At 57.1% G+C, this 57,671-nt stretch carries 49 protein-coding genes and 5 pseudogenes (2 of these 54 cut by a window edge); 14 read left to right on the plus strand and 40 right to left on the minus strand.

The window, feature by feature from the left end; all coding sequences use genetic code 11:
- Both RGCCGE502_RS33510 and RGCCGE502_RS33515 read right to left on the minus strand, forming a co-directional pair.
- Nucleotides 1-665, minus strand: partial view of an ABC transporter ATP-binding protein gene (locus RGCCGE502_RS33510; protein WP_016558678.1) — the 5' portion only. It extends 484 nt beyond the left edge of the window; the window shows 665 of its 1,149 coding nt (coding positions 1-665); it begins with the start codon at nt 663-665; its stop codon lies beyond the left edge, outside the window.
- 344 nt (nt 666-1,009) lie between these two features.
- Nucleotides 1,010-1,831, minus strand: coding sequence for a MurR/RpiR family transcriptional regulator (locus RGCCGE502_RS33515; RefSeq protein WP_016558679.1), 822 nt, complete (start codon nt 1,829-1,831; stop codon nt 1,010-1,012).
- A gap of 289 nt (nt 1,832-2,120) precedes the next feature.
- On the opposite strand from RGCCGE502_RS33515, the pseudogene RGCCGE502_RS38615 reads away from it, so the two are divergent.
- Nucleotides 2,121-2,363 (plus strand): annotated as a pseudogene (locus tag RGCCGE502_RS38615) (IS110 family transposase); the annotation flags it as partial.
- A gap of 64 nt (nt 2,364-2,427) precedes the next feature.
- Here RGCCGE502_RS38615 and RGCCGE502_RS33520 read toward each other — a convergent pair.
- The 4 genes from RGCCGE502_RS33520 to glmS all read right to left on the minus strand — a co-directional run bounded on the left by RGCCGE502_RS33520 (nt 2,428) and on the right by glmS (nt 9,376).
- The gene (locus RGCCGE502_RS33520) at nt 2,428-5,607 is read right to left on the minus strand and encodes an efflux RND transporter permease subunit (RefSeq protein WP_016558680.1); all 3,180 of its coding nucleotides are present in this window, start codon (nt 5,605-5,607) and stop codon (nt 2,428-2,430) included.
- On the minus strand, nt 5,607-6,680 hold the full coding sequence (locus RGCCGE502_RS33525) for an efflux RND transporter periplasmic adaptor subunit (RefSeq protein WP_040676198.1): 1,074 nt from the start codon (nt 6,678-6,680) through the stop codon (nt 5,607-5,609). Before RGCCGE502_RS33525 ends, RGCCGE502_RS33520 begins: the two co-directional genes overlap by 1 nt.
- Nucleotides 6,681-6,947: 267 nt before the next feature.
- Nucleotides 6,948-7,478: an FMN reductase gene (gene msuE / locus RGCCGE502_RS33530; protein WP_016558682.1), complete on the minus strand. Its 531-nt coding sequence runs from the start codon at nt 7,476-7,478 to the stop codon at nt 6,948-6,950.
- Nucleotides 7,479-7,549: 71 nt separating this feature from the next.
- A complete protein-coding gene (gene glmS / locus RGCCGE502_RS33535) occupies nt 7,550-9,376 on the minus strand; it encodes a glutamine--fructose-6-phosphate transaminase (isomerizing) (protein WP_016558683.1) in 1,827 nt (608 codons plus the stop codon).
- A gap of 444 nt (nt 9,377-9,820) precedes the next feature.
- Here glmS and RGCCGE502_RS33540 point away from each other — a divergent pair, with 444 nt between their 5' ends.
- Both RGCCGE502_RS33540 and RGCCGE502_RS33545 read left to right on the plus strand, forming a co-directional pair.
- On the plus strand, nt 9,821-10,540 hold the full coding sequence (locus RGCCGE502_RS33540; RefSeq protein ID WP_016558684.1) for a hypothetical protein: 720 nt from the start codon (nt 9,821-9,823) through the stop codon (nt 10,538-10,540).
- Between the two features lie 868 nt (nt 10,541-11,408).
- On the plus strand, nt 11,409-12,053 hold the full coding sequence (locus RGCCGE502_RS33545; RefSeq protein WP_016558685.1) for a hypothetical protein: 645 nt from the start codon (nt 11,409-11,411) through the stop codon (nt 12,051-12,053).
- A gap of 112 nt (nt 12,054-12,165) precedes the next feature.
- On the opposite strand, the pseudogene RGCCGE502_RS39060 reads toward RGCCGE502_RS33545, so the two are convergent.
- The 18 genes and pseudogenes from RGCCGE502_RS39060 to RGCCGE502_RS39355 form a co-directional block, all read right to left on the minus strand.
- A pseudogene (locus RGCCGE502_RS39060) lies at nt 12,166-12,267 on the minus strand (helix-turn-helix domain-containing protein); the annotation flags it as partial.
- Between the two features lie 321 nt (nt 12,268-12,588).
- Entirely contained in the window at nt 12,589-12,792 is a 204-nt protein-coding gene (locus tag RGCCGE502_RS36300; protein WP_081647350.1) for a hypothetical protein, read from the minus strand.
- A gap of 396 nt (nt 12,793-13,188) precedes the next feature.
- A complete protein-coding gene (locus tag RGCCGE502_RS36305) occupies nt 13,189-13,617 on the minus strand; it encodes an MFS transporter (protein ID WP_141652478.1) in 429 nt (142 codons plus the stop codon).
- Nucleotides 13,547-14,611, minus strand: coding sequence for an ABC transporter ATP-binding protein (locus RGCCGE502_RS33560; RefSeq protein WP_040676199.1), 1,065 nt, complete (start codon nt 14,609-14,611; stop codon nt 13,547-13,549). The genes RGCCGE502_RS36305 and RGCCGE502_RS33560 overlap by 71 nt, the downstream gene beginning before the upstream one ends.
- Nucleotides 14,612-14,614: 3 nt before the next feature.
- Complete coding sequence (locus RGCCGE502_RS38620) at nt 14,615-14,773, minus strand: hypothetical protein (protein ID WP_016558689.1); 159 nt, start codon at nt 14,771-14,773, stop codon at nt 14,615-14,617.
- Nucleotides 14,774-14,821: 48 nt separating this feature from the next.
- The gene (locus RGCCGE502_RS33565) at nt 14,822-15,463 is read right to left on the minus strand and encodes a carbohydrate ABC transporter permease (RefSeq protein ID WP_016558690.1); all 642 of its coding nucleotides are present in this window, start codon (nt 15,461-15,463) and stop codon (nt 14,822-14,824) included.
- Entirely contained in the window at nt 15,460-16,362 is a 903-nt protein-coding gene (locus RGCCGE502_RS33570; RefSeq protein WP_016558691.1) for a carbohydrate ABC transporter permease, read from the minus strand. Before RGCCGE502_RS33570 ends, RGCCGE502_RS33565 begins: the two co-directional genes overlap by 4 nt.
- A gap of 20 nt (nt 16,363-16,382) precedes the next feature.
- Nucleotides 16,383-17,672 (minus strand): ABC transporter substrate-binding protein, encoded by a 1,290-nt coding sequence (locus tag RGCCGE502_RS33575; protein WP_016558692.1) that lies wholly within the window; start codon nt 17,670-17,672, stop codon nt 16,383-16,385.
- Between the two features lie 738 nt (nt 17,673-18,410).
- Nucleotides 18,411-19,139, minus strand: a complete 729-nt coding sequence (locus RGCCGE502_RS33580; RefSeq protein ID WP_016558693.1) for an SDR family oxidoreductase — start codon at nt 19,137-19,139, stop codon at nt 18,411-18,413.
- A 158-nt stretch (nt 19,140-19,297) separates the two neighbouring features.
- Entirely contained in the window at nt 19,298-20,101 is an 804-nt protein-coding gene (locus RGCCGE502_RS33585; RefSeq protein ID WP_016558694.1) for a BtpA/SgcQ family protein, read from the minus strand.
- Nucleotides 20,102-20,186: 85 nt separating this feature from the next.
- Nucleotides 20,187-21,068, minus strand: coding sequence for an alpha/beta fold hydrolase (locus RGCCGE502_RS33590; protein ID WP_141652472.1), 882 nt, complete (start codon nt 21,066-21,068; stop codon nt 20,187-20,189).
- A gap of 17 nt (nt 21,069-21,085) precedes the next feature.
- Nucleotides 21,086-22,198, minus strand: coding sequence for a Gfo/Idh/MocA family protein (locus RGCCGE502_RS33595; RefSeq protein WP_016558697.1), 1,113 nt, complete (start codon nt 22,196-22,198; stop codon nt 21,086-21,088).
- Nucleotides 22,191-23,012 (minus strand): PIG-L deacetylase family protein, encoded by an 822-nt coding sequence (locus tag RGCCGE502_RS33600; protein WP_016558698.1) that lies wholly within the window; start codon nt 23,010-23,012, stop codon nt 22,191-22,193. Before RGCCGE502_RS33600 ends, RGCCGE502_RS33595 begins: the two co-directional genes overlap by 8 nt.
- Nucleotides 23,012-23,854, minus strand: coding sequence for a sugar phosphate isomerase/epimerase family protein (locus RGCCGE502_RS33605; protein WP_016558699.1), 843 nt, complete (start codon nt 23,852-23,854; stop codon nt 23,012-23,014). The genes RGCCGE502_RS33600 and RGCCGE502_RS33605 overlap by 1 nt, the downstream gene beginning before the upstream one ends.
- A gap of 215 nt (nt 23,855-24,069) precedes the next feature.
- Nucleotides 24,070-25,050, minus strand: coding sequence for a carbohydrate kinase family protein (locus RGCCGE502_RS33610; RefSeq protein WP_244441841.1), 981 nt, complete (start codon nt 25,048-25,050; stop codon nt 24,070-24,072).
- A 5-nt stretch (nt 25,051-25,055) separates the two neighbouring features.
- Nucleotides 25,056-26,111, minus strand: a complete 1,056-nt coding sequence (locus tag RGCCGE502_RS33615; RefSeq protein WP_016558701.1) for a Gfo/Idh/MocA family protein — start codon at nt 26,109-26,111, stop codon at nt 25,056-25,058.
- 251 nt (nt 26,112-26,362) lie between these two features.
- A complete protein-coding gene (locus RGCCGE502_RS33620; RefSeq protein ID WP_019280648.1) occupies nt 26,363-27,127 on the minus strand; it encodes a DeoR/GlpR family DNA-binding transcription regulator in 765 nt (254 codons plus the stop codon).
- Nucleotides 27,128-27,398: 271 nt separating this feature from the next.
- Nucleotides 27,399-27,983, minus strand: coding sequence for a DUF433 domain-containing protein (locus RGCCGE502_RS39355; protein WP_016558703.1), 585 nt, complete (start codon nt 27,981-27,983; stop codon nt 27,399-27,401).
- Between the two features lie 31 nt (nt 27,984-28,014).
- Between RGCCGE502_RS39355 and RGCCGE502_RS38875 the strand changes: the two genes are divergently transcribed.
- From RGCCGE502_RS38875 to RGCCGE502_RS38625, 3 genes and pseudogenes are all read left to right on the plus strand, one after another.
- Entirely contained in the window at nt 28,015-28,137 is a 123-nt protein-coding gene (locus RGCCGE502_RS38875) for a hypothetical protein (protein ID WP_280114314.1), read from the plus strand.
- A gap of 116 nt (nt 28,138-28,253) precedes the next feature.
- Nucleotides 28,254-28,334, plus strand: a pseudogene (locus RGCCGE502_RS39415) (hypothetical protein); the annotation flags it as partial.
- A 107-nt stretch (nt 28,335-28,441) separates the two neighbouring features.
- Entirely contained in the window at nt 28,442-28,675 is a 234-nt protein-coding gene (locus RGCCGE502_RS38625; RefSeq protein ID WP_071224943.1) for a nucleotidyl transferase AbiEii/AbiGii toxin family protein, read from the plus strand.
- A 236-nt stretch (nt 28,676-28,911) separates the two neighbouring features.
- On the opposite strand, the gene RGCCGE502_RS33635 is transcribed toward RGCCGE502_RS38625, so the two are convergent.
- The gene (locus tag RGCCGE502_RS33635) at nt 28,912-29,358 is read right to left on the minus strand and encodes a lipocalin-like domain-containing protein (RefSeq protein WP_040676203.1); all 447 of its coding nucleotides are present in this window, start codon (nt 29,356-29,358) and stop codon (nt 28,912-28,914) included.
- Between the two features lie 964 nt (nt 29,359-30,322).
- Between RGCCGE502_RS33635 and RGCCGE502_RS33640 the strand changes: the two genes are divergently transcribed.
- The 6 genes and pseudogenes from RGCCGE502_RS33640 to RGCCGE502_RS33665 all read left to right on the plus strand — a co-directional run bounded on the left by RGCCGE502_RS33640 (nt 30,323) and on the right by RGCCGE502_RS33665 (nt 38,168).
- Nucleotides 30,323-31,684, plus strand: a complete 1,362-nt coding sequence (locus tag RGCCGE502_RS33640) for a M16 family metallopeptidase (protein ID WP_019280650.1) — start codon at nt 30,323-30,325, stop codon at nt 31,682-31,684.
- Nucleotides 31,685-31,914: 230 nt separating this feature from the next.
- Nucleotides 31,915-33,012, plus strand: coding sequence for a M16 family metallopeptidase (locus RGCCGE502_RS33645; RefSeq protein ID WP_176705748.1), 1,098 nt, complete (start codon nt 31,915-31,917; stop codon nt 33,010-33,012).
- Nucleotides 33,013-33,336: 324 nt separating this feature from the next.
- Nucleotides 33,337-34,554, plus strand: a complete 1,218-nt coding sequence (locus RGCCGE502_RS33650) for an SfnB family sulfur acquisition oxidoreductase (protein WP_016558708.1) — start codon at nt 33,337-33,339, stop codon at nt 34,552-34,554.
- Nucleotides 34,555-34,616: 62 nt separating this feature from the next.
- Nucleotides 34,617-34,754 (plus strand): annotated as a pseudogene (locus RGCCGE502_RS36320) (DDE-type integrase/transposase/recombinase); the annotation flags it as partial.
- Between the two features lie 508 nt (nt 34,755-35,262).
- Complete coding sequence (locus RGCCGE502_RS33660; RefSeq protein ID WP_051158768.1) at nt 35,263-36,189, plus strand: DMT family transporter; 927 nt, start codon at nt 35,263-35,265, stop codon at nt 36,187-36,189.
- 2 nt (nt 36,190-36,191) lie between these two features.
- A complete protein-coding gene (locus RGCCGE502_RS33665; protein WP_016558710.1) occupies nt 36,192-38,168 on the plus strand; it encodes an argininosuccinate synthase-related protein in 1,977 nt (658 codons plus the stop codon).
- A 405-nt stretch (nt 38,169-38,573) separates the two neighbouring features.
- On the opposite strand, the gene RGCCGE502_RS33675 is transcribed toward RGCCGE502_RS33665, so the two are convergent.
- The 10 genes and pseudogenes from RGCCGE502_RS33675 to RGCCGE502_RS36335 form a co-directional block, all read right to left on the minus strand.
- On the minus strand, nt 38,574-41,417 hold the full coding sequence (locus RGCCGE502_RS33675; protein WP_016558711.1) for a M16 family metallopeptidase: 2,844 nt from the start codon (nt 41,415-41,417) through the stop codon (nt 38,574-38,576).
- Between the two features lie 910 nt (nt 41,418-42,327).
- Nucleotides 42,328-43,290 (minus strand): hypothetical protein, encoded by a 963-nt coding sequence (locus RGCCGE502_RS33680; RefSeq protein WP_016558712.1) that lies wholly within the window; start codon nt 43,288-43,290, stop codon nt 42,328-42,330.
- A 467-nt stretch (nt 43,291-43,757) separates the two neighbouring features.
- Nucleotides 43,758-44,138 carry a helix-turn-helix domain-containing protein gene (locus RGCCGE502_RS33685; RefSeq protein ID WP_016558713.1) on the minus strand — a complete coding sequence of 127 codons (381 nt, stop codon included), beginning with the start codon at nt 44,136-44,138 and terminating at the stop codon, nt 43,758-43,760.
- A gap of 113 nt (nt 44,139-44,251) precedes the next feature.
- A complete protein-coding gene (ltrA, locus tag RGCCGE502_RS33690; RefSeq protein ID WP_016558714.1) occupies nt 44,252-46,075 on the minus strand; it encodes a group II intron reverse transcriptase/maturase in 1,824 nt (607 codons plus the stop codon).
- Between the two features lie 109 nt (nt 46,076-46,184).
- On the minus strand, nt 46,185-46,322 hold the full coding sequence (locus RGCCGE502_RS38635) for a transposase domain-containing protein (protein ID WP_244441847.1): 138 nt from the start codon (nt 46,320-46,322) through the stop codon (nt 46,185-46,187).
- Nucleotides 46,320-47,621 (minus strand): annotated as a pseudogene (tnpC, locus tag RGCCGE502_RS33695) (IS66 family transposase); the annotation flags it as partial. The gene RGCCGE502_RS38635 and the pseudogene tnpC, both read right to left, overlap by 3 nt.
- Nucleotides 47,622-47,817: 196 nt before the next feature.
- A complete protein-coding gene (tnpB, locus tag RGCCGE502_RS33705) occupies nt 47,818-48,171 on the minus strand; it encodes an IS66 family insertion sequence element accessory protein TnpB (protein ID WP_016558717.1) in 354 nt (117 codons plus the stop codon).
- Nucleotides 48,152-48,571: an IS66-like element accessory protein TnpA gene (tnpA, locus tag RGCCGE502_RS36325; RefSeq protein ID WP_081647352.1), complete on the minus strand. Its 420-nt coding sequence runs from the start codon at nt 48,569-48,571 to the stop codon at nt 48,152-48,154. The genes tnpB and tnpA overlap by 20 nt, the downstream gene beginning before the upstream one ends.
- Before the next feature lie 31 nt (nt 48,572-48,602).
- A complete protein-coding gene (locus RGCCGE502_RS36330) occupies nt 48,603-48,839 on the minus strand; it encodes a hypothetical protein (RefSeq protein ID WP_081647353.1) in 237 nt (78 codons plus the stop codon).
- A gap of 70 nt (nt 48,840-48,909) precedes the next feature.
- Entirely contained in the window at nt 48,910-49,656 is a 747-nt protein-coding gene (locus RGCCGE502_RS36335) for an IS5 family transposase (protein WP_016558719.1), read from the minus strand.
- A gap of 428 nt (nt 49,657-50,084) precedes the next feature.
- Between RGCCGE502_RS36335 and RGCCGE502_RS33725 the strand changes: the two genes are divergently transcribed.
- Nucleotides 50,085-50,429, plus strand: coding sequence for a gamma-glutamylcyclotransferase family protein (locus RGCCGE502_RS33725; protein ID WP_016558720.1), 345 nt, complete (start codon nt 50,085-50,087; stop codon nt 50,427-50,429).
- An 88-nt stretch (nt 50,430-50,517) separates the two neighbouring features.
- Here RGCCGE502_RS33725 and RGCCGE502_RS33730 read toward each other — a convergent pair whose 3' ends face one another.
- The gene (locus tag RGCCGE502_RS33730; RefSeq protein ID WP_016558721.1) at nt 50,518-50,763 is read right to left on the minus strand and encodes a hypothetical protein; all 246 of its coding nucleotides are present in this window, start codon (nt 50,761-50,763) and stop codon (nt 50,518-50,520) included.
- A 947-nt stretch (nt 50,764-51,710) separates the two neighbouring features.
- On the opposite strand from RGCCGE502_RS33730, the gene RGCCGE502_RS33735 reads away from it, so the two are divergent.
- Complete coding sequence (locus RGCCGE502_RS33735) at nt 51,711-53,633, plus strand: acyltransferase family protein (RefSeq protein ID WP_040676212.1); 1,923 nt, start codon at nt 51,711-51,713, stop codon at nt 53,631-53,633.
- Between the two features lie 406 nt (nt 53,634-54,039).
- On the opposite strand, the gene RGCCGE502_RS33740 is transcribed toward RGCCGE502_RS33735, so the two are convergent.
- From RGCCGE502_RS33740 to RGCCGE502_RS37700, 4 genes are all read right to left on the minus strand, one after another.
- Nucleotides 54,040-56,199, minus strand: a complete 2,160-nt coding sequence (locus tag RGCCGE502_RS33740; RefSeq protein WP_016558723.1) for a peptidase domain-containing ABC transporter — start codon at nt 56,197-56,199, stop codon at nt 54,040-54,042.
- Nucleotides 56,200-56,226: 27 nt separating this feature from the next.
- Entirely contained in the window at nt 56,227-57,312 is a 1,086-nt protein-coding gene (locus RGCCGE502_RS33745; RefSeq protein ID WP_016558724.1) for an HlyD family secretion protein, read from the minus strand.
- 117 nt (nt 57,313-57,429) lie between these two features.
- On the minus strand, nt 57,430-57,594 hold the full coding sequence (locus RGCCGE502_RS37695; protein ID WP_019280653.1) for a hypothetical protein: 165 nt from the start codon (nt 57,592-57,594) through the stop codon (nt 57,430-57,432).
- Between the two features lie 33 nt (nt 57,595-57,627).
- On the minus strand, nt 57,628-57,671 hold the 3' end of the coding sequence (locus tag RGCCGE502_RS37700; RefSeq protein WP_019280654.1) for a hypothetical protein. It continues 124 nt past the right edge of the window; only the last 44 of its 168 coding nucleotides appear in the window; its start codon lies beyond the right edge, outside the window; it ends in the stop codon at nt 57,628-57,630.

The raw sequence follows: 57,671 nt of genomic DNA on the forward strand, positions 1-57,671 counted from the left end.
TCAGATATTGCTGCTGCCTCGGCTTGATCGTGAGTGACGAATACCGTCGTCGCTCCCATTTTCTTGTGGAGTCGGGCGATTTCACCTCGTGTGTGAATTCGCAGCGCCGCATCCAGGTTTGCCAAGGGCTCATCCATGAGGAATATCCTCGGTGCACGGACCATCGCCCGTCCTAGTGCCACACGCTGACGCTGGCCGCCCGAAAGCGCTGCTGGACGCCTGTCGAGCAGGGCATCGAGTTTTAGGATCGCCGAGGTTTCACGAACCCGCTCGTCGATCGAGCGATAGCGTCCGGCGGCACCCGGCAGGGCAGTACCAAGGAGCGGCAACCGCTCCAAACTGCTTAGTTCGCGCATTACCAATGGCGCGGCGATATTGTCGTACACGCTAAGGTGCGGGTAGAGCGCATAGCTTTGAAAAACAAATGCCAGGTCTCGGTCCTTTGGCGCGACGTCGTCGAGCTTTTTGTCGCCGGCGAACACATGGCCCTGGTCCGCTCGCTCGAGCCCGGCGATAATACGCAGAAGCGTAGATTTACCGCAGCCTGAAGGCCCAAGAAGGGTCACAAGTTCGCCGGCGGCAACGCTGATCGACACGTCGCGCAGAACATTTATTTCGCCGAATTTCTTGCTGATTTTGTCTATGTGAAGTTTCAAAGCTGCCATTCCCTATCCCCACGGTTAGCAGTTTTCTTAATGGTGCTTTATTTCACAATGATGACATCATGGAGTTTTCTTTCTTTTTTGCAAATAGTCATTTGGAAGAGTTTTGCGGGGAGAGCGTCCGCCGTCCGGGAAGGCTCGTGGCCGTTTCACATGGATAATGTTGCAGGTGTTCGACTGCGGTGCAGCATGCTGAACCCCATCGTAAGTGCACGTTCTCGAAAGAAAGCGGCGGCTTACGGGCCACGCCGAGTGGCTTCTTACGGTCGGCATTCTGCCATCCTCGAGAAGAAGCGGACGCCATCGTTCTATTGGCGCTTTATTTCACCAATGTGACACATGGAGTTTTATTTCATTGGCCGATTCAGATGCTTGTCGAGCGCAAGCATCAAGCATTCGATGACGAAAATCTTGCCAGCCAATGGCGTCAGCGTTCCGCCGAAGGGATTGTCATGCAGGCCGGAGGCCTGAAGACTATAATGCGCGGCCTTGCTTAGAGGGCTTTGCGTTCGGTTGGTAATCGCGACGGTCGTTGCGCCAGCGGCGCGCGCACCTTTGAGGAACTGGACGGTTTCGACGGTCAAGCCCGAGACTGAGAATGCCACCGCAACGCAACCTTCGCCAAGCCCATTAGCAACTTCATGCGCCATATGCGAGTTCCGAAAGGCGAGCGCAGTCAAGCCCACGCGAAGCAGACGATATGCCAGCATCTCAGCGACAAAACCGGACATTCCCGCACCATAGATGTCGATGCGGCGGGCGGTCGCAAGCGCTTCGGCGATCCTGTCCAAGCTCGTAAGATCGACATGGCTGTGGGCGACCTCCAAGTTCTCCATCAGTGTTCGCTGCAGTTTGTCGATTGCAGGATCAGCACCTGAAGAACTGACAACGGCTAGTTGGGGTCGGCCGACTTCCGCTGCAAGCGCAAGCTTGAAGTCGCGAAACCCGGTAAACCCGATCTGACGGCAAAGCCGCAGGATACTAGCTTCGCCACTGCCCGCAAATTCGCCAAGTTCTGCCACGGACTGACGCAGCACTTTCTCCGGGTTTTCCAGGATGTACTTCGCGATCCGAGCGAGTGCGTTTGGAAGCTGATCGATCTCCTCATGCAACCGCGATAGGATCGTCTGCCGATCCCTGTTGCGCTTCTCGTCCCCAATGCTTACCAACCCGCGGCTCCATCTAGTTCGTGTCTTCGGGTGACGACAAACCGACCCCGAACTTAGCCTTAGAACACTACCGCATTCAAGGTGCCGGCGATGTCACTTGTTTCGCGAACGCGCTGACTAGGGCCTTGCCGGTGAACTCGGGCATCTGCGCCAGGTCGCGGCTTTCTACTGCGCCATGGGGTGAAACCGATGAATGTAGGTGGAAAGCGGTGGTTCTTGTAGCTGATGGACGATGCGTTCATCTCAACCGAAGTATCCGCCAACCGTTAAGGTGCCGACAACGTGACATCGCCGCGGCGACCGTCATTTACGTGGGCTTCTCTACAAAGCTAGTCAGTCATTCTGACACGTATCTCAAAATTTACCTGCGGACATAGGGCTTCAGCTCCGGGAACGGACAGGCTTCAAAATAGCCGCCGTGGATGCGGGGCGCAAACTTGCGGTGACCATGCACACAATGCTGAAGACTGGTAGAGTTTTTGATCCGAATGCGGGAGCCGCAACCGAAATCCGCACAGCGTTCAACGTCTGAAAGTCCGAATCGTCCCTGCCGGGACTAAGCCGAGCCATTCCGTTGATGGGATTGCCTCGCTGTCTCAGCCGAATGAGTCGGAAGGCTCATTCCGCGAATGCTGAGATGGAGTCACCTCTAAGGACTTCCCCGCATCGCCGCCGAGATCGCCTGGCAAATTACTGAACTCCGTCTCTCGCCCGCAGGTCGCGTGGCGTCGAAGCGCTCGGCGACCGAACCTTTTGAGCAAATTTTGCAGGTCATCGACGAAGGTGAAGATGACCGGGATAATGATGAGGCTGAGCAGCGTTGATATCATCACGCCGCCGATCACCACGATCGCCATCGGCTGCCGGAAACTCGAATCTCCGCCCATCAGGCTGAGCGCAGCCGGCAGCATGCCGGAGGCCATGGCAAGGGTGGTCATGACGATCGGTCGCGCCCGCTTATGGCACGCATCGAAGAGCGCCTCGAACCGGGGCATGCCTCGGCGACGCGACATGATCGCATATTCGATGAGAAGGATGGAGTTCTTCGTTACCACGCCCATCAGCATGAGAAGGCCGATGACGGCAGGCATCGAGAAGGTGGTCCCCGTCACCACCAGCGGCACCAACGCGCCGCCGAGCGAGAGCGGCAGGGCCATCAGAAGCGTGAGCGGCTGCAGGAAATCATGGAACAGCAGGACGAGCACCGCATAGATGCAGAACACACCGATTGCCATCGCAAGCGCGAAGCTCTGGAACAGCTCGGAGCTGCGCTGAAGCTCGCCGTGTTCCACCAGCGTAACGCCCGGCGGCAGATGCTGGAGAGCCGGCAGCGCCTTCGCCTCGCGGTTGACATCGCCCAGAATGCGGCCGTTGAGTTCGACGGAAACAGTGACATTGCGCATGCGGTCGATACGGTCGATTTCCGAAGGACTGCCGCCGATGCGGATATCGGCAATCGATCCGAGATCGACATTGCCGTTGGTGCCGGCCACGCGCATGTTCTTAATGTCGTCGAGATTGGTGCGCGCCTCTGGCGAGAACCGAACGACGATCGGTATCTGCCGCTGCGGCAGGTTGAGCTTCGGCAAATCGGAAGAATATTCTCCGTTTGTCGCCACACGCACGGCGCTGGCGATCGCATTCGACGTCACGCCAAGCGCTGCTGCGCGGGCAAAATCGGGCATGATCTGGATTTCCGGCGCTTGCCTTGCCGCCGTCGATGTCACCGCGCCGATGCCCTGTAGCGTCCGAAGCTGCTCCTCGAGCGCCGTGCTGGCGCTGTCGAGCGCATTGACATCGTCGCTGGCCAGAGTGAACTCGAGCTTGGTACCGTAGCCGATCCCGACCGCCACACGCACTCCGGGGAGGACGGAGAGTGCCTGCCGAATATCGCTTTCGATCTCCGACTGCTTGCGGTCGCGCCCATCAATCGGCGTCAGCGTGGCGACGATCGCGGCAGACCCGACACTGCTCCTTGCAACCGTCGCACCACCGCCCGAGGATGCCGAGCCGACGGCGGAAAAGACATGCGTCACGTCGGGAAGCTTGCCGATGATATCCGCAGCTTTCCTGCTGGCGGCGTCGGTCTGCTCGATGGTGGCACCCGGCTGCAGGGTGAGCGTGATCTGCGTCCGCGAGTCATCCGCGGCTGGCAGGTATCCCGTTTTTAAGAGAGGGATAACGGAAAGTGAAAGCGCAACGACGACGGCAGTCACGGCCACTGTTGTCTTCCTGTGATTGAGGGCAGCCTTGGCGATCGCCATATAGGCGCGCATAAATCGGCCATCCTTTTGCTCCGACGGATGAGCCTTCATGAAATAGGCGGCCATCATGGGGGTGAGCAGACGGGCAACGACAAGCGAGGCAACGACGGCAACAGCGGCGGTGATGCCGAACTGACGAAATAGGAGGCCTGGTATGCCGCTCATGAACGCCGTCGGTAGGAAGACCGCGACCAGCGTGAAGGTGGTGGCGATGACGGCGAGCCCGAGTTCGTTGGCGGCCTCCGTTGCAGCATCGAGGGGCTGCTTGCCCATCTGCAGGTGGCGGGCGATGTTCTCGATTTCGACGATCGCGTCGTCTACGAGAATTCCGACCACCAGCGACAGCGCAAGAAGCGTGACGACGTTCAGGCTGAAGCCTGCGAGATACATGACCAGGAACGTCGGGATGACGGACAGGGGCAGTGCCACAGCAGACAGGATCGTCGCGCGCCAGTCCCGAAGGAAGAGCCAGACGACCACGATCGCAAGGATGGCCCCCTCATACAACATGTGCATCGAGCCGTCGTAATTGCCGAGGATTGACCCGATCAGGCTGTAGACTGCATGGATCTGCACATTCGAATGCGCCGCTGCAAAATTTTTCATTGCCGTGTCAATGTCAGCCGAAACACTGCTATCGGAAAACCCGTTGGAACGTTTGATTTCGACGGCGATCACCGGCTTACCGTCGAGATAGGCCATCGAGGAGCGCTCGGCGAAGCTGTCCTTGACCGAGGCGATGTCGTCGAGCCGGGCCTGCTGTCCGTTAGCGAGCGGTATAGTGAGCTCCCTCAGGGCCTCGACCGACTCTACAGCGCCGAGCGTGCGCAACGTCTGACGCGTGCCGCCGATCTCGCCGAGCCCGCCGGACTTGTCGGCTTGCACGGCCTTCAACTGCGCTGATACGGTCGCGGCGGTGACGCCGAACGACGACATCGTCGAAGGATCGAGATCGACGTGGACCTCGCGATCGATCCCGCCGATGCGGTTGACCTGGCCGACGCCCGGGACCGATAGCAGCGCCTTGGTTAGATCATTATCGACAAACCAAGACAGTTCGGTCTCGTTGAGAGCAGTCGAGCGGACGGCATAGGTGACAACTGCGGAACTTTGGACGGTGGCCTTCGTTACGATCGGCGTCGCCATCTGTGCCGGGAGATCGGCCTTGACGCTATCAACGGCATTGCGGACCTCATTGAGTGCCGTTTCGCTGTCTTTCTGCAGCTTGAAGGATACCTTGGTCGAGACGGTGCCATCGGTAATCGTTGTGAGGATATGATCGAGATGGCTCAAGGAGGTGAGGCTATCCTCGATGGTGCGGGCAACCTCCGTCTCGAGCTGCGTCGGCGCAGCCTCATCGAGCGTGGCGGTAACGCTGATGGTCGGAAGGTCCATGTCCGGAAAGTACTGAACCGCCAGCTGTTTGAATGCCCAAAGCCCGCCAAATCCAAACATCACAAACAGCAATATCGCTGGTATGGGATTGCGGATCGAGAAGGCGGAGAAATTCATCAGTTTTTCTTCGCAATTTTCACGAGGTCATTGTCCGATAGAAATGCACCGCCCGACGTGACGACGTTTGCCGACCGGTTGATGCCGGAGTTGATTTCGACCTCGCCATCATTGCGGCGGCCGGTTTCCACGCGGACCCGTCGCACCCGCTTGTCCTCGCCGGCGGTGAAGACGTAGCTGATGCCATCCCGGAACACGATCGCCGTCTCGGGGACGGTCAGCGCCGGAGTGGTCCGCAGCTCGATATTGCCAGTAACATAAAGGCCGGTGTGCGGACGAACCTCGGACGGAAGCGCAACATAGACGATCGCACGGCTGGTGTCGGTGCTGACCGAGGGGCCGACCAGCCGCACCTTGCCGGCAATGGCGTGACCGTCCGGTCCGTTGATCGCAACGCTCAAACCCTCCGAAATCCGCGGCAGATAACGTGCCGATACTTCCGCCTGCCATTCGACACGCTGCTGGCGCACCATGCGGAAGAGCTCGGTGCCGGTGGAGACGACTGCGCCGAGATCGCCCGAACGCGAGGTTATGAGGCCATCGTCAGCGGCGGTGATGGTCGTCTGCGCAAGCTTGATCTTTTCGCTGTCGAGCGCGGCTTCCTCGGATGCCAGGCTTGCCGTCGCCGTCTGCTCGTCGGCGAAATATTCGGTGATCTTCTCGTCGGAAAGAGCGCCGGATGAACGAAGCTGGCGTGCACGATCCGCATTTGACTTGGCCTTTGTCAGCTTTGCCTTGGCGATGACGACAGCCGCCGCCTGTTTGCGAAGGTCTGACAGCACGCTGTCCTGTGAAAGCCGGGCCAGCGTCTGACCTTTCGTGACCACCGAGCCGACATCGACCAGAACGTCGGTGATGCGCAGGCCGCTTGTTTCGGACGCAATGATTGCTTCCTGCCATGGTTTCAGCCAGCCGCTCGCGGGAACGGTTTCCAGCCAGTCCCGTATTGCCGGCGCCGTCAGAGAAACGGTCAGAGCAGGTGCGGCCGCCTGTTCAGCCATGCTATTAGCGGAGGGAAATTGGAATGCTGCACAGACAAGAACGGCAGCGAGTAGAATACACAGTTTTCTCAAATAGCAATTCCTCGCAGTTCACGGGTGTCCCCGCTCAACCGTGGCGTCGAATGTCGGCTGTTGTGGTGAAAAGTTGAAATGCCTCACGGTCTCGAAGGTGACAAAACTCAACTCAAAACATCTTGGCGGGATACCAGTGATGTCGGGCTATTCCGCCATCCAAGGCAGCAGTTTTTTGTCGGCTGCGAGGCGGTGATACGGCTAAATCGCCTCATAAGGTTCGCGTGGGACAATAGTGCCTGTTGCTCCGCCGTTTGCTGAGTCTGGTCATCCTATTGCGTATGCTGCTTCCTCGACAGCCCGGCCTACACGCATGCGGATGGCCTCGGAAATCACCTCTCCGTGGGCGAAATCATTACGCGTGGCATAGATTGCGGTCGGCATCGCAAGCGCTTCAAAGAACCCGAACAGAGGACGCAACTGATGCTCGACGACAAGCGAATGACGCTCGCCCCCGCCCGTCGCAGCGATGATGATAGGCTTGCCCCTCAGCGATGTTGGATCGAGCAAATCGAAATAGTGCTTGAATAGGCCGGTGTAACTGCCCTTGTAGGTGGGTGAGCCTACGACCAGGACGTCTGCCTCTAGCATCTGGTGTACGATCCCGCGCGCTTGAGCGCTGAGGTCTTCTATCCGTTTGGCTTTCAACAGTGAAGGTCCAAGGTCATCGACATCGAAGGACTGCGCCACCGCTTGCGTTTTGATTGCCAATTGCCCGACGATATGGTCGACGAATGTGCGCGTCGCGGACGGTCGTGTTATGTTGCCCGAGAAGCCAAATATCTTCGTTTGCGGCATGTCGATCTCCAAATGCTCAGCAGTAATAAGTCATCTACACGTTGTCATTCGTCTCTTACGGAAACGACGGCCTATTCGACGGTGACTGATTTCGCCAGGTTGCGCGGCTGATCGACGTCAGTGCCCGCAAACACGGCGGTATGATAGGCGAGCAATTGAATCGGCAGCGAGAAGATCATCGGCGCTATGATCTCGTCCACGTTTGGAAGAACGATTGTTTGCATCGTCTCGAGCTTCAAGGCGCTAGCGCCCTTCTCATCGGTGATCAAGATGATCCGTCCGCCGCGGGCCGCAACCTCCTGCATGTTGGAAACGGTCTTATCGAAAAAGCGGTCGTGCGGTGCGATCACGACAACCGGCATGTTCTCGTCGATGAGAGCAATCGGGCCGTGTTTCAGTTCGCCGGCAGCATAACCTTGCGCGTGAATATAGGAAATCTCCTTTAGTTTCAGGGCGCCTTCCATGGCCAAAGGGAAGCTCGTGCCGCGGCCAAGATAGAGTACGGCGCGGCACTTTGCCAATTCACGCGACAGAAGCTCGATCCTTGGTCGGATGCTGTTGAGCACCTGCCCCATGACGCGCGGCACCTCGGCAAGCCGGCCGACCAGTGTCTGTTCCTCCTTCTCCGTAAGGGTGCCACTCGCCCTGCCAGCAGCAACCGCGAGCGCAGCCAAAACGGCGAGCTGGCATGTAAAGGCCTTCGTAGACGCAACGCCAATCTCAGGACCGGCGAAGATCGGGAACACAGTGTCGGACTCCCGTGCTATCGTCGATTCGGGCGCGTTGACGACTGCACCGGTCTTCAAGCCGTGCTCCTTGCAATAGCGTAGGCAAGCAAGTGTATCGGCCGTCTCGCCCGATTGTGAGATGAAGAGAGCTGCCACCTGTGGCGAGAACGGGATTTCGCGGTACCGAAATTCTGACGCGACATCGATTTCGACCGGCAGACGTGCGTAGTGCTCGAACCAGTATTTGCCGATCAGCCCGGCAAAGTACGCAGTGCCGCAGGCGGAGATCGCCAAGCTTTGCACGTTGGCGAAGACCGTGTCGCGCCAAACCGCGACTACCTGATTGTCGCTGAAGTTGATGTAATGGCTGAGGGTATCGGAGATGGCCTCCGGCTGGTCGTAAATTTCCTTCTCCATGAAATGGCGATAGTTGCCCTTGTCGATCATAGGGGCCGTCACCAGCGAGATCTGCCGCGGTCGGGTGGTGACCTCGCCGTCGATATCGAAGATACGGACGCCAGTCTTGTTGATGACCGCCCAATCGCCGTCGATCAGGTAGGTGATCTCGTTGGTTAAGGGCGCCAGCGCAATCGCGTCCGACCCGAGGAACATCTCGCCGCTTCCGTGACCGATCGCGAGCGGTGGGCCATTACGGGCAGCCATGATAGTCGAAGGGTCCTCCTCGAAGAGCAGAGCCAGCGAGTAAGCGCCTCGGACGCGCTTCAGCATCGCATGCATAGCTTCGCGCCGGCTCATGCCGTCCCGGCGAAGTCTTGCCACGAGATGCGCGATGACCTCCGTGTCGGTGTCGGTTTGGAACTCGGCGCCGGCTACGGTCAGCTCATCCTTCAATTCGGCGAAATTCTCGATTATCCCATTGTGGACGACCGCGATGCCGTCGCTAAAATGTGGGTGGGCATTGCGTTCCGTCGGCGCGCCATGGGTTGCCCAGCGCGTATGAGCAATACCGATTGTGCCCGCCAGAGGCTGTTCTTTCAGCTTTGCCTCAAGATTGTGGAGCTTGCCCTCACAGCGCCGGCGATGGAGCGCTCCACCGTCGATCGTCGCGACGCCCGCCGAATCGTAGCCACGATATTCAAGGCGTTTCAATGCGTCTATCAGCCGGTCAGAAACCGGATGATGGCCGACAATACCCACAATCCCGCACATACACTCTCCGCGTTTTCGCATATCGGCCACAACGCACTCACCTAGTCCCGTCAGTGTGGAGTGAGCGAAGCTACAATCACTCTTTGATCGCCATGACAGCTAAGATTCCGTCGGAACTTCGTGGCAAAACCGTCATGTTGTCGCGCTAAGTAAATTCAACGCGTTCTAACGGCACTCGACTTATTGGAAAAATCTATTCTTTGGATCGCACCCATTTACGTCATGGATTGTCATGGCACCAATGATGGCTGCTGAGCGCAGCATGACGGACGTTACTCCTGCCTTGGGAAACCGGCCGGTTTATGTAGCAGGCGGCACCCATCATTCCTGCGTCCGCTCCCACCGCCTTCTAGGAGTCCCCTTCGAGCGGGGCTTGTGGGAAAGCCTCCCTGCAATAAATATCGTCTTAACGCTCATCAAACTCGCCACAAAGGATGACTTTTCGTGTCAATTTACTGTTGCAAGTTTTTACGGGTTATCGCATTTGCACCTGCTGCTGCGATCATGCTGGCCGCGCATAACATATCGGCGCAGGAATCGTTCACCACGGTGCAATGGCCTAACACGCCAACGGCACGGATTGAGGCACTTGCGATTCTCCAGACCTTGAATGCAAATCTCCTGAGTAATGCTAGCGCCACTTTGACGCTCGATCGCTGGTGTGCCGGACACAAGCTCGCAGCGCAAGGTTCTAAGATCGTTGCACAGCGGGTTCGCGGGCGAGACAAGCCCGTCGATAGCCGCATCCGAGAACTTCTGGCGGTCGGCCCCGACGAGCCCATCGCCTATCGACATGTCCGCGTCGTTTGCGGCAATCGCGTCCTTTCTGAGGCCGACAATTGGTATGTTCCGGCAAGGCTGACAATGGACATGAATAAAGCGTTGAATACGAGCGACGTCGCCTTTGGCAGAGCCGTCCAATCTCTTAATTTCACCCGCACAAATCTATCTTCCAATTTGCTGTGGTCGCCTCTTCCAGAAGGATGGGACGTAGAAAAGGAGCTACCGACACCCGCAACGGGATCATCTCTTGTACTACCGCCCTTTCTTCTCGAACATCATGCAGTGCTGAAGCTTCAGGACGGCACTCCGTTCAGTGCGCTGGTCGAAAGCTATACGAGCAATGTATTGGACTTCCCTGCTCCACCTCTGCTTGCCCACTAGCTGCCCATTGGCGCTACGACCAAAAGCGCAGCGCCCGGGACGGTATTGTCGATCGCGACCGTAAGACAGCGTCGCCGTTGCCGAAGCTCGTCGGGGGCGTTTGTACCGGCGAGCTTGTAGCGGTCGGTACTATTCGGTGTGGTCGATGGCGATCCGCTTGACGTTGGTTCGCTCCTTCTCGGTCTCCGGCAGCGTCACGGCGGTGGAAAGATGTCCTTCGTAGGACGACAGATGGGGTGAGTTCGCGTGGTTGTTTGGTACGGTCGTTTATTGCGGTCAGGTCGCCGATTAGATTGGTCCGCCTCATTCTTCTGGTCCCATAGTGTGAGGGCCGCACAGTCGATCCGGAGACAAGCGCGATACTGCGAAGACCTCAATAACCGTAGCTACGGACAGTAGAAAGGTGCTTGACCTCACCACGCCGGATAGAGAACACAACCCCATCAATACAGTCCCCGATGTCCCGTGAGGGACGGTGATTTTGCGGTAACCTTGTCAGTCGACCGGTGGCCAAGTGGTACGCCGTGGCCACGTCGAAGTGCCCGACCGCACACTCAACGGCCTCGGAAAGACGGTAACCCGGCGTGGAAGCAAAAGACGCTTAACAACCATCCGCATTCAAAGAGCCAATTCACGACGTGACCACAAATCGTGCCAACGTGACAAACCCGATCTGAGAACCAGCCGTAGAATCGGATCGAGCTTTTTTATCCGCACCAAGGGAGGTCCCACGTTGTTCTTGATGTGCGCTTAATCATCCGTAACGTCAATGCTTTGTATTCAAAAAAAGAATTTCACAGAGTGGGTGGTCGCAGTTATGGGGAGTCCCGTAATAACCAAACCTCGTAACATTAGGAGCTTTACAAGCATGTATTTGGAAACAGAATCCAATGATATCATCGAGGGCAGCAATGGCAACGATATAATCGGTGGTCCGGGCGGCGATCATGGCGATGAAGGTCTCTCTGGCAGGCCGTACGACGAGGATCTCGATGGTGAAGCAGGCACATTCTTCGTGGCAGGACATGAAGGCTCCGACACGTTCGTTTTCCATTCTCACTATCCGACGGGCCCTATAGACTGGGGGGCTAATTTTGAGCCGATCCCGGTACTGACGATCGGGGATTTTAATCCGGCTCAAGATACTTTCGCTTTCGATGCGAAGGGACTAGGCAACGATAATAGTGGTGCGAACTTTATCAATCACGGCGACCCTCAGGCGGGTTCCACCGTTGATACCTTCTATGAGGGCAATGCCTCGGGTGCGAGCGGTGAACACGTCGTGGTAATCACAGACCAGAGTTTCGCCAGCGGGTCTGACGCAACGAGCGCTATATCCGGAGAGAGGGGCGGCGACATCATCGTCTACCACAACGCCGATACCAGGACCGTCGAGTTAGCGTATGTTACTTCGCCTGATCACGTGGATGTCTTCGCTCACTTGTCGGAAGTAGGTAGCGTCTCAGACCTGGCTAACATGCACCTTACCCCCTCCGACTTCACCTTTGTCTGATCGCAGGAGGCTTGGCGGGTTCGCGCGCCAAGCCTCCATTTGCTGCGTCGCTTCCGCTTGTTCAGGTTCCCGCGTCGGGAAACCGCGGTTAGGCCGCCAAAATCCTTTGCATGATCCGGTTGTTCGACGGTCGGCCTATCGCCTTGTGCCGGGTTGACGCTGCGCCTCCAGCTTGTATCCGCTTCAGCAGCCGACGCACCTGTCGCAGCGTCAATGACTGCGACAGGGTACGGGCTTCCTTGCGGCACATGGCACCATTGAGGTTCTCGTAATCGTCCAGCGGCCGGTGCATAGGCGATGTCACGTTGTCATGGGGAGGCGGTCGCGTTGATCAAGGCGGGGCGGGCCAGTAGCCATGCGTCATCGCCGGGGCAGCCAGCAAGTGGCTCCGGCCGCAACTGAGAATCCCAGGCGGTCACGGCAATACTGTGAGTTGCCTGGAACGAACGTTTGATTAGCCTCCGAACGTTGGCAGGTTCAAGCCTCTTGCAGGTGATGCAGGAGCCTTAGCAGGTTAGGAGCTGCATCATTATGCTTACTCCGATTGACCGTGTTCGATCTTGAGAATGGCTTCCTCGATCGACGCCACGCCGAGCAGCACCAATGCATCGGCCAAACAACGCTCTATGTCACCGATACTTCGGCCCTCGATTATGGCAACCTCTTCAAGCGTGCGGCCCTGTTTCAGCCACCGAAGCGAGTTCATTTGCAGGGGGCAAAGCGGCAATGTGTTCGCCATCATCCTCTCCAAGAATTCATGGAGGTCTCGCGCCGTTACCACGTGGCCTCGCTCTCGACCGCGGCTGCGCATGTTCATGACTTTCGCTATGGCGCGCGAAGCGTTGGGATGAAGAATGGCCACTAGAGATTTACCCCGTGGCCGGCGAGGAGGATGGGCGCTAAGCCGAGCTGCGGCACGACCGGTATAGAAAGCCGAGGGGGAAACGGCCGTCGTCGAGCAGGGATCGACAGCAGCCGAGTGAACCTAATGGCAGGCGTTGATGCCCCTCCCAGGCCAGGAGCCACGTTGGACTTTCGGCTATTCTCCGGGGTCCGAATGGCGGTGAGATTTCGTTTCCGGCTGGTTCCAATATAGAACCGTTGATGCTGCTCGATAGCTGGCATCATCGCAAGATCACCTCACGAACGCGAAAGGCGCGTTAGCTCCGATCCGTCGGGCGCCTGTCATGCGCACAATCACACGATTGATTTCCGGAGGCTTGTCACTGATATGCAAAGCGGAGATAAGCTGGATGACCTCCTGATCGGACGGTGAGCGACGATGATGCAGACGCAGGAAATCCATCGACGTTGGCGTGCGGAACGTTTCCGTCCAATGGGAAGCCTTTCGAAGATCTCGCCGGGGTGGCCATTCGTGCGTGCGGCACGATCCGATGCGGCAACCGGTTGCCTGCGTATACATAGGGCAGAACCGGTGGCCTCCTGTTAACGGGGAATGGCAGAGAGCATCGCCATCTATAACTAACGGACCTTCAAAGTCGAACACCTGTTTCCTTGTCGAATACATGCACATGCGGCGCCTGAATCTCGATTTTGACTGCATCACCTGATTTGGCCCGGAGGAAGCCCGGCACGCTTGCAGTGAACTTTCCAGCCGTTGTATCGATGTTTACATGGGTCGCCGGCCCGACCGGCTGAAGCATTTGGACCCGGCCTTCAAGTCCGGTTTCACCGAGGCGAACGTGCTCAGGCCGAACGCCGAACTCCACAGGTCTTCCGACCTTGAAATTACGTGGAGCAACGTTCACCGGAAGCGTCTGCTCGCCGGCACGAATGAACATAGATCCGTTTGCTTCGGCTAAAACTCCATCGAGGAGCTCGACCTGGGGGCTCCCGATAAACGAAGCGACGTAACGGGTCGCCGGTCGTGCATAGATCTCTTCGGGGGTGCCAAATTGCTCAACGCGCCCGCGATACATGACGGCGATCCTGTCCGATATCGACATCGCCTCTTCCTGATCATGGGTCACGAAAATCGAAGTCACGTTCTGCTGCACATGTAGTTGCTTGACTTCCGTGCGCATCTTTACTCGGAGCGAAGCATCAAGGTTCGAGAATGGCTCATCGAACAAGAAGATACGCGGCTCTCGAATGAGGGCGCGGCCGATCGCTACTCTTTGTTGCTGCCCCCCGGAGAGCTGCGCTGGAAATCTCTCAAGCACATGGTCGAGTTCCAAAGAGGCTGCAAGTTTCTGGACCTTCTCCCGGATCACTGATGCGGCGACGCCGCGCATCTTCAGCGTAAACCCGATATTCTGCGCAACTGTCATATGCGGATAGAGCGCATAGTTTTGGAACACCATCGCCACGTCGCGCTCGACCGGCGACGAGTCATTGACACGTCTTCCGCCAATCAGGATGTCACCGGAGGTGCTGTCTTCCAGGCCTGCGACCATGTTGAGGGTGGTGGTTTTGCCGCAACCGGACGAGCCCAGAAGCGTGATGAATTCGCCTGCTTTGATATCAAGATCGATATTGTGGCAGACTTGGAAGCTACCGAAGCGTTTGGAAACCTCTTTCAACCTTACGTCAGTCACTGTCTATCCTTTCATCATGCCGTCGGCGAAACCGCGGATGATCTGGTCCCGGAAGATTGTTGCGATCACGATGACGGGCGCGACGCTGATCACGGCAGCCGCCATCATCTGCCCGAACACCGTTTGATATTGTCCTGCAAACTGGGCAATCGCGAGCGGCACTGTTTGCGCGCTCTGTCGTGTCAGTATCAAAGCGAAGAAGAATTCGTTTCAGGCCTCAATGAACGCGAACACGGCGGCCGCTCCCATAGGGGGGATCGAAATCGGCAAGATGATGTACCAGAATGTTCGCAGCACACCCGCGCCGTCGACGGCTGCAGCCTTTTCGATCCCGACGGGAATGCTGAGGAAAAATCCGCGCAAAATCCAGATGACGATCGGGAGGTTGAACGACAGATAAACGACGCCCAAGGTCAGCACGCTGTCGATCAGGCCCAAATAGCTGATGATCAGAAAGAGCGGTATTGCAATCGCGATACCCGGCAGCATCTGTGTTGCCAGAATGATGAACCCGAGCGCATTCGAAAAGGGAACGGACAGGCGAGCGAGCGCGTAGGCTGCCGGTGCTCCTAGAGCCAGGGCGAGTGCCGTGGAGAACAGCGAGACGATGAGCGAGTTTACCACGCCACGCCCGAGCGCAGCTGCAGATGCCGCCACGGTGACGAAGTTGTCGATCGTAAAGTTGGATGGCGAAAGATCCGGTGGCTGGGCGATCAACGCACTTTGTTCCAGCAGGCTTGACACAATAAGCCATACGATCGGTGCAATTGACCAGACAACAAACGCGGTCAAGCAGAGATAGACAGCAATCCTTTTGACTGGCCCGCCGTTGCGATAGACCTGAAAGCTCATTTTGCACCTGCCGTGGGCTTGGGTTTGAGGAGCCACAGATAGCCAATGGCTAGCATGAACGTCAGGATGAAGATGACGTTCGCGATTGCCGCGCCGTAGCCGATATCAAGGAAATTGAACGTGACCCGGTAGGCCAGGAAATTCAGAAGCACTGTTCCGTCAGCGGGGCCCCCACGCGTGAGAACGAAAATGATATCAAATACCCGTAGCGACCAGATCGTCTGGAGGATCACTGCAATCCCGATAGCGTCCTTGATGGCCGGCAGTGTGATATAGCGAAAGCTTTGGAAGCTGTTTGCGCCATCCATGTACGCTGCCTTGTGCAGAGCGCCAGGCACCCGCTGGAGACCTGCCAGCATCAGGAGTGTGACAAAAGGTATCGACTTCCATACGTCGACGAGAAGCAGGAAGTTCAATGCACTAAACGGCGTTCCCAACCAGACTTGGTAGCTATCGATCAGTCCAATTGTCTTCAGCAGAGCATTCAAAACTCCGTAGTTGGAGTTGAGAATCCACTTCCACAGTACGGCGTTGGCCACTGGCGCGATCGCCCAAGGGACAACAAGCAATATCTTTAGAAACCCACTTCTGCCCTGTGGCTGGTTTAAAAGCAGCGCAACGCCCAAACCGATCCCGACAACGAGGATGACCTCCATTGCGGAAAAGTAAAGCGTGTTTAGTGCGGCGTGCTGCAGACCTTGGTCAGAAAACATCTGCCTAAAATTGGCCAGTCCAACCCAGACCTGATCGAGTTTGCCGGCCCTGAGCTTGACGTCCTGAAGCGCGAGTAATGCCGACCTTACGATGGGATAACCAAGTATCCCGGCTATGACGATCATTGCAGGGGCGATAAGAACAACGCCGACCTTCTGTCGGCGTTTCTCGAATGTTGTGGCCATCTATATCACCTCTGGGGACATCATCCGCGACGCTTGACGATCGCCGTCACCAGATCGTGCGCTTCAGCAATGGCCTCCGCAGCCGTCTTCTGCCCTTGCAGCGCCTTCTGAACTTCGGTGCCAATCGCCTGCGTTACCTCGGTGAAGTCTGGCGTGACAAAACTCTCATAGGGGTGTTGCGCCTGCTCAAGCACCACCTTTGCGATCGGCAGTGCCGCCTGGACTTCTGGATCGCCCAGGACAGACAGTCGGGACGGCAACCACCCGGTATCGAGCGCCTGACGCTTCTGAATTTCTTTTGACATAAAGAACTCAACCAGCTTTCGGGCCTTGTCCGGATGTTGGCTGGCATTGCTAATCGTCCAGGCGTCCGTGCCGTCGATCGAGGCGGAACCTGCAGGGCCCGCAGGAAGTATCGTAGCGCCCATCTTTCCGACGATGTTCGACTGTTTGGGATCCTGCGCCGTCGCCCACATAAATGGCCAGTTCATCATCATCGACGCGCGACCGGATGAGAAGACGTTGGTGGCGTCATTGATCCCGGCGTAGGAGATCGAACCCGGCTCGGTTCCGGCCGCCTTCAGATCGACCATCATCTGGAGAGCATCGACGCCGGCATCACTTTTAAAGACCGGCATGCCGTCTTCGCCGTACATCGTACCGCCAGCCTGCTGCAGAAATGCCATCCAGTAGCTCGCGGCCCCGCCGATGCCGGCCGCCTCCGCATAGTTCGAGACGTAGCCAAAACGTCCGTCGCGGGTCAACTCTTTCGTAAATCGCTTGAAGTCGTCCCAATTTTTTGGGGGCTCCTTGATACCAGCCTGTTCAAGATGCTCTTTGTTATAGAAGAGATTGAGCAGCGACAGCGTGAAGACTGTTCCATAGCGCTTGCCCTTCCATGTGACCGTCTTGAAACTTGACTCCGGAAGGTCGGCGATCAATTCGGCCGGAAGATCGTCGACGAAAGGATAGAGGAAGCTTTCGAACTCGGGGACCCACGCGCACATGTACATGATATCCCAAGGTGCGGATCCCGATGCAAAAGCAGTTGCCATCCGGTCATGAAGTTGCGGCCACGCCAGCATCTCATAGTTTACGGATGTCGTATTTGCCGCTTTCCACGCTTCAAACGCCGCCTCAGCAAACTTGGCCGCTCCGGGAGGAGCGGGATCTGGCGGTAGCGGGCCGAACACAGAAAGTTCAGCGTCTTGCGCCTGCGCGTAGCGGCCGAAAAGACTACTGGCCGTCGCCGCAGCAGCAGCGGCTCCGGTAGTCTTCAGAAGGTGACGACGAGAAATGATCGATTGCATTGGTTGAACCCCTTTTTTTGTTGAATTTCGGGCCGGGAAGAGAATCTTTTGGTATTGAGCGCGCTCCAAGGCTGACTGAACGCTTACGCGCAGACAGCGACAGCCCACAGACTCTCCTGAACAGTTTCATGCTCCGCTCCACCATCACTGGCCTCCCCCAGTTGCCAACATATGATATGCACGTTCGCGTGCAGTCAAGTCTAAAAATGCGCGATAACGTGCGATACAACTTCGTCGGATCTTATCGACGCGCGCACTCGCAAAAATCGATTGATGGATGTAGGACCTTCATGTTTGGGGTTAGCAGCGAGCGAGTGGACTTAGATCAGACCAGGGACATTTTGCCGAAATGCCGTGGGTCGGGTAATGTCCAATACACTTTGACAAGCTCCGCTCGCGGGAAGGAAAAATAGGGGTCAACGTTTCTCGTATGCCGGCTGGCCCATCGCCGTTAGTTTGGCCCCTCGAACGCCTCTCGTCGGGAATAATTATGCCTGCGCCGAACAAGATTGCCAGGCGATCGAAAAGAGGATGATGTGCCGATCTGCTGCAGGTTGTCGTAAATTGATGCACGACCTCGTGCAGCCGGTCTCAATATGCATCATACTCGAAAGACTAGATATCCGTTGCCGCGTCCTGAGCGCACCCCGTGCGTGATTCGCCCCCCAACTGCCCCCCGCGTTTGCGGTGATTAGCTGGAGGGCTGGTATTCGTACAGCTCATTCAACGTGGCGAATGTCAGATCGGCTGATTGCTCGGGAGCAGCACCAGGTCGCGGATCGTGACGTGTCGAGGGCGCGACAACATGAAGGTAATCGCGTCAGCGACGTCTTCTGCTCGCACGCCTTCACCCAGTCGGACTTTTTCTGCTATTTGTTCTTCGTCCGTGTAGCCGGTAAGTTTTGTCAGAACGATACCTGGAGCAACAGCCCCCACACGAATGTTTTGCTGCCCAACTTGCCGGCGCAGGCCGTGTATGAAAGCCTGAATGGCGTGCTTCGACGCACTGTAAACTGGCTCGTGGTGGATCGCCGTATGTCCCGAAACGGAGCTAAGTGCGATAATATCACCGGCCTGTTGTGCCACCATGCTTGGGAGCACGCGGCGGATTGTCCGAAAGACGCTGTTGACGTTCAGTCCGATAAGTCTGTCCCATATTTCGGGATCATCATCCGGTACATAGCCCTGATGGAACATCCCGGCGCTGGCCACTAAAACATCAATTCGGCCAAAAGTCCTGAGGTGGTGGTCGACTACCTTTTCGACCATTCCGTCTTCACACAGGTCGGCGGCCACGATCGAGGCCCGGCCCGAAAACTCTTCAACGAGCTTCGAATACTCAGTGTCCAGGCGGGCGGTCAGGGCAAGCTGAGCGCCCTGCGCAGCCAATGCACGCGCTGTCGCCAGTCCGATGCCGGAGCTCGCTCCAGTGATCAGAGCGACTTTGTCTTTAAAGGGGTAAACCATCTCAATCCTCCAGAATGATGGAACTTGTGGTCGGCAACATGCAAAAGAGCGAGCCCCCTGCATGTTACCGCTAAGCGTTGACCCAGGTTCGCTCACCCGATCAAGGGGAGAGCGTACAGACCCAAGTCCCGGGGTCCGTTCAAACCGGGGACCGGGGCCTAATGTCGAATTGACTTCACCTTATCCATGAACGCCTTCACACGGGCCGGATCGACGGCATTTTCGAACACACCATCAATCTTGAACGTGGATCCTACAACCGCGCCATCGGAGACCGATAGCTGGCGCTCCACGTTCTCGAGCCTGCAACCGGTGTTGCACAGCACGACGGTACCGGGAACTGCGGCTTTGACGCTCGACAAGATCTGCGTATCGGTTTCGGCGCCAGCGGTTAGACCTGAGACACAAAGCGCGTCCGGGCGATTGTTGAACACCGTGGACTTTGCAATATCGACGATGTTTCGGTTGCCGAGATAGGAGGCGGCTTCGGGAACAATGTTGTAAAGCAACTTCAAGTCCGGGGCGAGACGCATCTTGTGGCGTACGGTTTCGCCGACATTGGTATTCCAGAGGCCGAAATCACTCGCATAGACGCCGCTGATGATTTCGCGGATGAACAGTGCACCGGTCGCGGCGGCCAGATCAATCGAGGCGATGGGGTCCCAAAGGACGTTGACGCCAAAGGGGATCTTGATCGATGGCATCACCTCGCCAATCACACGCGCCATGGCGGCAGTGGTCTCCGGGCGCACTTTCGTCAGATAGGGAAGGCTGAATTCGTTTGAGAACATGACCGCATCGACGCCACCGTCCTGAAGGTGCGTAAGGTCGGCAAGAGCTTTGTCGATAACCTTTTTCATGCCCCCGGCCGTATCATAGGCTGGATCGCCAGGCAGTGCCTGGAGGTGGCACATGGCGATGACGGGTTTATCGACGTGGAAGATTTCTTTGGGCCATTGCATCGGATTTTCCTCTTTGTGTTGCTGATTGATGGTCTTCAGTAAGATGACGAGTCGTGTCTGCGGAACGGGCCGCCTCCGCAGGAATTCAGTTCAACGCTGATTTCTCGTCGGGGCCCCGGGTGCTGTCGCGCCTGTCTGGCGTTGGCTCTTCGATCTCGCCAAGAAAGTCTGCGATGAGCTCGGCTGTTCGCCCGGCATAGCTGGGTTTGGCGTAAACGTCGTCCTTCCGCGGCGCCTTTTCAAACCGGGAGCCCGGGATCAACCGATGGAGTTTTTCGGCGAGCGTGAAGGGATGGATGTCGTCCGCGTCGACGCCGATGATGAGCGTCGGAACCTTGATTGCCGCAAGTTGCTCGGTAGACAATTCCACACCGTCTCCTGCGATGTCCGACAGCAGTTTCCCAAGCCATTCAGGCTGGTGTTCTCCGAGGTAATCGGTCAAAGTGCTGTAGTTGTCTGGGCTTGATCGTCTTATCCGAGCGGCAAGATCGCTCGAAATGAAGATCTCGAGAGCCTTCTTGCGCGGGTATCTCCGCAGCAGTTCGCTGACTGCCCGGATCGGCTCGAGATTGTCAGGAGATTTGTCCAGAAACCATGCGGGGCGCACCAGGATCAGGCCGCGCACACGCGAAGGGTTCCGGATCGCAAGCGCGAGCGCAAGCGCCGCGCCCATCGAGATGCCGCCCACAACAAAGCCGTCCGGGAACCGCCCAGCTGAGCATGCTTCGATGTCCTGATAGAAGGCCTCTATCGAAAAGGCGGGCGGCTGCGGGCAGGACGAGCCACCATGCCCGGCGCATTCGATCGTGGTCAGAGCGAACCGCTCATCGTCGGGGAAAATGCGCGCTACCTGGTGCGCGTCACCGCCGAGGCCGTGCTGGAACAATACGGGGAGCCCATGATTGCCGCGACTGACGACATTCAGGGATGCACCGCTGAGAGATCGAATGGAACTATTATTCGTCAAGTCGCAACCTTCTCTGCCTAGAGGTCGATGTGACGCCGGGTGCGGATACTCTCGTCGGCGGCAAGAACGACCCGGAGACTGTCCACCGCAGCTGTGAGGTCTGGCGTGTCAATCGCACCTGTTCGGATGGCGCCGAGAAACGCGCGCTGCTCAAGTTCGCAAAGTGCGTCATGATCAGGCTCGTCGGCCATCCTGATGATTTCGTCGGCGTGTTTCAGGGAATTGTCCGGATTGAGCGCAGAATTATGGATCCGCAGCGCGCTCGTTTTCACATGGTTTAGGATGTCCGAAGACGCGGTCGTTGATGCCCCCTCATTGGCGGCGTCACCCTGTTCACTCATCGTGATACTGACCGCACCTTTTGGCCCGACGACGTCTTTCACGAAGTAGGCGACTTCGCTCACCATCGGGCCCCAACCGACCTCGTACCAGCCGATCGAGCCATCATCGAAGGCCACCTGCAACTGACCGTAATTGTACTGGTCCTCGGCGATCTCATCTGTGAGCCGCGCGCCGATGCCATGGACGCGAACCGGCTTGGCTCCCGTCAGTTCGCACATAACGTCAATATAGTGGACGCCGCAGTCGACCAGCGGGGGCAGGGACTTCATCAGGTTTTTATGCCAGGTCCAAGAATGCCCAATTGATTGCTGATTGATGTTCATCCGCATGACCAGCGGTTTGCCCAGTTCTTTGCCGCGCCTAATGAGCTCGCGCCACGAGGGATGGACGCGGAGAATGTAGCCGATATAGAGAGTGCGCTGTGTTTCCTTGGCGACGGCGACCATGTATTCAGCCTCTTGAACACTCCGCGCCATCGGCTTTTCCACGAAGACATGGGCTCCGGCCCGCATTGCTTTGATCGCGAAATCGGCATGGGTGTCGGGATAAGTACTGATGATGACCGCGTCTGGCTTAAGCCCCTTCAGGGCCTCGTCGAAATCATTGAAGCGATCGACGGATGACAATGCAGGCGGCACTTCCACTGAAAGCACCGACCGGCTGCAAATACCGACCAGTTCAAAACCGTCGATTCGAGTGATAGCCGCAGCGTGCGAAATGCCCATATGGCCAAGACCGACGGCGAGAACACGAAGCGGTGCGCTTCCACAGTCAAGGTCGTCAGGCATCGGCGATTCCTTCAAGGGGTACTGGGTGTCTTGGTGTCCACAGTCTCTCCCGGCCGGAGCGCGCTTCGTACCGCTCGGCATGTCGTCGCATCGCTTCGACGAGACCGGCGTCGTTGCCGAAGATTTCGGAGATCTGGCTCGGATAGAGCCGTGCGGCCTCGATCCGAGCCGCAAGCTCCACGTCGATGAATTCAGGGACTGCCTGCTGCCAACCCGAGAGCTCGAGGCCGCGTTCGACTGTTATCGGGTATTCGGCCGGGAATTTCCCGAGCAGATAAGGGAATTCCTCGTAAAGCCTGAGCGTCTGGCGGCCGAGGCAGACATCTTTGGCGGCCGCAACCACCATGAGATGATCTGCATGACGGCTGATACCAATCGGCGCATAAACAATGTCGGGACACTCCTCAGCGATGATATGGCCAAGCCTGGCTGTAGCCGCCTCGACATGTTTTTGGTCGGCGAGCTTCAGTCCGGCAAATAGCTGCGGAATATCGCTATAGATCGGCTCCCCATTGTCATCCTTACGGTAGATCGCATCCAGGAAACCCTCGTGGCGGTAACGCGCACCAAGGAGCTCGGCGACGCGCAGGTCCTCCTTCCGGCGGATCGCGTAGGGGTGGTCGCCGCGGTTCCAGGCGCCATGAAACCGGCGCGCGAGTGGCGTAAGCGCGCCAGTCGCGTCGGCGGTGATGAAGGTCGAGATGATGACGTCGTCGCCAGCGCTCGTCAGCTTTCTGATAAGCCCGGCACAGCTGAATGGCGCATCGTCGAGATGCGGCGACAGAAAGAGATGACGCGTGGCGACCTTTCCCATCAATGGACCGGCTCCTTTGGCGGAAGAAGATCGCAGAGATATGCCGCGGTCGAGGCGGCTTCGCTCTCGTCGAAACCGTGGGCAATGATTGGACCCGAGAAGCCGCCTCGGACAAACAGGTTGAGGAGTTTGGGAAAGTCGATGAAGCCTGTCCCGGGCGCGCAAGGCTTGCCGTCGTTGCGCATATCCTGGGCATGAATGATCGACGTTGCATCCGCGAGGAGATCGTAGGCGCGAAGTAGGGTGTCGGATGCATAATCGCGTTTGCTCCATTCAACGAGGTTGAAAGGGTCGAACACGATCTTGACGCGGTTGCTGCCAACTTCGTCGAGGAGGCGCCGCGCACTCGCCGGCGAGGAAATGACATTGGATGGCTCAGGCTCAACACCAAGGACAACATCATGCGTCTCGGCAATTTCGATCAGGCGGTCGAGTTCGCCGCGGAACGCGCTCCAGGCTTCTTCGCCAGCGTTGTCGGGATGGATTTTCCACTTGTCCGTGGCATGGCGGGTCCCGGTGCAAAGCGTGATCGTCGAGTAGCCAAGTGCTCTGCTTGCTTCGGCGAGCACGCGGAAACTCTGTCTTCCCTCTTCGACAACCTTCGAGTCGGGGGCGATCATGTTGTATGTCCCGGAGATAACCGGAATGGTCACCTTGCTCGCGGCAAAGTCACGCCGCACGGTTTCGAGGTGACCATTGTCCACGACCGACGGCAAGGTATCGAGGCCGATGCTGGCCATGTTGAACTGCGTGCACTCATAGCCGGCAAGCGCGATTGCATCGGCAAGCCTCGCGCTTGTCTTGCGATCGAAGGTTTTGGCGAAGATTCCGAGGTGGATCAATTTGTCAGTCCATGTTTTAAAGTTGCCCGTGGGCGTCGTTTGATGCGATGAGCGGCAGAGCCGATAGCCATGCTTGGCGCTGTAAGGCGATATTCAAGTTTCGGGTCACCCTGCTAAGTTCAATCTTTCGATGTTTGCGAAGGGATGGCGAGCCGGATGACGCGCCATCCCCCCGGGAGGGCGAGCTGCTGGTACAGCCCGCGTTAGGCATCCGACTATGGCGCAGAATCCTTGACCCGGTTCCCATCATGACCGGGCGGCTCATCAAGCCTCTCAAGATCCTGAAGTGTGAGATAGCGACGCATTGCCGGCTGCTTCAAGACCGCTGAGGCAATCGCGGCCCCAAGTCGTGCTGAGCCGGCCCAGTCTTGTCCGCGGGATAATCCGAGCGCAAAGCCTGCGTTGAAACTGTCTCCCGCGCCAGTCGTATCCGGCCCCTCGACCGGAACACACTGGATCTCGACCGGGGCAGCGTTTGTGCTTGCGGAAACCAGGCAGCCTTTCGCGCCCATCTTCACGACCACCGCTCCGGCGAAGCTTTGCCGTAATTCCTCCAACGCCTCGATCACGTCCTCACCGCCGGTTAGGGCCAGTAGCTCCGCCTCATTTGGCAGAAAGCAGTGGCACTCCTGGATCACAGCAAGGAGCCTGTCGCGGACGGATCCTGACCAGCCGGCCTGGTCGGAGCCAGGGTCGAACAAGACGATGCTGCCATTCTGACGCGCTTGCCAGGCGAGCTCGGCTACGTCGGGCTGAAGGGCCGGGGTCGTGAAGAAGCCAGTAAGAAGCGTGATTGGCGCTGCCATCGCATCATCTGATAGATCCCTCTTGGAGAAGGTCTCCATATGACCAAGCGACGTAAGAAAAGACCGCTCCCTGTCAGCTGCCTCCAGCGCCACCGTGATGCTAGTCGGTTGCTCGACCGACGTGATGTCAGAAGTTTGCACCCCAACCGCGGCAAGCATCGAACGGATAACCGCACCGATCGGATCATTGCCTAATGAGCCGAACAGTCGAACTGGCGCTCCGGCTGCCGCCAGCACCATCCCGGTTATGCCGCCGCTGCCCCCGGGTCGGAAGCTGACGTCGTCGACGAACCGCTCTTCGCCGGGGGGAGGCAAGGCTGCCACCGGCCGCATTACCAGGTCGGCTTGAACATTCCCGATCACGGCAATCGCCTTGGAGGAGCAGCTCATGGCGATCACGCCGACTTGCGATGATCAGGCTCGGCACGAGCGGCGAGCAAATTGACGGACTCCACGATTTCGAGCGCCTTCAGGCCATCAAGCGCGGTCGGCTGAACCGGCTGGCCGTTGAGGATTGCTGCCGCAAAGGCTTCCACCTGCAACTTATAGGCGTCCGTATCGCCGAAGATCGGTTCCTCGTAGCTGGAGTTCTCGGCTCGGAAAATGCGAACCTTGCTGGCTGCGCGTGAGAACGGAAAAGGGATCTCGGCGCTGATATGTCCCTTGCTGCCGTAGACCTGGAAGCCTTCAGTCCATTCGGCATGAACACTTGCCGTTACTTCGAAAGATGCAGCAGCACCGCCCTCCGTTGTTGCAATGCCGTGCCAGGAGTGATCGGCGCCGTCGACCGCCATAGTTGCTGCCGACACTGCAAAGTCGCCGAGAAGGAAGCGCATAAGATCAAAAGTATGGATCCCATGCGTCGCCAGAAGATGTGTCTTCCGGTTGGCAGCTTTGAGCGCCGTCTCGCGGCTTCGCACGTCTTGATCGACCAGCATGGCCGGAAACAAGGTTGCCTCGACGGGTGGACGCAGCTCCGACATCACGCGATACCAGCAACGCGCACTCAACATCCGGCCAATGTCGCCTGCGGCGATGACTTGCTGTGCGCGAGCAATGCCCGGATCAAACCGCTTCATGCTGCCGACCTGCAACTGGAGGCCGGTTTTGCCGAGAACGTCGATCAATGTTTCCGCTTCCGACGCGGTTACGGCGACCGGCTTTTCGACAAGAACATGCTTCCCGGCCTGGAGGGCGGCGATGGAGACCGGCACGTGGAACCGGTCAGGAATGGCAATCAGCACGGCGTCGAGGTCGGCGTTCAGAAATTCCTGCTGCTCCGTATAGGCGGGAACACCAAGCTGCATACCCGCGCCCTTCGCAAGCAGTGCACTTGGATCGAATACCGCAGCCAGCTCGACATTCTTTGCCTTTTGGACTGCAGGGAAATGCGCCGCCTGGGCAATACGGCCGCAGCCAACCACGCCGAGCTTCAACTTGTCTTTTGTCACTTCGCCTCTCCGGAACGATTGATCGAAATCTCGTTGCCACTATGAAGCATGCACGATAGTGTGCGGTCAAGCGATAAATGCACGATAGTGTGCATTATCTGGCAACGATAACCCTCTGCTCGAAACCCGGAGGATATCGCACAGTGATCGCAGCTAATGTCCGAAGCTGGGGGAGGCGTGTCTGCGGAATACGCAATCCGATTCCTAACGCAAGTGCGGCGGCTCGGTTGCCCAGTAGGCCCTGCGACGTATTACACTTCGACGATTTGGAGCTTTTTGCCGAAGGCCTTGCGCTGTCCCGCGTCGATCCGACTGTCGGTAATGATTTGCGAAAGCTCGTCTATACCGCAGACCCGGGCAAGGGACCGTTTCCCGAGCTTTGAACTATCGGCAACAAGCACGGCGCAATCGGCTGCGCGGATCATTGCCTGCTTCACCGGCACCTCGATGACGTTGACATTGCTCAAGCCAAGCTCTGCCTCCACGGCTTCGGCACCGATGAAAGCGATGTCGACGTGAATTTTACTGATGTAGTCGACCGTGTTGGGGCCGACGAGCGTATAGACGGTATCGACCTGTACGCCGCCCGTGACGTGCAAATTGATGTTACTGCATTCCGAGAGCAACATTGCGATCTGAAGATCGTTTGTGATCACGGTCAGGTTCTGCCTGGATTTGAGGCTATTTGCCACGTGCCATGTGGTCGAGCCGCTATCGACGAGTACAGTTTGACCATCCTTCACCAGGCCCGCCGCGTATTGTCCGAGCTGCCCTTTGACCGATGAGCGAAATTTTCGCCTTGGTTCATAAGGATAGTCAAACCCTTCCTTAGTCTCGATTGACAGGAAACCGCCCTGGGTACGGATGATAAGTCCCTCGGCTTCAAGACGAGCGAGATCACGACGGATCGTCGAGCTATCGACCCCAAACTCGTCCTCGATGATCTTCGAGGGAACGTAACCCGTCTTTTGAGCGCGCTCCACCATTTGGCGACGCCTCTCGGCCGCATTTGTCATTTTAGTCCTCGGATGCACATCGCACGTTTTCGTGTATCACACCCTCTTTGCTTAGCGGTGCGTCGTCAAGTCCGCAATCGAGAAGATGAAGGCTTGCCACACAATGCTTGTAAAAGACGGTCTATTCGGGTTGCCCGGCTCAGATTTAGTTTCCTCGCCACGCTGCTACTCGTTCGGCAAGGCGTACCGGAGTTTCGTTCAAACGGGATGGCTCGTTTCACCATAACCTTTTTCCAGCGCCATCTTGGCCAGTTCAGGACTGAGGCACTCATCAATCAGAAACTTCATCTCGTCTACCGCGACGGGGAACGCGACGATCCGTGAGGATGACCGATCCTTCGGGAAGGTCGGTGAAAGCACGCGGACGTCCACGCAAAGGATTGGCTTCCGCGTAGATCGTCGCGAGCCTAATCTTTTCTGCATTCAGGTTAGGCCACGTTTCGAGAATCCGTTCCGTCGAACCGCCTGCCGCTATGGACGCGGCAACATCATAGACAGGAATGCGGGTGCCGTGAATGACAGGCGTCCCGCCAAGGATGTCGGGCGATGATGCCACGGCTTCTCGGGCCGCGGCGAGGTCGTCCAACCGTTCGCTCAGGTGGGATCGACAATGTCGCGACAGTCCTCTTGGACCTCGCTGAAAAATCGACCCTTCCCAGCTCGCCGACTGTCCGACGCGGCAGAGCGTCCAGTCGTTCAACGTCTCGGTCATCTTCTGGAGCGGCTGGGACATGAGGATCGCGCGGAACCGATGCACGCGGCCCTGAGGGCGCGCGCCAGGATGGAGCTCGACCGACACGAGACGCGCGACCCGGATTTCACACCGGCGCCGCAGGAGCGCGACGATCGCTGGCACATGATTGTGCGCCGCTCGCCGGAGATCACGAATGATCCCCGCTCAGAACATTGTGGCGTGGGGGAGCATCGTTTCACGGGCGGATCAGCGTCAGGTCGAGCAGGATCTCATCATCTGCCGCGCACTCATCGATATCTTCAATGACCTAAATTAGTTGCGTTTTCGCGGCGGTACGGCGCTTAGTCTAATAAGCTTCATTTCCCAACGCCGCTTCCCTACTCGGAAGACATAGATTTTGTCCGAACAACCGCAGGCCCGATCGGACCAATCCTGGATCGGTTGCGAGAAGTTCTGGAACCTTTGCTTGGCAGGGCGCACTTCGACCAGAGCCCCGTCGCCCCCAAATTTCACTTCCGTGTCGAGGCGGAAGACGGAAGCGGCGTGCCCATTCGGCTCAAGGTCGAAAGCATGCACGCGAAATCGAAGCCTCCGATCCGTCGCAAGCTCTACTATTTCGGATGGATAACCCCTGGTTCACCGGCGAGGCAGGAATTCCGACCTTCTCCCGGGAGGAAATGTTGGCCACAAAGCTTCGGGCCCTCCTACAGCGCGACAAGGGCCGTGATCTCTATGATCTTGCCCATGCCATCGAGGTGTCCAACAAGCTTGATGCTGATCTGGTTGCCGACCTGTTTAGCCGCTATCTTCAATTTGCTGGTCAATCGATATCCCGCGCCCAGGCCGAGGAATGAATGTTCGCGAAGCTGGCGAACCCGCGGCTGCTGACAGATATGCGGCCACTACTTCCGCTCGCTCAGGCCGAAGCCTTGTCAGAGGACGCCATCAAGAAGCCCTGGTGGGTCTTCAAGGGAGTCTGGGAATGTCACATTGTCATATATTTTCCGCAGCGCATCTCCCCGGCTGCGCGCGCGGACTACGCCGAGGCTGCGGCGGGGCCGCCTCAGTCCCATCTCCGACGGGGCCCTGCTTATCGCTCTCTTTCCCACTCCAAGATGCCGCGCGTTGTCTTTCCTGCTCGCGTAGCCGGAGCGCTTTCGATGATCAGGATGTCACCGTTCACGCAATAGCTCCGTTGTTGTTCGGAGCCTACCCAGTTTTGATCGCCTGCAATGTCAATCTTCGTGATGAAATGATTGTTCTCCAGCCGATATTTCCCGGAGTACGTATACAAGCTTCGGAACGCGGCACTCTCCCCGTGGACGCCTTCAGCCGGATTGCGATCTTCAGCGGTGATGAGAACGAATATGCGATCCGATGATGAGAAGAAGACATAGCCGACGGGGTGCTGTCCGAACGGCGAGAACTCTTGTTCCTTTGTGTCCACGTCTTCCATCACCCACCGCTTAAGCTTCCACGTGCCGGTGAGCGATCGAGCACCAGTCAAATCAGGGTCAGCATTTGAATGTCCTGCCATTATGAAGCTCCCTTCGATCTGGCGCGGCTAGAAGAGTGTCTGGCCAGTGGGCTGCAAAGCTAGAGCGCGTTTTTCGCGTTGCCCAATATCAAATCCATCTGCCGCTATGCCAAACGGATATCCTTTCCAATGATAGACACATGATCTTAGCGCCAAATGGTTCTTTGCCTGTTACGCGCGCCATGACGTAGGACGCCTTACCTGCGGTGCTCCTGTCATTCTTTCCTACACCGGAGGTGGCTTGTTCGCTTCGGAACCCTTCGGGAGTTGCCGAGGATATCGTCTTCGTGTGGTGTGGTCGCTTATAACATCAACGGAAGCCCTGTTGCCACGAGGGGCGAAGTTCGGGCCAGCCCCACACACTCTGTCGGATGATGTCGCGTCCCGGACAAACCGGATCTGACCGCTGCAGTACTGTTGCCTTCTAACCAAGTCAAAGAGCTCAAACGAGGGAACAAGCTCTCTTGGCACAAGAGTTGCTCCTTTCATGCAAGATTGAGAGCACCGACGCGCAAAATAGCTACGCGGAGACGCACAAGGCCGGGGAGTTCGAGAAGACGGTCGCCGAAACCGGGGGCGAGGAAAGACGCCTTCACCTCATTTGACTACACCGCCTTCTACCAGACGGTAGCCCCTGAAGCTTTGGGGATTATGATGGAGTTCGAAGCCGACCGGGTGAGACACATCGTTGTCGGGTCGGTGCTTTAGGGTCGGTTTTCTTGCTGGTTCAGATCCCCGAACTTGCACGAGCCCTGGCTTGGGCGTGATGAAGCATGGACAGGCGGCTATTGCGTGGCCCGCCAGTTAGCATCTGTCGTCGGGCAGGAGACGCAAGAAGGCAACATGAAGGCGGAGACAGCTGGCTTACTGGGTATTCTCAGCTGGAGAGCACCTAGCGAAAGCCGTGCTTCCTCGTTCGACAGGACGGCTCCAGACAGGAGCTAAACCGATGGGAGAAATGAGTATGGAACTCAATTGCAACGCAGATGCGCTGAACGCCTTGCAGTCGCCCGAAGAGGCGATTGACGAAAGTAAGCGCGAGCGCACGGTGGCGGCAGATTTTAGCCTTGGGAATGGTATGCAAGTGGTCGTGATCCCAGATCATAGCATGCCAATCGTCACTCACATGGTTTGGTATAAAGCAGGAGCCGCCGACGAGCCTCCGGGAAAGTCTGGTATAGCCCACTTTCTGGAACACCTCATGTTTAAGGGCACAAGGAGGCACAAACCAGGGGCATTTCGCAAGGCGGTCGCCGAATTCGGGGGCAGGGACAACGCCTTCACGTCGTTTGACTACACCGCCTTCTTTCAGACGATACCCCCGGAAGCCCTGGGAACCATGATGGAGTTCGAAGCCGATCGAATGAGGCATATCGAATTGAGCGAAACCGCAGTTGCGACAGAACGCGATGTCATTCTCGAAGAACGGCGCTGGCGCGTCGACGATAGTCCAAGCGCTCGCCTGGACGAGGCACTGCGGGCGACCCTTTATCAGAACCATCCGTATGGCACCCCGGTCCTCGGGTGGATGCATGAGATGAAGCAGCTCGATCGCGCAGATGCCCTCGCATTCTACGACCGTTTTTACTGGCCAAACAACGCGGTGCTTGTCGTGGTGGGCGACGCGGACGTCGAGACAGTACGAGCTCTCGCAGAGAAGACCTACGGCCTCATACCGCGTGGCCCAGACGTTCTGGGCCGAAACAGGCCCCAGGAACCGAAGCAGGATACCAGTCGCACGGTCGTCCTGAAGGATCCGCGCGTATCTGTACCACAACTGACAATCTCGTGGGTGACGACATCATACACGGGCGCGGATCATGGCGAAGCCGTGGCCCTCAGTCTGCTGGCGGACATCCTCGGCGGGGGACAGCACAGCAGGCTTTACAAGGAGCTGGTGGTTCAACGGGGGATAGCCACCAAAGCTTCTGCCGCCTTCGAAGGCCGAGCGCTCGACCGGTCTAGGTTCCGGGTGCACGGGTCACCACAGGCCGACGCTACCATCGCCGACGTACATCGGGGCATCAACGAGGCGATCGAGAACATCAAAACTTCAGGCGTCACTGATGAGGCACTCGATAGATCGAGGCGCCGCTTAATTCGCGGAATGATATTTGAGTGCGATCAGACGCAACAGCTTGCAATAATATACGGCAGGGCCCTTGCGACCGGCAGCACTGTGGAACATCTGCACGCGTGGCCACGGAGGATCCAGGGCGTAATGCCGGCAGACGTGCAGTCGGTGGCCAAAAAATACCTTAATCCCGACCGCTCGGTCGTGGGGTACCTCGCACCGCATCAAGCTGAAGTGGGAGCTAATTCATGATGACTCTCAAACACGCGCTCATGGAGTGCTGCACACCCCTACGAACGCTCAAAAACTGCAACGTCTCACCCTCGGAGCCAGGACGTCATCTTATACAACAACTTCAAGCCGGCCGCGGAGTAAGAGCTTGGCTATGGGAGGATTATACGCTTCCAGTCATCGCACTCGCGTTCTCGTTTAAGGGTGGGTCCGTGCAGGATTCATTCGGGAAGGAAGGGGAGGTCGCATTGATGACGCGCTTGCTCGAAGAAGGGGCCGGGGATCTTGCGGCTGAAGTATATAGGGAACGGCTGGATGCGGCTGATGCCGAAATGAACTTCTACGCAAAGGGCGACACCGTCTATGGGTACCTGAAAGTGCTCGCCGACCGAAAGGATACCGCGTTCGATCTACTCAGACTGGCCCTTATGCAGCCAAGATTCGATCAAGCTTCAGTGGAGCGCATCCGCACCAAGTTCCTCACCGACATCAAAGCGGACGCCAATGACCCGCATGCAGCTGCTCGTACTGCATGGAGGAAGACCCTGTACGGCGATCACCAGTATTCGAGGCAACCGGAAGGAACCGAGACGACGATAGCGGCGATCACGCGTAAAGATCTTCAGATCGTTCACCAAAAGCTCGTGGCTCGTGGTAAGCTTGAAGTCGCGGTGGCCGGGGCGATTGATTCCGAGACGCTCACGGACGATTTAGAGCGGATATTTGGTGACTTACCGCCCGAGCCTGAACTAGTGCCCATAGCGGATATCAACCCCTTACTTGCGCAGCAGGTACAAATCTCCTATCCCCTCCCCAAGACGGAGTTGCGTCTAGCCTACCGCGGCATCGGTATCACGGATCCCTATTATTTTGCCGCCCAGTTGATGAACCATATCCTCGGTAGCTCGTCCACGTCGCGACTTTACAAAGAAGTACGCGAAAAACGCGGTCTGTCTTACTCGGTAAGTTCCAGCCTTGTGAACCGTCATCACAGCTCAAAGCTTCTTGTCCGCTGCGCTGGCACTCGTCCAGATCGCGCCGCTGAAGCTCTCTCGACCATTCGAGCCGAAATTCGGCGGGTTGCGGAGGAAGGCGTCACTGAAGAGGAGCTTGAAATAGCAAAGAAGAACCTCATTGGTGGTTACGCCATCCGAAGATTGGGATCGGCCGAGGCGATTGTCAGCACTCTACTCGAAAGTCAGGAGCGAGGTGAAGACACCAAATTTTTTGAACGCCAGTCGCAATCGATCCAAGCCGTAACCACGCATGGCGTGCTGTCTGTCGCGGAGAGGCTGTTCGACCACGATCCAACAGTGATGGTGGTGGGACAATCCATTGGAGGGGGGTGAGCTTACTCAGTCCGCGGACCTCTCGTTGCGGCTGGTCTCATCCCGTAGTTCCTGCGGGGCTCCAAGTTCCGCGCTGGTGGCGAAAATTCGAGGTAGCTACGGAGCAGCAATGCCAAGCGGCGGTCAATGGGGCAACTTAGGCGTGGCAACCTAGCTCAATTCGCCGAACTATCCGCGACAAGCGGCATTCGTTTGGCAAGAAGCATGCCCTCGCTTCGAGCCGTTTTTCGAATCCCGACAGCAACACCTACTGCGGGCGATCGTTACGAACTCATTCTGACCGAAAAAGCTCCTCTACGAATCGGCGCAAAAACGGAGACACCAATGAAGACTTCATACGCATCCGAAGCTTCGGCCAGGCCCGGAGCAAGCCGGATACGATCCGAGGCCGAGGCGTTGAAGATAGCTCGCAATTTAGCGGCCGATTTCGCTGCGACCGCCTCAGAACGCGATAGCAACCGCTGCTTGCCGTTTAAAGAGCTGGACCGGCTATCAGATTCGGGGCTTTTGGCAATCACAGTGCCGCGGAAGTTTGGGGGGCTTCAGGTTTCCAATGCCGTCTTAGCCGAGGTAACGGCCATACTGTCTGAGGCTGACAGCTCGATTGGCCAGATTCCACAAAACCATTTTTACATCCTGGAGGCCCTTCGCACGGACGGGAACGAGGGTCAGCAGTGCACTTTCTTTATGGAGGCTCTGGCGGGACGCCGGTTCGCAAACGCCCTTTCTGAGCGAGGCACTAAGACGGTTGGCCACTACAACACTCGCATCAGGCGCGACGAATACGGCTACCGCCTCAACGGCACAAAATATTATTCCACCGGTGTTATATTTGCAGACTGGATTGCTGTTTTTGCTCTCAACGAAAAAAAACAGTTGACTATGTCATTCGTCCCGAAGGGGGCAGAGGGGATATCGATATATGATGACTGGGACGGCTTTGGCCAGCGAACCACCGGAAGCGGTACAACCGTCTTTGATAATGTATTCGTCGATCCCAGTCGGGTAGTGCCGCACTATCGTGGTTTCGAGCGACCGTCTACGATCGGCTCCGTAGGCCAGATCATTCAAGCGGCAATTGATCTTGGTATTGCGCGGGCCGCGTTCGCGGACGTAGTCGAATTCGTTCGTCACAAAGCTCGCCCATGGATCGACAGCGGCGTCGAGCGGGCGTCCCAGGACCCACTGACCATTGTTCGAAGCGGCCAGCTTGCCATCCGCCTGGAAGCTGCCACCGCCCTTCTGGAGCATGCAGGTCGAAAAGTTGACGTGGCGCAGACCGTCCCGAGCCAAGAGAACGTTGTGGATGCCAGTCTAGCGGTTGCCGCCACGAAAGTCATGACAACCGAAATCGCCATCGAAGCCGCCGACACTCTGTTTGAATTAGCCGGCACGTCGGCAGTTAAAGCGGAATTAAATCTCGACCGTCATTGGCGAAACGCCCGCACCCATACATTGCACGATCCAGTGCGGTGGAAATATCACGCCGTCGGAAACTACCACTTGAACGGTGTAATTCCGCCCAGGAACGGTTCACTCTGATCCTTAAGTTCGGGCCCGGTTTTTTATGTCTTGGGAGCATGAGTGCCCGCGTTACGAACCGCCCGCATCATCGAACAAAAGCTTTTAACAATCCCGCTGAGAATTCTCACGTGCCACTTCGCAAACGAGAACGGATAATGCAGGGTTTTCGATCTGCCGGCGGCTTGCAACGACTTATCTCAGTCTTCTCAGCCGTCCGCACGCCCGAATAGTCGTATCCGAAAATGACGCCATTCGGCTCATAATGGATCGTTCAGACCGCTCTACGAGCCGGAAGCGGCCTCGCCTTCAACTTTCCATTTGCGACGGGCCCTGATGAATTGCCAAGCGGGGCTTCAGCGGGAAACCTGTCCTTCCGTTGCATGCCCCGCAGTCGGAATATCTGTCGCTATCTGTCAAAGATGATCATGTTGTCCATCAGTGGTTTTCTTGATTGGCACGGTCTTTGCTTTGTTGAACCAATAATACTGTGGGGCACAAACCTGAGTTCCTTCAGCTTCAGGCAGTCGCTACTAAGAGATCTGCGGATGCGAACATTCCGAGACGCGGGCGACGACTGGATAACAAGTCGCTCGATCGTCACGCCGCTTAATGAAGTCCAAGGGGGGGCATCGATGAGCGCCTTACGGAAGGCCTGACGGTTCCGCGATACCGCGTTAGGTGGACCGCCTAAACTGTTCGCACTCGTTCTGCAGAGTAGGATGGATGATGTGCCAGCACAAAGAACACTGGACCGTGAACGTTTTGGAGAGTGCCAGGAGGCCACGGACCTCATCCTTTTTGGCCGACCTGGCCGTACTAGGTGTCGCATTCGTTTGGGGCGCGAGCTATCCGGTCGCGAAAGGCGCACTACTCTACGCGCCGGTTTTGATCCTCATTCTTTATCGTTTCCTGATTACCACTATCGTTATGGCAGTGGCGGCAAGACATGAGATCGCATCGATCTGTTGGGGCGATTGCATCCGTGGCATCGTACTGGGAACAATACTTTTTTCGATTTTTATTACTGAAACTTACGGTATCGCATCAACAAGCGCCATGAACGCGGCCTTGATCATTTCGCTTTGTGTAATTTTCACGCCGATCATTGACTATGGGCTATCAGGGCGACTTCCACCTACGGGCATATTGGCAAGTGCTGCCATATCCTGCATTGGTGTCGGCATTCTCACTGGCGGGATCGGCAAGTCCAGTCCGGGTGACGCGCTCGTGCTTGGGGCTGCGATTCTACGAGCGATTATGGCCGTCTCCACCAAACGCCTTCTGGCCGGCCGGCAGATTTCGTCTGCGGCACTGACGGCCATCCAGGGATCCGCGGTGGCAACACTCACTTTCGTTTTGGCCGTCGCTCAATTCGGAATCCACGGCCTTATTGTGAACGCCACCCTTCAGTTTTGGGGCGCTGTCGCCTTCCTTTCACTCTTCTGCACCATCGCTGCATTCTATATCCAAAACGCCGCGGTCAGAAAATCGACGCCGACACGGGTCGGCTTTCTGATGGGAACAGAACCCTTTTTTGGTTTCGTCCTCGCGCACCTTCTCCTCACAGAATCATTGACCGCAGCGGGCTTCATAGGTGCCGGCCTCATCCTCGCGGGAACCTTTGCCGGCATCTTTTTTGAGAGCAGGACCTGACAATGAACCTCGTCTCGACTTCGATCAAACCATCTATTGGCGGCATTTTGAGTTTCGAAGATCTGGAGGCTTTTCCGGACCGAAACGCACCCGTTGCAACCATGTTCAGCGGCGGTCTCGACAGTACCTACCTTCTCTACAAGCTGCAAAGCCTAGGCTTTGCGAATATTGAAGCTGTCGCAGCGGATGTCGGAACGTCCATCGACAAGCCTTTGCTGGAACAGACGGCAGCAAGGTTCGGCGCGCGCTTTGTCTGCCTCGAAGGGCGGGAAGCTTTTGTCGAACAAGGCGTGAAGCCCGCCATTCGGGCCCACGCCAAGTACCTTGCCAACTATCCGTTAAGCAGTTCATTGAGCCGTCCCGTAATCGCCTCGTTGATTGTTGGTTATGCAACATCAATCGGCTCACGGCTGCTTCTTCATACAGCAAATCTTTCGCAGAATAGCCTTCCGCGCCTTAACAATAGCATCAAGCGCTCGGGATTTTCCGGTAACTTCGGCAGCCCTTATGAATGCTCGGTGATTTCCCGGCAGCAGAAGGCCGCCGCCCTCTCCGAGTTCGGATTGACTTTTGTGACGGACCGCACGTGGAGCGGGGACGAAAACCTCTGGTGCCGGGAATTCGAATCTGGACCTTTGGACGATCCCGAGAACTTTTCTATCCCGGAAGAGGCATTTGATTGGACGCGTAATATTTCCGCAGAGCAGCCGGTAGAAATCAAACTCGGGTTTGTCGACGGAAATCTCGTGTCAATTGATGACCGTGATGTTGCACTAATCGACGCAATCCCGCTCCTGAATAAAACAGTTGGTAAATTCGGACACGGCCGCTTTGTCGGGCTCGAACACATCTCAACCGGTGAAAAGGTTCTCGAAGTCCGCGAGGCCCCCGCTGCGGCCATCATCATGGACGCGCTACGGCACCTCGAAACCGCTTCCCTTAGCGTCGGATCAATCGTGTTGAAGCAAGGGCTTGAACAAGCCTGGTCCCAGGAGGCGGTTTCAGGTGCATGGGGCAGTACTATTCACAAGATGTGCGAACGGGGCATAGCGTCCGCACTCGAGGGCGTCAGCGGGAGCGTCAGCTACATAGTCGATAACACGCGGTTTTTACCTCGGTCCATCATAGCCAGAACGCCGAAATACATTACGGACCGCCACCTTTGGGAATACCAAGCCGCGAGCCGCCAACCGTCCTCTAACCTCCCCCTCGCCATTGCCAAGACGGGAGACACCCATGAAAAGGTCGCACACCAGGCGCTACGCAGCCTCAGTCAAGAATGCACTGGTCATCTGGCGACAAATGGATGGTGGTTTTCGAGAGGTGAGCGCACTGAAGCCGGCTTCGGCATCGAAATTGATGCTGGCTGGAACAACTTTGCTGACCATTGGAATCGCCTGCTTCTCGATGAATACATGCGTGACGGCGGGACTTATCGCTACCGGCGCTATGGCGCGTTTGAATATGACGCAGTGGAGGGAATTTTTCGGCTCCTGCCGCATGCCCCTTACGAGCAATCCAAAGCCGTCAACAACTTGAATGGCGGCTTCAAGCGCTACTTCGAGCCCTTTGAACAATCCTTTATAGATCATCCGGTATTAAACAAGATTCTGACAGGTTTGTGCGGAATTCTATGTGAAACCGCAGGACATGATCGTTGGAATATTAAGCTTCATCCCTACCGGATTGTTGCACGCGACGGTGTAAACGGTAAACCAGCACCCGAAGGCCTTCACCAGGACGGAGTGGATTTCATAGTCTCTTACATGATCGCGCGGGTTAACGTGACCGGCGGTATAAGCACGATTACTGAGGCCTCAAAGCGGTTCCTCGGCGATGTCGAAATGAACCTGCCAAATGATTTTGTGATCTGCAACGACCGCAAGATGTTTCACGATGTATCATCGATTGCGACCGAAAATCCGAAGCTGCCGTTCGCCTATCGTGACGTCATTGTCATCGCCTTCGAGAAGCTATGAATCAAGTCTTGAACTTAAGCACAAAAATCGGAGTAGCGAACGTTCGTGATGCCAAAAGCACCAAACCATTTTCAATGAGCTTGAAATTGAACGTGACATCCTCTCTGCTCTTCCTCGGGCATCGGCGGCATGACGGTCTCGCCCCCGCGGCAGGATTGTTAATGCAGCTGGTCGGCATAAAGGGTTGCCGATGTGCCTTCGCCTGCTCAGTTTTGTCACGGCGGTGTTTTCGATGGCCGAGAGCGGGCGGGCTGATGGTCGGGCAGCGGATTCGCAGGCCGGTTTCGCCTGGCTCAGCGGCTCTCCACCGATCTCGATCTCCAGGCGCGCGGCCTCCGCGCGCACCTGGCTTTTCCGCTTTGTCGTCGGCGGATCGCTTCCAAGGGCGACATGGCCGCCGAGCCGCTATCTTACCGTCGCCGGCAGGACCTCGAATTTCCAGAAGCTTTTCGGGCTGAGATAGGTATTGGCAAAAGCGCGGATATCGCCGGGGGTGACCTTGTCGTAGCCACTAAGATTGTCGCGTATCCAGTCCAAACGACGCGGGTCCGTCTGAGCGCCGCGCAGATAGTCGATCCAGTATTCGTTGCTCTCCCGCTGATGCTTCAGCGTCTCGATGATCGGTCCCCGGGCGCGTACGAACTCGTCCGGAGAGACATCACGAGACCGCAGGTCATTGGCGATCTGGTCGACAAGTGCGTAGAAGCGAGCGATCTTTGCCGGATGCGTCTCGACATAGAAATAGGCGTAGCCATAGCCGGGAATTTCCCTCGACAGATTGACGTCGCCGTCCACCGCGTAGCTTGCGCCTTCCGCGATACGAAACTGGTCTATCAGCCGGTTCTGGAAGATTTGGGTGGCGATATTGGCGGTGAAGAACCGCGGCAGATCGGAGAGCAAATCGCCGATCGGAGCTCCGAAGACGGCGGCTGCGTTATCCTCCCGGCCGCTGTCGGTCAGCAAAACGGGCGTCTTGTTCGCCGCCGGGAAACGCACGTCACCCCAATCCTTGCTCGGCGCCGCCTCCGGCCGCGGCGGCAAAGCGCCAAACGTTTCAGCCGTCATCCGGATTGCATCATCCACCGTGACGTCGCCGACGATGGTGATGTCGATCGGGCCGTTGGAAACCATGGGCCGGAACAGAGCCTCAAAATCGCCCGGCTTGGCGGCGGACAACTGGGCGCGATCAGGAAAGGTCCAGCGTGGATCGCCGGAGTGGACGAGACCTCTGAGGTTACGGCTGACAACGCCGCTGGGGGTCGCCTGATCCTGATCGAGGCCGCTCAAATAGGCCTTCTGCACCCGCTTGAATGCTTCCGGGCGGTAGGCGGGATCGGCGGTATATGCTGTCATCAGCTGCAATTGCGTCGCTAGATCGTCAGTCCGGGTGCGGCCGTCGAAACTGAAGGAACTGTCGCCGACCGAGAAGTCGATGCCGACCATGTTGGCCGCCAGCGCTTTCTGAATGTCCTGGTAATCCATGGCTTTGACGCCTGAGAGCGCGACAGCCGGAGACGCCCAGAGCGGGGCGCTACGGTCCTGCGGCAGGTCCAGCCGGCCGCGCCCGATATCTTCGCGCACCAGCACTTCGTTGGCGCGCAGCTTGGTCGGCTTGACCGTAAGCCGGACGCCATTGGAAAAGCGCACCATGGTCACGCCGAGATCGTCGACGGCGCGGCGTTCGACCACGGCGCCCGGCTGCCCGAAATGGGTGTAAGGCCAGGCGACGTCCGCTGCACCAGTTGATGCCGAGACGGTTATAGCCTTTGACGCATCATAGGCTTGCCGAACCGCGTCGGCTCCGCCCTGGGGTGATTGGGCCGTCTGCAGCACGACCTGGGGACCGTTGCCGGAGAAGGCATGCCGCAGCGCCTGATTGACCTCGGCTGCTGTGACGTCCTTCGTGATCGTCTCGAACAGCGAAAGGTCTTCGGCGGGCGACGTGAAGACTTGATTGTCATTGACGCTGTTGGCCAGCATCGAAGCGATGTCGGTAGTCGTGCGCGTCGCGGCTCCGGCCGCAGCAGCCTGAAGGAACGAGCGATTTTCGAGGATTTCACGATCGAGTTCAGCCTGCGCAACGCCGAACTGTTGGATACGCCGCTGTTCTTGGTCGATGGTTGCGAGCGCCGCCTGCCATTTATCCGGTTCGGAATTCGCCGCGATCCGGACAATATGCGCGGAGTCAAGAAGATCCTGGGAGCCGGCGACCGCACTGATGAAAGGGGCATCCGCCTTGCTGGCGATGGTGCTCACCCGGCGTTTGAGCACCAACAGGCCGAGATCTTCGATAAGCTTCATGCGGCGCTTGGCGAATGTGTCAGGCGCGGTATCATAAGGACGCGTCCAAGCGATCTGCACTTTGGTCATGCCGCCGGGAACAGCGAGGACGTCGGCGCTTTCGCCTTTCGTCTCTAATGTGCCGGGATCCGGTTTTGCAGGCGTCGGACTCGCGGCCTTCCAGTCGCCGAAGCGCTGCCGAATTTCGATTTCCATGGCGACGGGATCGATATCGCCCACCACGATCAGCGTTGCCCGCTCAGGCCGGTAATTGGCCCGGTAATAATCGCGGACGAGGTCCACAGGCGCATTGCTGATGACGTCGGTTTTGCCGATCGGCGCGCGCATGGTCGCACGCCGGCCGGCGAGCAACGAATTCGTCATTCCGTGCCATGCCCGATTTTGCGGCTTGTCGCGCAGCCGCTCCTCCGACAGGATGACGCCGCGCTCGCGATCGAAAGCGCCGGCGTCGAGGGTCAACTCGCTCGCCGTCTCCCGCATCAGCATCAGACCCGTGGAAAGCGTGTCGGCATCGACCTCGGGAAGGTCGAGCTTGTACACAGTCTCGTCATAAGAGGTATGGGCGTTGGTATCCGCCCCAAAGGCTAGGCCCTTGCGCTGCAGGATACGGACCATCTCCCCTTCGGGGACATGCGTCGATCCCTTGAAGGCCATATGCTCTAGAAAATGCGCCAGGCCCTGTTGGTCGTCTCTTTCATCGAGCGAGCCGGAGCCGATGCGGAAGCGGATCGCTGCCTGACCGGGCGGCGTCGCATTGCGCATAATCGCAAACCGCATTCCGTTGGCGAGCGTGCCGAAATGGACGTCGGAGTCGGCTCGAATGTCGCTTAGCGTTTGTGGCCAAGACGCGGACTGGGTATCCGCATAGGTCGATGACGCGAAGCTTGCGACAAGCGCGATCGGCGCGAGAAACCGCCAGGCGGCGGAGTATTTTATTTTTCGAGACATTCTTGATCCTGAAGATGAATATTAAAGAGGGTGAACGGCGCTGATCCGACTATTCCGCAGGCTGCATTTTTCCAAAAGCGCTCGAACAGCGAGCTTTATCGCCCGCGCGCAGTTGCGTTGAAAAAACACGTTGCCATTCATCGAAATCACCTCTCTATTTCAGCCAAGATACGCTTTAAAGCGGTTCACGTGGTTTGTGGATAAACACAAGCAACAGTCGTGCCAAACGTGAACGTCCTGGAAATACAAGTGCTTGGATCGAAGCTGCTGTCGGATTACTAACATTGTCGGACAGAGGCCATTTCGTCGATGCGCGCGCTGCAATGCGGCTGCGTTGGGTGGCGAGGACAAGGGATGCCTATTGAGGGGACGAAGCAATAGCCTGACTGGCAAACTCACCGTTGTCATCGGCATAGCGGCAATCATGCCCAGCTGCTGCAGGTGATGACACTCAGCCCGCCTCGCTCGCTAAGCCGCGGCTCGGCGGCGTCGGCACACTTCGGGGCCAGGTTTCCGTGGGGCGTTGAGCTTCGGTGGCGAAAGCGCGGTACGTATTTAAAAGCTGCAGGCGCAGCAACAGGACGACAAAGAAGTTAGGCAAGGTATTGGCTCTGCAATTTTCGATAATGGACCTTCGCCCTATTACGTCGTCAACCGCCTCCGGTCGTTACACAGAATGTCTGACGCTCTGTTATTGCCGTTTCGTAACCGCGCAGCGTCGTTCGTCATCTGCAAACATAGCACAAAGAAAGTAGCGGCCCTCGCAGATCGATCCGCGAGCGGCGCCGCACTAGCTTCCCCGGTGAAGGCGGAAGGCAAGGCTGTTAGGCTGGCGAGAAACAATCTGCGGCCAATCAACAACTGGGGCAGAATTTCCACCCCAGTCCACTGATTGACGCAGGTCAGCAGGCTAGGCGTTGCTCTCTATCAACAGCGGTACGACGTTGGTCGATGGGCGGATGGCTTGAGCCCAGCTGAAACCGCCCCACGACCAGCCTAAGTTGATGTCGAAGGCAACTTCCCGATGGGTCTTTGCTGTCAGATCGATGAGAATGCTCTGACTATACGCCTTCTCGATTACTGTGCCGGTATTCACCGTGTTGGTGGAAAACGTTAACAGGATCTTTTGGATCGGTACGATGGCATCTAGGCCATTGCCATAAAGTGGAAAAGCGCAAAGGGGCTGAGCCGTACCGTCTACGACTTCGGAAATCCCGCAAGTCACCTGCGTCGTGGTCAGATTTTCGATCGAGATCACTCCTTCCGTGCCGTCGACGACACTGCCCGTGCCTTGGGGCGTCTCAACTTCCAGAGTTTGGCCGAGATCGATCGCGTAAGAGCTCAAGCCCTTGATCTGGCCGTTGGGAATGATCGCGGACCTGGACGTGTAAGCCTCGTACTGGACTTCCCAAGAGACCTCGGTGTCCAGCCCGAAATCGTCAGATTTGAACCAGACGAGCGGCACGCCGCCGCCGGCACTTGTTTGCACTCCCTTGAAGCCAAAAAGGGAATAGTTGCCGCTCGACAGGGCTGCGACGGTATTCTGGCCCATGCTGATGGTTACGCCATAATCCGTGGCGCCAAGTAGGTTACCGATACTCGGCGCAACGCATCTAGCACGGTTCGATGAGGAATGGGCCCCTTCGGCAACGCCATCTACTACCGTCACGGCCGTTCCCTTGTATCCCAGTTTCTTTGCGGCATGCTCCAGCGTGCTCGGAGCCATGACGAGGGTCCCAGTTGCATTAACCTTTTTCGAATCGACCTGCGTGTAGGCTAGGACTGCCGGATCGTAGCCGCCCTCATCGGCGATGGCTTTCACGTTGGACACGGAAAGAGTTCCACCAGTTCTTTCAAAAATATACTGAGTCATCGCAGTGCTCCTTTTTGGTTAGAGTTCCGAAAACGAGGCCCCAAGTTTCCATCATGACTCTGGAGCCCCGAAAGCAAACCGCCTGCCTCGCTGATGAGTGTTCAGACCCCGGTAGTGCCACCTTTCCAATGGCATTCCCGTTTGCTTACTGCGATATCTTGCGCACGGACTGAACAATCCATGCCTCTGGTTGCTTCACCTAAATCTTTGGGTTTCACACTATTTGGCTGTTGTCGAGGATACACAATCCGCCATGGCTGCGCCCGCCCCCGAACACTAGACGATGGTCATGCGATCGGCCATCGATGGAGGCGGACGCTCCTTGTCCGGCTGCCACGCCTCACCATCCTTCAGCCGAACGCCTTTCCTTCATGAACAATAGACAGCATCGGATTTATCCAACGCCAAGCGCAATCACGCGACATCACCAAAAGACAATTTCGGGATCATACCCGCCTGTCCTTAGCCTACTCAACAGGTCTCTGCGTTTTGAATTTCTTCCGGAACTCCATAGGACATTGATCATAAATTTTGCGAAAAGCGGTTGAGAAATTATTCGCATCTTCGTAACCGACGGTGAGTGCGATGTTGAGAATACTCTCCGATCCTTCGCGCAATAGCTGTGCCGCCACTGAGCAACGACGCTGGCGCAGCCAAGTAATGGGGCCGACGCCAAACGCCTGATTGAACGCCTTGTTCAAGGTATTCCGGTTCGTGCCCATTCTTGAGGCCAGTTCCTCGACGCCAACCGTACCGGCAATATTGACCTCAAGGAACCGACATGCGGATCGCACCATCGATGGGACGCCCAGATCCGTCGGCATATCCGCGCGACCGTAGCCGCGCACCGCCCCCTCGTCCCTCGCACCTCATTTTATTTGGGGCTGCTCGAATTACTAAGCTGGTTCCGGTAGGGACGATGGTTGCCCATCGCCCCCCGGCCAGATCCGTACGTGCGGAACTACCGCATACGGCTCCTATCGGCTGTTTTGACGGTGAGCCGAGCATCTGGATGGGGATGCACCAGCCGGCATGGCGGCAGGTATTTGCGAAGCAGTCTCTGGAAACGCTCCCAAGACAGGCGGTTTCGTTGGCTTCGACGCATCAAAGCGTGTCGCCAAGCGCGACCGACTTCCCAGCGGAACCCACCCAATCTTCGTAGATTGCCGGGAACCGCATGGTAGTTCAAATACCCCTGTAACACTTGCCGTAGCCACCGACCTACTACTGCCACCGGTTCATGGCGTCGTCGCATTAGCGTTCCTCGAATGGCCTCCAGCGTCGTGCGCATGCGCTTCTTGATCGTCAGACGGACAATCTTGAAGCCTCCATCATTGCGCCGCCTGCCACAGCAATGTGTGAATCCCAGAAAGTCGAAGGTCTCTGGCTTGCGGATACCACGCTCCCGGCAGTTTCTCGCAGCATACCGCCCAAAGCGTATTAGCCGCGTCTTTTCCGGGTGTAGCTGCAAACCAAACTGAGCGAGACGCTCCCGCAATGCTTGCAGGAAGCGCTGCGCCTCTCCTTCGTACTGGAACCCAATTACGCTGTCGTCGGCATATCGTACAATGATCACGTCGCCTTTGGCATCTCGAGTACGCCATTGCTGGACCCATAAATCCAATGCGTAATGCAGATAGATATTCGATAGCACTGGGCTGATTACAGAGCCCTGAGGAGTTCCTCGCGTTGATGCAACGCGACGGCCATCCTCAATCGTGCCCGCTTTCAACCATTTGTGGATCAGACGTATCAGCCGGCGGTCACCCACTCGATGCGACAGGAAACGAACCATCCACTCGTGATCGATTTCATCGTAAAACGAGCGAATATCCGCATCCAGTATCCAGTTGATTTTCCGCTTGTCGATCCCAACCCACAAGGCGTCCAGCGCGCCATGCTGTCCCCTTCCTTGCCGGAACCCGTATGAGAAGCCGAGGAAGTCCTGTTCATAGATCGCGTTCAGAACCGTGGACACGGCCATCTGCACGACTTTTTCTTCCAACGCTGCAATGCCGAGAGGACGGAGTCTTCCGTCATTCTTCGGAATGTAGACCCGTCGGGACGGTTGTGCACGATATACACCGGATTGAATCTCCCGGTGCAGTTCGTGCACGCGCCCTTCGAGGGTCTTCTCATAGTCGTACCACGTCACCCCATCCACACCGCTTGCCGCTTGCTTGCGAAGCGCATGGAAGCTCTTCACCAATAGCGCCGGAGTGATGTGGTGCATCAGCGCCGTGAAACGCATCTTCGGGTCCCGTTTGGCGGCTTCCCGTACGCCCTCGATCCCCATCGAAGCGTGTTTGATCCGGCTCTGGGTCCGGTACGCTGGGGTTTCGATGACGTTCCCTCCGATTACACCCCTTCCCTCCATTGCCTCCGCAGGATCATCTCCCTTGTTCGGCAACTTCTCCGGTACTATGGGCGTATCCGACTTCTCATCAGCGTCGATGACTGGATTGTGGTCAAAGACCTTCCCAGCCCCGTCCAGTCTATTTGCACTGGACACTGATGAGATCTCGCTGCTTCCGTATGAAAGACTTCCCGGCATGCACAGGGTCTCCGACCGCGCGGGATCGGTGCATGGCTTGCGATTGACGCCATGCACCGTGTTGCCTTCCGCTTCGCTTAACAGCGTCGGCATCCCGAATTGATCATTTCGCGGCTCAATGGCCGGCCTGCCGGTTTCCCCTGTCAACGCTTCGACGCACATCTCGCGATGTGCCCCGCATGACTCGGGGTCAGAGTGATTCGCCACTTCTTCTCCGTGTTGAACTTTCATCAACTATCTTTCATCGGCTTTGCAGCCGCACTAAGCGCGATTTTCGATGCGCATTGACGGCTATGGCACCGCTGAACGCGCCTCGCATCAGTAGCGAGATCCGGCTCTGTTAGGCGGTGGATGTTTTCAAGAAGTTGATCGGTAGCAGGTCGCCGATGTCGGCGTCGTCGTCTCGCTGCGGCAACTCAGTGAGCACGTGCCGCAGCCAGATCAGAGGGTCGACGCCACAGGCGCGGCATGTCAGCATCAAACTATAGATCACTGCGCTGGCCTTGGCTCCGTCAACCGTGTCGCTGAACAGCCACGATTTTCTTCCGGTCGCAAAAACCCTGATATCGCGTTCCAGAATGTTGTTATCGATCGGCATCCTGCCGTCGCTGGTGTAACGGGTCAGATAATCCCATTGGTTCAATGTGTAGGACACGGCGTCGCCGAGCTTGGTATCCGGCACAACTTTCGGGGCGATGTTATCGAGCCACGTCTTTAGAGCGTTCAGGACAGGCAAACTATGCTGCTGCCGCAAGCGGTGAATGCGGTCGGCCTGCGTTTCACCAACTTCGGGCTTTATCTCTCGCGCCTGCCTGTCGATCCGGTAGAGCTGCTCGAAGAACCTGAGAGCTTGCTCCGGCGGGCCTCCGCCATTCTTTCTCGCCTTGAGGGCATCAACGAAGCGCCGCCTGGAGTGAGCCATGCATCCGACATGGGTTGCGCCATTCAATGTGCGCCAAGCTGTGTAGCCATCGCTCACCAATATGCCGCGGTAGTCACCAAGGAAGGTCGTGCGGGTGGATCTGGCCGCGGCCCGGCCGATAGTCGAGCAATCCGATTGGCTCGTCACTGTCCTCGCCGCTGCGATAGGCCACATGTACGATGTGCTGGTGGCCTCCTTGTCCTTTTCCTTCAGGACCTGAACCGTCGTCTCATCGCCATGAATGAGAGGCTGTAATCTGAGCCGCAGTTTCAGCGCATCATAGATGCGGTGCAGATGCTTCTCGCTTGAGCCGATGACCCAGTGAGCGAGAGCGCCGCGGCTGATCGGAACACCAGCACGCTCGAATGTTTGCGCCACGCGGTAGAGCGGTGTGCCGTCGACGTACTTGTGGACGAGCGCGAAGGCCAACGTCGAGGCGGTAGCGATACTGCCCGGCAGGAGCTGCGTCGGCATCGGTGCGATCACGACGGGCGTGTTGATCCCGGTGCGGTCGCAATGGCGACAAGCGTACTTGAACCGCACATTCTGTAGGACCTTCGCCTTGACCTCGATATGGAGCTGTTCGGTAACAGCCTCGCCCATGCGATGCATCTGACCCTGACAGCAGGGACAAGACTTCTGATCGTCGGGGAGGTCATATTCGACGCGCTCGCGTGGCAGGTCTTCCGGCAGAGGTCTGCGTCCACGCTTCTTTCCCGTTTGACCTTCTACCGCTGGCAGGCCGGTGTCTGGAAGCTCGACAACATCGCCTTCCTCGCTGTCGACCGCAGCCTCTTCGGCCTCGTTGAAGAGACGGTCAATGTGCTTTTCGCTGCGCGGGGCAAAGCGATGCAGCTTTGCAGTGCCAGCTCCTCTTCCAGCTTGACGACCCGCCGCGAGAGCGCTTCTTTCTCAGCTTTGAGCGCAGCGATTTCGGCAGCATTGGCCGCCAACTGCGCCATCAGCTCTGCAACACTAGGTTCGCCGGTTCGAGTCATCCTAGTTTTGAATCTGAACCGCCCCTTTGCGTCAACAGCTCAATTCGCCATCCTCAGCCGGCGATCTGATATTGCCGCACCGGATGGCGGATCATCGCATCGATATCGATGCCGTCGAGGATCCAGTGCAGTTGCTCTGTCGTCAACACAGCGACCGGCACCTCGCGACGGGGCCATCGGAACTTGTCCTCGGTCAACCGCTTCAGGACCATCACAAAACCGGACCGATCAAAAAACAGGAGCTTCATCCGGTCACGCCGGCGATTGCAGAAGGCAAAAACCGCAGGAGCAAAGGGATCCAGCGCCATCGTCTCCTGGACCAGGACCGCAAGGCTGTTGATGCCGGCCCGAAAGTCGATCGGTTCGCGATGCAGGTAAACCTTGAGATCAGCGCCTAGCCTGAACATGACCCAGCGCTCCTATTATTGCTGTCAACCCATCGACATCACTGCATTCCACCGTCACGCTCACCCCGTTCGGCAATGAAGCGCTCAGCTTGGCTGCACAAGACAGCCTCTCGATCCTCTTATCCAAGCTGCTGCGCTGCACTGCCAGGCTCCGATCGGGACCGACCTGAACCGGAACGAACGCCGGACCCGCAGGCACAGGATGACCAAGCCGCTTGGCCCTCTGTATCCATTTCCGCAGGAGATTGACATTAACGCCGTGTTCAAGCGCAAGCCGCGATACCGAGACCCCCGGTTCAAGACAGGCTGCAACAAGACGATCTACCGAAGCTGGGTCATATCGACGTCGTCCGTCACTACCCACAAGCCGCACCCGCAGTCTTTGCTCATCTTCTTCCATGATTTGGTGTCCACCTATTTTGGTGGACACTTCATGCCTGAGAGCACTTACCTTCAGAAGGTGCGCAGAAATTCGCGCTTACACTAAGCTGATTAAGCGACGGACTGCGCGACGACGGGAAGGAGTTGCTCAGCGCCGCTTCATGTTGTCTTCGTGCGCCAGCCGCTAAAAGCGCCGCGAATTCGTCGCTGCTAACCTTATCGGCGGCTAAGACAAGCCGGATCAATGGGTCAGCCAGCGCCTCGGCCATCGTGAGTTCGTTGATCATTAGAACCTCCACATGTCACCGGCTTACATAGGCACACCGATGTTACATGTGGATGAATTAGGCCGTTGACTCATAAACTCTGACACCAGATCCTTGCCGCGACGAGTTTGACAGCTGCGAGATAGTTTTCCGGGCGCTTGTCGTAGCGGGTAGCGATATCTCGAAACTGTTTGATCTTGTTGAAGAAACGCTCCACAAGATTACGTTGCCTGTAAACCCAGCGCGAGAACGAGAAGGAGCCCTTGCGGGTTGCCTTCGGCGGGATGTTGGCCCAGGCTTTGCGCTCGGCGGCCTTGGCTCGGATGGCGTTGGTGTCATAGCCCTTATCGGCAAGCAGGATATCACCTTCGCCGAGGTCGTCCGTCAGCGCATCGGCTTCAGTGCAGTCGGCAATCTGGCCGCTGGTCAGACGGAGCGAGACTGGTCGACCTTCGGCATCGACGAGCGCGTGGATTTTGCTCGTGAGCCCGCCGCGGGAACGTCCCATGCCACCATCGTCTCGATCCCCTTTTTTGTGAACGCGAACACAGGTCGAGTCAATCATGACGATGTCGCCGTCATAAGCCTCTGAAACGGCTTCAAGAAGACGATCCCACACACCGGCCTTCCGCCAACGCACGAAGCGGTTGTAGCAGGTGGTTGGCGGCCCATAACGTTCAGGAACTTCCGCCCACGGCGAGCCGGTTCGGAAGCGCCAAAGGATGCCGTTCAGGATCCGACGGTCATCGACACGAGGAACGCCGCGAGGCTTGTTCGGCAGTAGGGGCGAAATAATTGACCATTCGTGATCCGTGAGTTCGTAGCGGCGGCGTGTCATCATAGCTCCTAATTCGGAGGCCTTGAACCACGCGGAACACAATACGCCAAGAGAATTTATGAGTTTACGGCCTAGACGCGGGTGGCGTCAAAGGGTCGCGCTGGCTGCTAGCTAAGCTAGCTGCACCGCGTCGAACCGCTTTCTGTGGCTGCGGCCAGCAAAGCAAAGATATCGAACGGTCGGCGTTCATGCTAACTTGGGAAGGAGCATGGCACGATTTTAGCTGCACTCGTCGTTGCAGCACGAGCGGTGGCTATGATAACGGCTCTGCGCGCAAGGCACCAACAAGAGCCGTCGGATGCACTACCGCATCAACCACCTCGGTCCGCAACCTCGCTCGAGGAACAGCACGCACAGGAACCAGCTGCAGGCTTCAAGTTAGACAATATTGCGGATTAGGAAGACGAAAGCATTACGGGACTGCAAATATGGCCGCAGAAAATCGATTAGCAACTTACGGAACTCGGGCGCTCGGTAAGCCTGACAGCGATCAGCTTAGGGATCTCGACGGTCGCTGGAGATCTGGGAAGATTTGGGGCCGCCTCCTTGATGCTGAATGGGGTTCCGACCTAGGTTTTCCGGGCTTGATTCTCGGAGAACATGCTTATGAAATACCGGTATCGCTATTCGAGTCCGCAGACCTCCCGAAGCATTGGGAACGTCTGGACGCGTTGGAGGGCGAGGGATACCAAAGAGTCACCACGATAGTCGACGTCGACGGTGAACAGATCGAGGCTTTCGTGTATGCGTTGGCGAGAAGACTGGTTGGTTGAAAGTGCTCCAAAGTCAGCCCATATGACCAGGAGAGGAGCGCCTTTCGGCCGGTGTTTCAATGATCGCAACCGGTTTTAGGAGACGTCGCTAATTGCCGGAATCATCGTTTTCCGGGTTCTCGAAGATCTCTCCCGCCAACGACGTAAGCTGCTCGACGTCTTGCACGCCTCGTTTCCGCAACTCAATAATAACTAACGCAAGTCGGCTGACTGCAAGCGCGTCCTTCTCGATGTTTGATGCCCGACTGACCGCCTTAAGCGCTGCATTACAGAGGCGTAGGTCTTCGGGGGTGAAATAAATTTCGCGAGTATGGACGGGCTTTACACTGTTCATGGAGGATTTCAAAACCTGACGTCGCCGACATTGACCGTCGACTTGTTAAGGATGTGCCTGGTGTGCACAGGGTGACCGCGGCCGGCCGCCAACCAAGGCTTGATATTCCCGGCGCCGCGTTTTAGCAAGGCTTGCGAGCTCCACCTGAGGCCGTGGTTCTTGCAGCGATCGGACACGATCCCGCAGTGGGTTCGCTTGTCACTATTCAGGTTTTGACCGGTGTATGGGGTCAATGATCTACTTTTCGCTGTGCGCCGGGCGGGCCCCGGCAAGCTGGCGCCTTCCGTCCTTTGCCTCAACGACCACCGGCGTCGGTAACATCTCGAGCCTCTTTAACGGACCTTGATCCTATTGGCGCGGTCAGGCTGACGGTCTACCAAAGATCGCATTTGTTAGACGAATGATTACCATCCAAACAATCGATTCCACATTTCAAAAGTGCTGCGTTAGAAGGCGCACAAGATCCGTGCAAGCGAGGCTTCACCAATAGTACAGGAGGGCATACATGCTTCGCGGTGCTCCAGTTTTAAAGAGAGTCGCCCGCGATTACTTAGCGTCTCCTCCGATCACGAATCTGATTAGCTGGCGATGGAGTTTCGAGCCCTCACCCAGGCCACTCACAAAGCGGGACAGCTTGATCGCGCGATAAAACTGATGAGTCGAGGCATTATACATCCGTAGCTCGGCGGCTTCGCCACCAGGCACTGTCCGCGGTCTATGGATAGGTCAAGGTGAGGCTGTTTGCGGGGAGGGGCGTCGGCTCTGCTCGTTTTGCCACCGCGACCATATCTCTCGCCGATTATTTTCGAACGGTGCCCTCGCGATGCTCTTCTGAAAAACGCTTTAGTGTTCGGTGGCAGGTCTCACGCGTCCTTAAGCGGTTCTCTTTCGCCACCTTGCGAAGCCCAATCCACCAACCTTGAGTAGCAATAGTGTCAGGCCCGCCAATGCCCCGAAAGTTTCGAACTGATATTCAAGCACTGCGGGGAATAGCTGTAGTGCTCGTTGTTCTCTATCATGCGCGCATCGGCCCTTTCCACGCCGGATATGTCGGCGTAGATATTTTTTTCGTGATCTCTGGCTTTCTCATCACCAACTTGGTCGCGGACCAGCTTGAGCAATCTAGGTTCAGCTTTCCCCAGTTTTATTATCAGCGGGCGAAACGCCTGTTGCCAGCGGCCTACGTGGTAGTTGCCCTGACGACAATAGCAGCGCCATTTTTGCTCTCGGGCAGCAGCCTGATAGAATTTCGCGACGAAGTTCTCGGTGCGCTCACTTTCTCGGGCAATATTGTGCTTTGGTTTCAGGGCGGCTACTTCGACGTATCCGCTGAAACGAAACCCCTTTTGCATTTCTGGTCGCTGGCCGTCGAAGAGCAGGGCTACTTGCTGCTCTCAGCCTTCCTGGCTTTTTCTCCTAGAAGATGGTGGTTCCCAGGGGCTATTTTGCTGTTTATCGCTAGCCTCGCCTTGTGCTGCTATCTGGCGTTTTGGCATCCCGCTGCTGCTTTCTATCTGCTTCCTTCCAGGTTTTGGGAAATGGCGTTGGGGTCACTAGCAGCCTTGCTGCCAGTGACCCCACGCATGGCTCCGGCGATGTCTTGGACGCGGCTCTTAGCGTTAGCGGTTCTCGTTTTTTCCGCTCTGGGTCTCTCGCATCCAGTAGTGGGAGCCGCTTCGGTTTGCATGGCGACTGCCGTGCTGCTCGTCATCCCCGGAAGCACTAACGGAGCAGTTCGAGCTGCAGCTGGCGTGGGAAGAATTTCCTATTCCCTGTATCTGATTCATTGGCCTCTGCTCGTATACGTGAAGGCTCTTTGGCTAGCAGAGCCCCCGGCTCTTGCCATTTGGTCAGCGCTTGCAGTTTCGATAGTTACGAGCTGGCTGCTTTGTCGGTTTGTCGAGGAGCCGGTGCGCCAAGGCACCCCGTCTGGTCTAAGGCTAGTCTCCGGGCTTACCGCCGCATCAGTTATTCTAGCGGTCTCGCCATCGGTAGCCATCGCAGTAACCGACAACGATATAGACTTCGGGGAAATGCGTCGTATCAATTTTGGTCTTAGTAGCGCGTGCGACTTCTTTTCGCGACAGCCGCCTCACGACATCCCGGAGCCCTGCCAGTCGTCAAAAAAACCGGAAATGTTGGTCTGGGGTGACTCGTTCGCAATGGCGTTGGTTCCGGGTCTTTCAGAAACGATCGGTAAAGCAGGATTGGCTCAGCTAACGATGAGTGGATGCCTCCCGGCCATAGGTGTTGCCGCGATCACTAGAATATCGCCGTCACCATATTCGCGCGCATTTGGTGAGAGCTGCATACGCTTTAACGACAGTGTTCTATCCATATTGGAGAAGCGGAAAAACATTAGCACTGTAGCTATATCAAGCCCTTTTGACGCCCCCGTATCACCCGATTTTAAAATGCTCACTAGGACGAAAGATGGATTCGTGGACAGCGAACCCTCCATGGATATTGCGGTGGATGGGATCAAGGCTCTCATCGACGCTGTCCGCTCGTTGGGCAAGCGAGTTGTGGTGGTTGCGCCGCCGCCGGTCGGCAACTTTGACATTGGGGATTGCCTCGAGCGGAAAACCAGGGGAAGCCCCATTCTCGGACCTTACAGCAACTGCAAAATATCCCTCGGCGAATACCGTCAGAGCCGCGCCCGTACACTGGAGCTGTTAAATCAAGTGTCCTTGAAGGCCGCCGTAGAGATTGTTTCTTTCGACGACTTTCTTTGCGATGGGATGACTTGCAGAACCGAAATCGACGGCAAGTTTCTCTATCGAGATAGTGGCCATCTCTCCTATGCGGGCTCGGTGAGTATCGCTCAGCAAACAAAACTTGTCGAAAGGCTGATTGGGGCCGCACGTTAGACGCCTTGTCGCAGCTGTGGCACCTCGAATGCGGAGAGGCGGCGCCGAACATTTTGTTCCGAAGAGCGTCTGCGGCGCCTGACCGAGCAGCATTTGTCAATAAACTCCTTCGAACCGTCCGAGAGCCGATACTGATCAATGCGGCCGCCACAGCAGGGTGATGGTACCCGTCGCCGTTTAGCTGCTAATGCGCGTCAGTGCTTCTTACGATGAGCGATGAACAAGATTTTATTTATATGCCAACAAATGCAGACGGGTGATGACTGTTGCAATCGATCCGACATCGAAGAGCATCGGTCATTTTTTTGGGCGCCGGATCAGCAACGTTGTTCGCTCTGCCTTGGATGCCTTTGCATCTCCTTCTGTTTCTATCTCCGGCCGCCTTTGGATGGCTTATCGAGCTTGTTTACTCTGAGGAAGAACTCTGCGCCCGCCACAATCGGGCGTAAAAATCAGCACTCTTCAACAGCTCATCGTGCTTTCCCTCCGCGATGACCCGCCCCTTGTCCAGGACCACAATATTGTCCGCCCCACGAACGGTCCTCAACCGATGAGTGATGACGATGATAGTCTTCCCAGCGCGAGACAGATCCTCAACAACCCGCAGGACAAATTCTTCGGCTGCCGAGTCCAGAGAGGAGGTCGCTTCGTCAAGGATCAGAACGTCGGGATCCCGGTACAGGGCCCGGGCCAATGCAATGCGCTGCTTCTCACCTCCGGAGAGGCGTACCCCGTTCTCACCAAGAAGGGCCTGGAAGCCCCCGGGCCAGCGCTCGATGCACTTCCGTAGTCCTATTCGATCACAGATCCGCACGATCTTCTCGAACTCCGGTTCGAACTCGCCCAAGGCGATGTTCTCGATCACGGAACCGGAGAAGACGTCTATCGATTGCGGTACTGCAGCCACGACCTTGTGCAGTGATGCGCTCGAGAGCTCCTGGAGGGCATATTGGCCGATCCGAATGCATCCATCCTCAAGCTGATAAACATCCTGCAGCAGGGCCGCAAGGGTGCTTTTGCCCGAGCCGCTCTCACCCACGACGGCCGTCACCTCTCCCTGGCGAAAGGAGACGCTGAGATCCTTGAAAAGCTCCGGCTGCGCGCCATAGCGGAACGTGACGTTCTCCAGACGAATATCGCCGAGATCGGTTTTCGTGGCATCGATGCCGCTGCTGCTTGCCGGCTCCAGTTCAAAGATCTCGAAAAGTCTATCCGCCGCGATAAACGCGTCTTGGACGATCCGGTTGGTCTGGATTAAGCGGGCGACAGGCCGGGTGACATAGCCAAGCAACGTATAGCAGGACAGTAATTCGCCGGGCGTGACGGTCTGTTCGAGCGCAAGCGTCGTTCCGAACCACATCAGCACGATGGTGAACAGGACCGACAGGAAGGTCGAGGCGTTGTCGCCACAGATTGAGATCAGGCCGGAGCTGTAGACGGAATGCAGCATCTTTACGAAGCGGGTCTCCATCTTAAAGTTTGCGAAGCTCTCAACGCCGGAGGTCTTGATGGTGGAGACGGCTCCGAGTGATTCCACCAGTTGCGCCTCGAGATCGGCAGCATTCTCCATGATGACACGCTGCAGATTCCTATTCATCCCATTGATGGCCCAATAGGCCAGGAGGTACATTGGGATGGAGAGCGCCACGATCAAAGCAATCTTCCAGGAATAAATGAACATCAGCCCGAACGAGAACAGTATCGTCAGCACGTCGACAAACATGTTTATCGAGACGTCGTTCAGGAAGCTCCTGATTTTCACCGCGTCGTTCATGCGCGACACGATTTCGCCCATTCGCATGCTGTCGAAGAACTTCTGGGGTAGGGCCAGGATGTGATTGTAATAACCGAGGATCAAGTAGACGTCGATCTTCTGCCCCGTCTGCAGGACGAGCCTGCCTCTTAAGAGGTTGATCAGGATCTGCATCACTAGGATCAGCAGCATCGCGATACTCATCAAGTTGAGCAGGTTGCGATTGCCAGCTGGGATCACATGATCGACGATCTTCTGAACGTAGATCGCCGTCGAGAGGCTGAGGATCGTCGTCACCAGCGCGCCGGCGAGAGCCTGCGCCATCACCGTCCTGTGTGGCGCAAGTAGACGAGTGAATCGGGCGAACGGCGACGTGGTCTCGTCGCGGCGATTGAACGTGTCTGCCGGAACCAGCAGAACCAGGACGCCGGTCCATTGCTCCATGAATTCCTGATGTGACAACTTGCAGATTTCGCCATAGGCCGGGTCCATGACGGTGACCCACTTGGTGTCGATCGCATGGACCACTACGAAATGGTGCAGGACCTCCTTGACGACCACGTGCGCAATAGCGGGCTTAGGGATCTTATACAGGCTGTCGAAGCCACCTTTGACACCCTTGGCGATGAAGCCGAGCTTCTGAGCCGCTTCCGTGAGCCCCAGCACACTCGTACCGCAGCGGTCGGTCGACGCATACTGGCGGATGCGCGCCAATGGCAACTTGTAGCCGTAGAAGGCTGCGACAGAAGCGAGGCTGGCGGCGCCGCAATCCGTGATGTCGCGCTGCTTGAACTTAGCGGCCTTACTCGGCATGGAAGCTCGCTGGCTGTTGGGACAAAATTAGCGCCCTGCCAGCATCGGATTGAGCCAATCGTCTGCCTGATCGTAGAGCAATTGCAGGAGAGTGCGATTGGCCAACAGAAAGCGGGCTCGCACGGTCATGCCTTTCTTCAGGTGACCGATGGCACCGCTCTTCAGCGCGAGATCACTGTGAGAGAGCACGCAGTGGACCTTGAAGACGGGGTTCCCGTCATGCAGAGTGAAGTCCTGCGCCACCTCGAGCACCGTTGCTTCGATGACGCCCCATTGATTGTAGTTAAAGGCATCTACTTGGAGCCGCACCGACTGACCAGGCTGCACAAAGCCAATGTCGTTGGGGGAGACGTAGATTTCCGCCACCAGTTCGTCGTTCGGCGAGATCGAGGCAACGGTTTGCCCGATCTGAACATAACTGCCGGGCGCGAGGCCGGAGAACTGCTCGAGAGCGCCCGACACTGGGGCACGGATGCGGTGCAGGTCCCGTTCGTTCTCGAGCTGATGCAAGGTGGCCGTGAGTTCCTTTAGGTGTAGGCTGGCGTCAAAGAGCTGCTGGTTCCAATCGGCGGTTTTGCGTCGCGCGAGGATCTCCCCTTGGACCTCGATGTTTTGGAGAGCGAAAGCCTTCTCCTCAACGGCCTTCGCAGGCGCCGCAGCAGCTGAGACAAGTCGCTTTGCGCGGTCGAGTTCCGCCGCGGCGTTACTGCGTGCATATTGGTTCTCGCGCAGCAGGTTGAGAAAATGCACCCTTTCAGCCGTCGCGGATTCAGTTTGGAGGGGGGTTGAGACACTGGGCCTTGCGCCGGAGGAGATCAGCGTTTGGAAGTCATGGGCAAGTTCACTCTTGGCATGAATGTCGGCTAAAACCGCGCTGAGCTTTTCCTCAATTACCTCGTCGTCGAGGGCGAGGATTTCCTGCCCCTTAGCAACGACATCGTTCTCAAAGGCAAGGACACGGGAGATGCGCCCGGAGACGGGCGCTATCAGGGGCGTCTTCTCCACGATGGGGCGAATAGTACCGGCACTCTGCACAGAGACCGGTATGGTGACGAGTGGCAGTGAGGCAAATGCCGCGACGACGAAGAGCAAGATCGCCTTATAAATGCCCAAAGATCGACCTGATCGTCGCGACAGTATGCTTTCTGCGGTGCAGTTGGCCGTTTCAGCAGAAAGGGGAACTGCTAGTCTGTAGTCACTAGGAAGCATCGAGAGCCAGCGCCCTTTTTATCAATCAAAGAAGTAATGGTCCAAGGCAGCGCCCCCGATGCTCGCAGCCACGAAGCCGACAAACGTGATAATTGCGAATGGTATTTGCCAAATACCTCCAGAGATTTCAGCTGCTTCTTGAGGACTTAAGTCAGTTACACCATAGGCTGCGGTGTCGATCTTCATTGGTGTTCTCCTTTCAAGAGCAGCATGAAAAGATCAGCCGATCCAATCCTGGCCGATGACTTCTTCTGCTATAATTA

The sequence above is a fragment of the Rhizobium grahamii CCGE 502 genome, assembly GCF_000298315.2.
Taxonomy (GTDB): domain Bacteria; phylum Pseudomonadota; class Alphaproteobacteria; order Rhizobiales; family Rhizobiaceae; genus Rhizobium; species Rhizobium grahamii.

Bases quoted from the DNA above. Each gene is read 5' to 3' on its own strand.
- RGCCGE502_RS33520 (WP_016558680.1), bottom strand. From the start codon at position 5,607: ATGAATTTCTCCGCCTTCTCGATCCGCAATCCCATACCAGCGATATTG.
- msuE (WP_016558682.1), bottom strand. From the start codon at position 7,478: ATGCCGCAAACGAAGATATTTGGCTTCTCGGGCAACATAACACGACCG.
- glmS (WP_016558683.1), bottom strand. From the start codon at position 9,376: ATGTGCGGGATTGTGGGTATTGTCGGCCATCATCCGGTTTCTGACCGG.
- RGCCGE502_RS33545 (WP_016558685.1), top strand. From the start codon at position 11,409: ATGTATTTGGAAACAGAATCCAATGATATCATCGAGGGCAGCAATGGC.
- RGCCGE502_RS36300 (WP_081647350.1), bottom strand. From the start codon at position 12,792: ATGGCGAACACATTGCCGCTTTGCCCCCTGCAAATGAACTCGCTTCGG.
- RGCCGE502_RS36305 (WP_141652478.1), bottom strand. From the start codon at position 13,617: ATGCAGTCAAAATCGAGATTCAGGCGCCGCATGTGCATGTATTCGACA.
- RGCCGE502_RS33565 (WP_016558690.1), bottom strand. From the start codon at position 15,463: ATGAGCTTTCAGGTCTATCGCAACGGCGGGCCAGTCAAAAGGATTGCT.
- RGCCGE502_RS33570 (WP_016558691.1), bottom strand. From the start codon at position 16,362: ATGGCCACAACATTCGAGAAACGCCGACAGAAGGTCGGCGTTGTTCTT.
- RGCCGE502_RS33575 (WP_016558692.1), bottom strand. From the start codon at position 17,672: ATGCAATCGATCATTTCTCGTCGTCACCTTCTGAAGACTACCGGAGCC.
- RGCCGE502_RS33580 (WP_016558693.1), bottom strand. From the start codon at position 19,139: ATGGTTTACCCCTTTAAAGACAAAGTCGCTCTGATCACTGGAGCGAGC.
- RGCCGE502_RS33585 (WP_016558694.1), bottom strand. From the start codon at position 20,101: ATGCAATGGCCCAAAGAAATCTTCCACGTCGATAAACCCGTCATCGCC.
- RGCCGE502_RS33595 (WP_016558697.1), bottom strand. From the start codon at position 22,198: ATGCCTGACGACCTTGACTGTGGAAGCGCACCGCTTCGTGTTCTCGCC.
- RGCCGE502_RS33600 (WP_016558698.1), bottom strand. From the start codon at position 23,012: ATGGGAAAGGTCGCCACGCGTCATCTCTTTCTGTCGCCGCATCTCGAC.
- RGCCGE502_RS33610 (WP_244441841.1), bottom strand. From the start codon at position 25,050: ATGAGCTGCTCCTCCAAGGCGATTGCCGTGATCGGGAATGTTCAAGCC.
- RGCCGE502_RS33620 (WP_019280648.1), bottom strand. From the start codon at position 27,127: ATGACAAATGCGGCCGAGAGGCGTCGCCAAATGGTGGAGCGCGCTCAA.
- RGCCGE502_RS38875 (WP_280114314.1), top strand. From the start codon at position 28,015: ATGATCCCCGCTCAGAACATTGTGGCGTGGGGGAGCATCGTTTCACGG.
- RGCCGE502_RS38625 (WP_071224943.1), top strand. From the start codon at position 28,442: ATGGATAACCCCTGGTTCACCGGCGAGGCAGGAATTCCGACCTTCTCC.
- RGCCGE502_RS33635 (WP_040676203.1), bottom strand. From the start codon at position 29,358: ATGGCAGGACATTCAAATGCTGACCCTGATTTGACTGGTGCTCGATCG.
- RGCCGE502_RS33640 (WP_019280650.1), top strand. From the start codon at position 30,323: ATGGAACTCAATTGCAACGCAGATGCGCTGAACGCCTTGCAGTCGCCC.
- RGCCGE502_RS33645 (WP_176705748.1), top strand. From the start codon at position 31,915: ATGACGCGCTTGCTCGAAGAAGGGGCCGGGGATCTTGCGGCTGAAGTA.
- RGCCGE502_RS33650 (WP_016558708.1), top strand. From the start codon at position 33,337: ATGAAGACTTCATACGCATCCGAAGCTTCGGCCAGGCCCGGAGCAAGC.
- RGCCGE502_RS33660 (WP_051158768.1), top strand. From the start codon at position 35,263: ATGTGCCAGCACAAAGAACACTGGACCGTGAACGTTTTGGAGAGTGCC.
- RGCCGE502_RS33665 (WP_016558710.1), top strand. From the start codon at position 36,192: ATGAACCTCGTCTCGACTTCGATCAAACCATCTATTGGCGGCATTTTG.
- RGCCGE502_RS33675 (WP_016558711.1), bottom strand. From the start codon at position 41,417: ATGTCTCGAAAAATAAAATACTCCGCCGCCTGGCGGTTTCTCGCGCCG.
- RGCCGE502_RS33680 (WP_016558712.1), bottom strand. From the start codon at position 43,290: ATGACTCAGTATATTTTTGAAAGAACTGGTGGAACTCTTTCCGTGTCC.
- ltrA (WP_016558714.1), bottom strand. From the start codon at position 46,075: ATGAAAGTTCAACACGGAGAAGAAGTGGCGAATCACTCTGACCCCGAG.
- RGCCGE502_RS38635 (WP_244441847.1), bottom strand. From the start codon at position 46,322: ATGCTGACATGCCGCGCCTGTGGCGTCGACCCTCTGATCTGGCTGCGG.
- tnpB (WP_016558717.1), bottom strand. From the start codon at position 48,171: ATGTTCAGGCTAGGCGCTGATCTCAAGGTTTACCTGCATCGCGAACCG.
- tnpA (WP_081647352.1), bottom strand. From the start codon at position 48,571: ATGGAAGAAGATGAGCAAAGACTGCGGGTGCGGCTTGTGGGTAGTGAC.
- RGCCGE502_RS36330 (WP_081647353.1), bottom strand. From the start codon at position 48,839: ATGATCAACGAACTCACGATGGCCGAGGCGCTGGCTGACCCATTGATC.
- RGCCGE502_RS36335 (WP_016558719.1), bottom strand. From the start codon at position 49,656: ATGACACGCCGCCGCTACGAACTCACGGATCACGAATGGTCAATTATT.
- RGCCGE502_RS33725 (WP_016558720.1), top strand. From the start codon at position 50,085: ATGGCCGCAGAAAATCGATTAGCAACTTACGGAACTCGGGCGCTCGGT.
- RGCCGE502_RS33730 (WP_016558721.1), bottom strand. From the start codon at position 50,763: ATGAACAGTGTAAAGCCCGTCCATACTCGCGAAATTTATTTCACCCCC.
- RGCCGE502_RS33735 (WP_040676212.1), top strand. From the start codon at position 51,711: ATGCCCCGAAAGTTTCGAACTGATATTCAAGCACTGCGGGGAATAGCT.
- RGCCGE502_RS33740 (WP_016558723.1), bottom strand. From the start codon at position 56,199: ATGCCGAGTAAGGCCGCTAAGTTCAAGCAGCGCGACATCACGGATTGC.
- RGCCGE502_RS37695 (WP_019280653.1), bottom strand. From the start codon at position 57,594: ATGAAGATCGACACCGCAGCCTATGGTGTAACTGACTTAAGTCCTCAA.